Genomic DNA, 54,819 nt, shown 5'->3' with positions numbered 1-54,819 from the left:
CGTCACCCTGCCGGGCACCGCCAGGCACATCGGTCTCTCCTCGTCATCCGACAACGACCGCGGCCCGCGGGCCGTCCACTCGTGGGTCTGCGGGCGCCCGTCACGGGCCGCCCGTCCCGCTCGGCACCCGCCGACCCGCCCCGACCAGGACTTGGCCCAACGCCAGCCCGCCGTCGTTCGGCGGCACCAGGCGATGCCGCAGCACGGTGAAGTCCCGTGCGCGCAGCGCCCGTCCGCAGGCCGAGGACAGGATCGCGTTGGTGAACACGCCGCCGGTGAGCGCGACCGGCGTCGGCCCGTGCCGCTCACGCGTGTGCTCGGCCACCGCGACCACCAGGTCGACGACCGCGTGGTGAAAGCGCGCCGCGAGCAGTTCCGGGTCGCAACCGGCGCGGAGGTCGGCGATCGCCGCCGCGAACACCGGGCCCGGGTCGGCGATCAGCGGATCACCCTCACCGTCCCCAGGGAGCAGCGCGAACGTGTACCCGGGGACCGGGCCGGGCCGCCGAACGGCCGCGCCCTCCAACTCGATCGCCGCCTGCGCCTCGTAGCCGGCCAGGTGACAGACGCCGATCAGCGACGCGAACGCGTCGAAGAGCCGGCCCATGCTGGACGTGGGCACGCAGTTCAGGTCGCGTTCGAGTTGGCGCGCCAGCACCCGGCGTTCCTCGTCGGATCCGGCCCGCACACAGGGCAGATCGTCCGCCCACTCGATCCCGGCGGCGTGCAGGTGCGCCAGCGCCATCCGATACGGCCGGGCCACCGCGGCGTCGCCGCCGGCCAGCGGCGCGTAGCGCAGGTGCGCCACCCGGTGGAAGCCGGCGTAGTCCGCGAGCAGGAACTCGCCGCCCCACACCGCGCCGTCTTCCCCGTAGCCGGTCCCGTCGAAGGCGACGCCCAACACCGGCGCGGCGCCGTCCGCGCCGTGTTCGGCCATCGCGGCGGCGATGTGCGCGTGATGGTGCTGGACCAGCCGCACCGGCCGCCGGGCCGCGGTGCGCCGGGCCCAGCCGGTGGACCGATAGCCCGGATGGCGATCGGCGACCAGCACGTCGGGACGCACGCCGGTGATCGCGCCCAGGTGCCCGACCGCGTGCTCGAACGCACGTTGCGTGCCCAGGTCGTCCATGTCGCCGACATGCCCGGACAACCACGCCTCGCGGCCCTCGGCCAGCGCGAACGTGTTCTTCAGGTCCCCGCCGACCGCGAGCGTCGCGGGCACCGCCAGCGGCAGCCGAATCGGCAGCGGGGCCCAGCCCCGAGAGCGCCGGACGAACAGGGGTTCGCCGTCCACGACCCGCACCACCGAGTCGTCCAGCGGCACCCGGATCGGTCGGTCGTGGGTGAGCCAGCCGTCCGCCAGCGGCGCGAGCCGGGTCAGCGCCTCGGCGTCCTCGGTCACGATCGGCTCGCCGGCCGCGTTGCCGCTGGTGAGCACGAGCAGGCGCGGCCCGAGCCGGTCGTCGAGCAGTCCCAGGAGCAGGTGGTGCACAGGCGTGTACGGCAACATGAAGCCCAGGTCGGGGCAGCGCGGGGCGATCGCCTCCGGCAGCGCGGCCCGGGCCGCCCTACGGCGCCGGAGCAGCACGATCGGCCGGGCGGCGCCGGTGAGCAACTCCCGTTCCGCGTCCGTGATCTCGGCGTACGGCTCGATCTCGGCGAGGGTGCGGGCCAGCAACGCGAAGGGTTTGTCGCCGCGTCCCTTGCGCTCGCGCAGCCGCGACACCGCGTCCTGGTCGGCCGCGTCGCAGGCCAGGTGGTACCCGCCGATGCCCTTGACCGCCAGGATCGCCCCTTCGGCGAGCATCCGGCGGGCCTCGTCCAGGGTGCCGAAGCCGATCGGCGCCCCGTCGGCGTCGACCAGGGACAACCGGGGGCCGCAGGCGTGGCACGCGATGGGTTGCGCGTGGAAGCGCCGATCGCCGGGATCGCCGTACTCCCGGGCGCAGTCCGGGCACATCGGGAAGTCGGCCATCGTGGTGTGCGCCCGGTCGTAGGGCAGCGCGGTGACGATGGTGAAGCGTGGACCGCAGTCGGTGCACGTGATGAACGGGTGCAGGTGCCGGCGATCCGCGGGGTCCTCGAGTTCGGCCAGGCAGCGATCACACGTGGCGACATCCGGCGGGATCCGGGTACGGTGCGCGGCGCCCGGCTCGGGTGGCACGGACGCCACGATCGTGAACCCGGTGTCGCCGCCGATCGCGAGTTCCTCGTGGGTGATCGACTCGACCGAGGCCAGCGCCGGTGCGTCCGTGTCGATCCGCCGGCAGAACGCGGCCACCTCGGCGGACCCGCCCTCGACCTCGACGAGCACGCCCGCACCGGTGTTGGTGACATGTCCGGCCAGGCCCAACTCGGTGGCCAGCGTGTAGACGAACGGCCGAAAGCCCACGCCCTGTACGGTGCCGCGCACGATGATCCGGCGCCGCTGCGCGACCTCGGGCGGTCGGCCGGTGGTCAAGACGACTCCCGCACCGGAGCCGACCGCGGGTCGATCCCGTGCGTGTGGACATGGGCGCGTACGCCCTCGGGCGAGTGGGCATGGGAATGCCCGGGCTCGTGCGGGTGGGCGTGCCGGTGCCCGTGACCGGACTCGTTCTCCGACTCGCTCCCGGGCGATCCGTGCGCGTGGGTGTGCGCGTGGGTGTGCCCGTCGGCCGCGTGCCGCGCCATCACCGGCGTGTGCACCGCCGCACCGTCGAGCACCGCGACCGCGCGCGTCAACAGATCCCCCACCCCGCGACCGGTCCTGGCCGAGGTGAACAACACCTCGACCCCGGGGTTCACCTGCCGGACGTTGGCCAGGAAGGCGCCCTCGTCGAACTCCACCGCCTCGGCGAGGTCGATCTTGGTCACCACCACCAGGTTCGCCAGACCGAACGCGGACGGATACTTGAGCGGCTTGTCCTCCCCCTCGGTGACCGACGCGAGCGCGACCCGCAGGCTCTCGCCCAGGTCGTAGGAGGCCGGGCAAACCAGATTGCCGACGTTCTCGACGAACAGCAGCCGCGTCCTCGCCGGCAACCAGCCGGCGAGTTGTCGACGCAACATCGCCGCCTCCAGGTGGCACAACCCGTCCGTGAGGATCTGCTTGACCGGCGCGCCGGCCCGGGCCAACCGGGTCGCGTCGTTGTCGGTGGCCAGGTCGGCGGTCAACGCCGCCACCGACACCCCGCGTTCGCCGGCCAGCCGCAGTTCGGCCTCCAGCAGGGCGGTCTTGCCGCTGCCGGGACTGGAAAGCAGGTTGACCGCGATCACCCCGCGCGCGGCCAGTTCGGCGCGCAGGTCGCTCGCGCCGCGATCGTTGTGAGCGAGTACGGCCTGCCGCAACTCGTCGACTCGGCACATGACGGTTCAACCCTTCTGAGTGGCCTCGGCGTATCCGACGTCCTCGACCGGATCGGCCCAGCACACGTCGACGATCTGCAACTCCCGTCCACACAACAGCTCGGCGGTCGCGCCCGCACACGTGGGGCAGCACAGGTCCGGCGGCATGCCCACCGCCCACTCGACGGCGCACCCCGCGCAGCGGGCCCGGCCCGGGACGCTCTCGACCACCAACTCCGCGTCGCGCAGCACCGTCTCGACCCGCGCGACCTCGAAGGCGAAGGCCAGCGCGTCGGGAACCACCCCGGCGAGTTCGCCGACCCGCAGCCGGACGGTCAGCGCGGCGCGCTCACCGCCGCGCGCCGCCGCCGCCTCGACCTGCTCGATGACGGCCAGCGCAATCGACATCTCGTGCATCGGCCCTCTCCCGGGTTCGACGTCCACCACTGGGAGCCCACCGACTCGACGAGCCCACGCTCCATTACAGGCACCACCGGCGACGCGTCCCGGCACCCACGCCGTGTACGACGCCGCGCGTACGCCATTCGCCCTAGCGCGCCGGGCTCCGCCCCGGGACCCGTCGCTGAACGGGCTACATGGAACGCATCCGCACGTAGCGCAGGATGTCCGCTCGATTCGCGAGCACGACAAGCCCGAACAGGGCCACTCCGCCGATCAGAATCCTTCGCATGCCGGCACCTCTCCAGGCTCGGGACCGCGCGCCGCGTCCACGGCGGCGGGTCGGACATCGACCGCATCCGGCGCGTTCGGCGCGCCGGTCGGTGGTTCCAGGGGCGTCTGCCCGCGCAGCACCCGCAGGATCAGCGCGACCGCCTCGTCCACTGCGGCCGCGACCGGTGGACTCAGGCCCAGGCGCTCGTCCAGGTCGGCGGGTTCGCAGCCCACCACCAGCACCCGGCGCGGCGGCGTCCCGCCGGTACCCGCGCTCAGCGTGCCCAGCAGCGCGAGCACCGCGTCGGGCCCCATCCGGTGGCCGTCCAGCAGGGCCGCCCCGGGTTCGACCGATCCCGGTACGGCGGCCTCGATCAGGTACACCGTGCCCGGTGCGCCGCCGCGCGCGGTGGCGTCCACCAGGATCAACGTCTCGTAGCCTTCCAGGAGTTGGTAGGCCAGATGCACGCCGCGTACGCCGAAGTCGACCACCTCGGCGCCGGCCGGCAGCGGGTGCCCGGCCAGCCTGGCGACGGTCTCCACCCCGAAGCCGTCGTCGCCGAGGAAGATGTTGCCGACTCCGGCGACGAGCACCCGTTCGACGCGGTCGGCCGGCGGGCCCTGGCCGGTCACGCGTCCTCCAGGAGGGTGAGTTCGTCCGGTTGGAAGTACAGGAACCGGCCCTGGGCCCGCCGGATGTCCGCGCCGGGGTCGCCGTCCACGATCACCGCGAGATGCACCGCGCCGTCCACGTCGTGCAGCACCGCCTCGACCAGCGCGTCCCGACCGTGCAGGAACAGGTCCTGGGCGTCGGTACGGCGCGGCCCCGGTCGCAGCCGCACCCGACTGCCGGCACCGATCGAGCGCCCGTCCACCAGCACCCGATCCGCGGCGGGATCGAACCCGGCGTCGCTCGCCGGATCCCACCAGGGCCGGTCGGTACCCGGCTCGCCCGACTCGCCCTGTTCACCCGGCACCCCCGGTTCGATCAGGGTCGTCGGCCCGCTCGCCCCGCTCGGCCCGGTGTTCTCCCGCAGCGCCCGCACCGTGCCGTGCAGCCGATCCCACACCTCCGGGGGCAGCGAGTCGACCAGGTCCACGGCGGCGCCCGCGCGGGCGTCGGTGCCACGGGCCTCGCGCTTCTCCCGCTCGGTCAGTGCCGAGGTGCGCAGCGCGAGGATCTCGTCGATCTCGGTCGCGTCGTAGAGCGCGCCCGGGCTCTCCGGGGCCACCTGCGGGTGATCCTCCAGGATGATCGGCGAGGACAACACCACGTCGTCCCGCTCCCCCACCAGCACCGGCCAGGTCCGCAGGTTGGCACACGACGCGGCGGCGCCCGTGGCCCATTCCGGCGGGTCGGTCATGGACAGGAAGGAGCCGGTGTCCAGACCCAGCAGCACATGCGCCGACACCAGCGCGTACGGCAGCGCGGCGTCCCGGTCGACACCCGGATCCGGCTTCCACCCACTGGTGTTCGCCACCTCGACGGTCAGCTTGAGGGTGCGGTACGGGCCGGGAATCTCGGTGGTCCGCACCCGGATCTCCCCCTCGATCCGTGCCCGCCGGCGGACCAGCCGCCCACACACACGGCCGTCGAGTTCGACGTCCTCGGTCTCCTGGTGCTCGGCCCGATCGAACGGCAGGACCAGCCCGGCCCCGGCGGACGCCGCGACGGGGAGCACGAGTTCGACCCGTTCCTCGACGCCCTCGTCCCACGGGACGAGCACCCGATCCGGCAGCTCCAGCGCGTCCACCGCCGCGAACCCGCCGTCGGGCCCGACCTGTTGCACCGTGCGCCGCTGGGCGTGCAGGAAGCGCAGCTCGATCGAGAGGTTCGCGTCCGCACGCGGTTCGATCAGACACTCCGTGCGCTGGTCGTGGTGCTCGCCGCTGCCCTGCCCCCAGGCGGGCGGCACCAGCACGCCGAACTGCCAGCGCATGCGATTCTTGGCGGCCGAGGCCCGGTACGGATAGAGCACGTAGCCCTCGAACAGCACGGCGTCGGCGATCTGTCGCGCGGCGGCGAACCGCTCCTGGATCGCGAGTCCGAACAGCGTCATGGCACTCTCTCCTCGGTGGGGCCGGTCCGGTCCGACCCGCCGGTGCGGTTGCCCGGAACGCCGAGCACCCGATCGGCCGCGGTGGCCGGTTCCGCGGTCGCCAGCAGCGCCCGCATCGTGGCCTCCCAGGAGGGCAGCGCGTGCCGGGCCCGATAGGCGAGCAGCGCGTCCATCGCCTCGCGCGGCAGTCGCAGCCAGCCGCAGCCGGGGAAGTGCTGCTCGACCATCTCCCGCCACACCGTGACCGGCATCCGGTAGGCGGCCTCCTTGTGCCAGGGCACCGGCTCCACCCGGAAACCGCCCGGGCCGGTGAACGCGGTTCCGGAGAAGAGCATCAGCAACGGCACCTCTCCCTCGCCCAGCGCGTGGAAGTAGCGGGACGAGGCGATGTCCATGTCGTAGGTGCACGGCACCACCAGGTCCACCTCGGTCTCCGCGGTGAAGCCCGGCACGGTCAACGCCACCTGGGCGAACTCGATCGGGTGGAGCGTGCCGCCCCAGCGGGAACGCTCCCCGAACAGCACGCCCAGCCGGTCGCCTTCGGCCGTCCCGTAGCGGCGCCGGGCCGGTTCGATCCGCAATTGCACGCGCAACGCGAGCGCGTGCACCCGGGCCTGCTCGGCGGCGGTGATCCGCAGCCGGAAGACCAGGGTGGGCCCCGCCGCGTAGCCGTCCGCGCGCACGCCGACGCAGGAGAAGTCCAGTTCGGTCACGGCGCGTCGTCCCTTCCCGGCACCCGCGCACGCGAGCGCACGTCGGCGAGGAACGCGGCCAGGTCCTCGCGGGCCTCGGCGCCGCCGTCGAAGCCCCGCCAGCGCAGTCGCATGCGACCGACCAGCTCGTAGCAGACGTCGATCGGGACCAGGAAGCACTCGCTCTCGTCGTCCGTGCGGCGCAGCAGCAGCGCCTCGACGTCGGGGCGCAGCAGTCCGGCGAGCCGGCTCTCGCCGAGCACCGCCTGCCACTGCTCGGGGTCCAGGTCGCTCTCGGTGGCGCCGGCCGGGCTCGGGTAGAGCGCGATCAGCCGGTCGAGCGCGGCGTTGCGCAGGAAGAAGGCCAGGCCGACCGGGATCTGCAGGGCGTCCCAGGCGCCGTCGTCCAGGCTGTGCTCGGGGTCGACGAGGTAGCGCTCGGGCACCGCCCGATAGCGACCGCCGGCCGCGCCGCGCCGCTCGAACAACATCGCGCAGCCCCGGCAGGCGCAGGCCAGGACCCGCGCGTCGGTGTCGACGAGATGGCGGTGTCCGGCGCCGACCTCCTGGGCGCACAGCTCGCAACGTTCCGGCTGTGGCCCGGTGGGGCGCCGGAATCGGCGCAGCCCACCCGCCGGCCGCACGGTCGTCGGGGGTGGCGCGCTCACCGTGCGGCCCGAGCCGGATCGGCCGGTCGGATGCCGATCTGGAGCAGCGCGGGTTCGGGCGGCGCGGCCGGGATCTCCTCGATCTCGATCCGCTCGATCTCGGGCGCGCAGCCGGCCAGGAGGCCTTCCACGCCCTCGCGCGAACCCTGGGCGCCCCCGCTCGCGCATCCACAGCCGCCGCTCGCGGCGGCGATCCGCAGCCGCACGGTCCGGCTGTGTTCGTCGTAGTCGAGGAGTTCGGCCCGGTGTTCGGGGTGCGCCGCGAGGCCGCGCGCGACGCGGGTGGGCGTGTCGTCGGGGTGCAGGTCGTGCAGGACGAGCAGGGTGGTGACCAGTTCGTCGTCGAGCACGCCGCGCCGATCCGCGTCGGCGTCGCGCAACAGCGCGGCCAGTCGGGCCAGACCGGCGCCGTAGAAGTCCATCAGGGCGCGGACCAGTTCCTCGGCCCCGGCGCGAACGCCCGGGTCGGCGCCGTCGTCCAGGCGGGTGAGGATCTCCTCGACCCGCAGTCCGGTCTGCTCGGCGTTCATCCGCTCAGCCCGCTCAGCCCGGTGGGTACGTGCAGCTTCTGCAGTGTCTTGCCGTCGCCGAGGTACATGTGCACGCCGCACGGCAGACAGGGGTCGAAGCTGCGCACGGCCCGCATGATGTCGATGCCCTTGAAGTTCTCCGGGGAGTTCTCCTCGAAGATCGGCGTGTTCTGCACCGCGTCCTCGTACGGCCCGGGGGTGCCCAGGGTGTCGCGGACACTGGCGTTCCACGGAGTGGGCGGATACGGGTGGTAGTTGGCGATCTTCCCGTCCCTGATCACCATGTGGTGCGAGAGCACCCCGCGCACGGCCTCGGTGAAGCCGACACCGACCGCCTGGTCGGGCACCTCGAACTTCTCCCACGTCTTGGTCCGGCCCGAGCGCACCTCCTCGAGCGCCTTCTCGGCGAAGTACACCGCCATGGCGGCCATGTACGCCTGGAAGTAGGTGCGCGCCCGGTTCCGCTCAAGGGCGTTGCTCCACTGTGGGATCTTCCACTCGAAGGTGGTCTCCGGCTTGGTCATCGACTTGGGCAGGTTGATCACCACGCTGTGCCCGGTGGCCTTGACGAAGCCGGTGTCGACCAGGCCGTTGAGCGCGGTGGACCACAGCCGGGCAAGCGGGCCGCCGCCGGTGTCCAGGGCCAGGTAGTCGGTACCGTCGAACCAGCGCGGCGACATCACCCAGCTGTAGTTGCCCTCGAAGTCCCGCTTCTGCGGTGCGGGGATGGTGTGTTGGTTCCACGGGTGGCGCGGGTCGACCGGGTTGCCCAGCGGGTCGTGCGTGACGAACTGCTCCTGGCCTTCCCAGTCCTGGTAGTAGGAGCTGCCGAGCAGGATCCGGATGCCCAGGTTGATCTCGGTCAGGTCGTTGGTGATCAGCTTGCCGTCGACCACGACGCCGGGGCTGACGTACATCCGCCGGCCCCAGTCGGTCATGTTGCGGTAGGTGAAGTCGCAGTGGTCGGGGTCGTTGAGCGCGCCCCAGCAACCGAGCAACACCCGCCGCCGGCCCACCTCTTCGTAGCCGGGCAGGGCGGTGTAGAAGAAGTCGAAGAGGTCGTCGTGCAGCGGGACCACGCGCTTCATGAACTCGACGTAGCGCATCAGTCGGGACAGGTAGTCCGTGAACAACTGGACCGAGGCGACGGTGCCCACCCCGCCCGGGTAGAGCGTGGAGGGGTGTACGTGCCGGCCCTCCATCAGGCAGAACATCTCCCGGGTGTAGCGGCTGACCGCCAGCGCCTCGCGGTAGAACTCGCCCTCGATCGGGTTGAGCGAGCGCATGATGTCGGCGATGGTGCGGTAGCCGTGTTCGGCGGCGTGCGGCGCCTCGGTGCGTTCGGCCAAATCCAGCACGCCGGGGTTGGTCTCGCGGACCATGCGCTCGCAGTAGTCCACCCCGACCAGGTTCTCCTGGAAGATGTTGTGGTCGAACATGTACTCGGCGGCCTCACCGAGGTTGATGATCCACTCGGCCAGGTGCGGCGGCTTCACGCCGTAGGCCATGTTCTGCGCGTACACCGAGCAGGTGGCGTGGTTGTCGCCGCAGATGCCGCAGATCCGGCTGGTGATGAAGTGCGCGTCGCGGGGGTCCTTGCCGCGCATGAACACGCTGTAGCCGCGGAAGACCGACGAGGTGCTGTAACACTCGGCGACCCGTTTCTGCTTGAAGTCGATCTTGGTGTGGATGCCCAGACTGCCGACGATCCGGGTGATCGGATCCCAGGACATCTCGGTCAGGCCGCTGCCATCGGCGGCCGTCTTGGTCGAGGGTGCCATCGTGTGTCGTGCCCTTCTGCGGTGGGGACGGCGGCACGCGTGAGGTCGGCCGCGGGGTCGGGAACTGCGCGAAGGCGATCCGCTCACCTGGGCGGGCGGTAGCCGGTGGTGAGCTCACGACCGGTGTGGCGCCACTTGGGTTCCTTGTCCACGGTCTTCGCGGTGATCGAGCGCAGCTTGCGGATCACCAGGCCGTACGCGCCGCTGGCGACCGAGGAGACCTTGCCGCCGGGCGGTTCGTCCATGAACGGCATGAACTTGTCCGGGAAGCCGGGCATCGTGCACGCGATGCAGATGCCACCGACGTTCGGGCAACCGCCGACACCGTTGATCCAGCCGCGCTTGGGCACGTTGCACTTGACCACCGGGCCCCAGCAGCCCAGCTTCACCAGGCACAGCGGCGAGCCGTACTCGTCGGCGAACTGGCCCTGTTCGTAGTAGCCGCCGCGGTCGCAGCCCTCGTGCACGGTGGCGCCGAACAGCCAGGTCGGACGCAGCTTGTCGTCCAGCGGGATCATCGGCGCGGACCCGGCGAGTTGGTAGAGCAGGTAGGTCAGCGTCTCGGCGAAGTTGTCCGGCTGGATCGGGCAGCCGGGCACGCACACGATCGGCAGGCCCGCCTTGGACTTCCAGTCCCAGCCCAGGTAGTCGGGTACGCCCATCGCACCGGTGGGGTTGCCGGCCATCGCGTGGATGCCGCCGTACGTCGCACAGGTACCGATCGCCACCACACCGGTGGCCTTGGGCGCGAGGCGGTCCAACCATTCGCTGGTGGTGATCGGCTGGCCGGTGGCCGGGTCGTCGCCGAATCCGCTCCAGTAGCCTTCGGCCTTGATCGACTCGTTCGGGATGGATCCCTCGACCACCAGCACGAACGGCTCGAGTTCGCCCCGTTCGGCCTTGAAGAACCATTCGATGAAGGTGTCCGCGCCCTGGACCGGTCCGCACTCGAAGTCGATCAGCGGCCAGTGCACGGCGATCGGCGGCAGTCCGGGCAGGGCACCGGTGACGATCTCCTCGATCGACGGCTGCATCGCGGCGGTCAGCGCGACGGAGTCGCCGTCGCAGCTGAGACCGGCGTTGATCCAGAGGATATGAATCGGGGTCGGTTCTTCGACCGGCTTGGCGGCGGTCGAGCTCTCGGCGGGGTTCCCGGACGTGGCGCGCATGAGGACGCCTCCTCGAAAGGTTATGAATCCGACATAACGGACTCCTGAACCTTCCTATCAGCCCGGCACGTGACGCGCCTCACATTCGGTCCGTTCGGGCGAGTCGCGTCGCGCCCACTCCGCGGTCGATGAGTCGGTCCGCGTGCGTCCGTTCGGCCTGTTCGGGCGAGTCGTGCCACGTCGTCCCGCGGTGGCGGGCGGGACCCCCGGCGGGCGACGTGCGGCCCGGCCCGGGTCAGGGCGCCTGCGACTCCGGCGCCGGGTGGTTGGAGAGGGCCGAGTCGGCGGAGAGGGCCGAGTCGGCGGAAGAGGCCGGGGCCGCCGTCGGGCGGTAGCGGGCCAGGAACATGTCCACGCCGCCGGTGATCAGCCGCTCGGTCAGATCCGCGTCGGGCACGGCGCCGGAGGAGCCGAAGGCGATGTGTGGCATCAGCACCAGGCCGGAGAGTTGGATCGCGGCCAACGGCACGTCGTCGATCGCGAGTTCGCCGCGCTCGACGAGTTCCTCCAGGGCCGTGCGGACCACCACGTGGAAACGATCCGGTCCCGACTCGCGCCAGGTGCGTCCCAGTTCGGGCAGGCGCGGCATCGAGCCCATCACCACATTGTGCAGGGTGAGCACCTCCGGCGTGGCGTGGCCCGCCACCCACGCCTCACAGATGGCCACCAGGTCGGCCCGGACGTCGGTGGAGGATCCGAGCCGCTCCTCGATCAGGCGGGTCGACTCCGCCAGGGCGCGGTCCAGGATCTCGCCGACGATCGCCGTGAACAGGGCTTCCTTGTTGCCGAAGTGGTTGTAGACGGTCACCTTCGCGACACCCGCCTCGGCGGCGATGGTGTCCATGCCCACCTGGTAGCCCTCGCGCAGGAAGGCCTCAGTGGCCGCGTCCAGGATCGCCGCGCGCTTGCGCGCGGCCCGATCACCCGAGGGAATGCGCTTGGGGGTCTGCTCGGCTGCCCACACGTGGCGTCTCCGTTCGTCGCGCGCAGTCTAACGAGTGCGAACCGAACCGCTCGGCTCATCAAAACCATACCGTTTGGTTCAACCGAACCGCACCGTTGAGTTCATCTGAACTGCACTGTATGGTTCAGCTCTACGAGCGGCCTGCCCTCTCGACGAGCGACTCTCCGGAAAGGGGATCAGCCATGGAACACGTCCGGACGACCGTGCGGCCGGCCCGAACGGGGGCGGCCTTCGCGCTGCTCGCCGCGGTGCAGGCCATCCTCAACACCTCGGTCACCATCACCTCGGCCGCCGGACCCGACATCGCCGCCGACCTCGATCTGGGCTCCTCCGGTCTGGTCTGGACCGGCGCCGCCTACACGCTGGCGTTCAGCGGCCTGCTGCTGCTCGGCGGCCGGGTCGCCGACCTGCGCGGGCGGCGCGAGACCTTCCGGGCCGGCGCCGCGCTGTTCGCCGCCGCGTCACTGGCCGGCGCCCTCGTACCCGGCGGCGCGTGGATGATCACCGCCCGCCTGCTCCAGGGCGCGGGCGCCGCGCTCGCCGCGCCCGCCGCCATGGCCCTGGTCGGGGACGTGTTCGCGACCGACGCCACCCGCCGCCGGGCGATGGCCGCGTGGGGCGGACTCTCCGGGGTGGGCGCGGCGCTGGGCATGCAACTCGGCGGCGCGACCGCCACCTGGGCGTCCTGGCGCTGGTCGTTCGTGGTGCTCGCGGCGATCGGCTTCGTTGTCGCCGCCCTCGCCGGCCGGTACCTGCCCACCGGCCCGGAGCGGGTCACCGGCCGGGTGGACGTGCTCGGCGCCGCCCTGGTCACCGGCGGTGTCGCGGTGCTCAGCCTGGGACTGGTCGCGGTGGGTACGCACGGCTGGCTCGACCCTGCGGTGCTGCTGCCGCTGGCCGGCGGAGTCGTCCTGCTGGTGGCGTTCGGCGTGGCCGAGAACAAGGTCGCGGCGCCCCTGATGCCGCTGCACTTCCTCGCCTCCCGCCGCCGCGTGGCAGCGCTCGCCACCGGCATGCTCGCGCCGATCGCCGGCTCCACCGCCGCGTTCTTGATGTCGCTGTACTTCCAACGGGTGCTGGGGTGGTCCGCGTTGCGCTCGGCGATGGGTTTCGTCCCGTACACGCTGATGCTGGTCGTGGTCAGCGCCGGCAGCGTGCTGATCGTGGCCCGGTGGGGCGTGCGGTGGACGGCCGCGCTGGGTCTGGCCACGATGGCCGGCGCCTTCCTGCTGTTCTCCCGGATCAGCCCGGACGCGGCCTACCTCGGACTCCCGTTCGCGGCCATGCTCGCCCTGCCGATCGGCATCGGCCTGACCGCCGCGGCCGCCGTGGTCGCCGCCACCCGTGGGGTGCCGCCCACTCAGGCCGCGCTGGCAGGCGGCGCGTTCAACACCACGATGCTGATGGGCCCCACCGTCGGTATCGCCCTGTTCAGCTCGCTCGCCGACGCGCACACCGGCGCCGGTCCCTCCCCCGAACAGGCGGCCACCGACGGCTACACCTTCGCCTTCAAGGCCGCGGCGGTGCTGTTCGCCCTCGCCGCGCTCGCCTCGGTGAGTGTGCGGGCCCGCGGCACAGGTGGCGGCCGTACTCGCGACCCCCGGCCCGTCCGGGCCTGACCGCCACCTTCACCCCGACCACCCCGCCCCGAAGGAGTCACCCGATCATGACGACGACCTGGGTCGCGCGTGGGACGGGCGCCCGGCCTTCACACCCGCGAGCCGGGATCGGGAACCCGGTCTCCACCCCACGGGCGCGGAACCGGCACCCGACGTCCACCCCGCAAGCGGGGACCCGGCACCCGGCCTCCGGCCCCGCGAACGCGACACGGGCGCCCCGTGTCAATCCGGGTACGGCACCGTCGGGAGTGCCTTGACTCGGGTGGTCGGGTCCAGTGCCATCGTCGCCTCGATCAGCGCCTCCAGGTCGGGGTCCGGCCACGGGCGTGCCAGTTCCAGCGGCGGGCGGTGTCTTCCGGTGGCGATGTCCTCCAGGATGTCGGCGGCGGTGATCCGCCCGCCGATCGCCCGATCGGTGGCCGGGGCGGTACCCGTCCAGGCTGCCCGGAACGAGGCGCCCAGGCTGTACACCTCGGCGGCGTCGGTCAGGCGCACGTGCTGCCCGGGCCCGGTCTCCAGGAGTTGCCGGGCTATCTCGGGAGCGGTGGTGAGGTCCATCCCGCCCCGGTAGGGATTCGGCAGCGGGAGCCGGTCCGGATGGTGGGCCAGGTCGTGGTCGATGAACTCGATCCCGCCTCCCGGGGTGACCAGTATGTTCATCGGCTGGATGTCGCCGTGATGCCAGCCCAGCGCGTGCAACCGGCCGAGCGCCGCGAACGCCCGCCGGGCCAGGTGGGGCAACGGATGCGCCGGAACCGGCCCGTTGCGGCGCGCCGACTCGCACCAGCGCCACAGGGTCACCCCCGGGCGCCACTCGACCGCCGTCCACAGCCCGCCGCCCACGTGCCCGTGCCTGCCGCCGACCGGGTAAAGGCCCTGCTCGCGCAGCATGGTCAGCACCCGCGCCTCGTGATGCAGCGCGGCGACGTCCGCTCCCTCGGCGGTCTTGATCCGCCACTGTCCGGCACGCCAGGCGTTGGTGTGGTGCGAGGTCAGCGGGCGCGGCCGTTCGGTGACGCCGAGGGTTTCCAAGGCGGCGACGAGCAGCGGATCCATCCGCACATTCTGGCCGACGCCCCCGACGCGCCGACGCTGTGGTGCTTCGGCCCCGCATGTGGGAGCCGGGCCGGTCGTACCGGGATCGCCGGCCCGGTCGCACTCTCGATTCAGCGGACCCATCCTCACGTTCGGGCGGACGCGCAACACGCGACGATCCCGCGGCGGGCGGGCCCCTCGCGCAGGACCCGGGCCAGCCCCGCCGAGATCGGCAGCCCGGTCGCGCTCTCGATCCAGCCGAACTCGCCCACGCAGTTGCTCTCCAGGTACGTCCATCCGGCCGAGGTGACCACGAAGTCCAGCGCGGCGTAGCCCAGCCCGAGGTCGCGCACGTGCTCGACGCACGCCCTCGCGATCTCCGCCGGCGCCTCGATCGCCCGGTACTCGCACGCGTCCAGCGGCACCGCCCGCCAGTCGAGCGCGCCCTTCGTGATGATCGCGGCGGTGAACACCCGATCGTCCACGACGGTCACCCGCGCGTCGAACAGCCGGTCCTCGACCAGGGCCTGCAGATAGTGCAGGGTGCCGGCGATGCCGCTCAGGTCGTCCGAGAGGCGGATGCGCGTGGTGGGGATGAACGTGGTGTGCCGCTGGGTGAGCGCCTTGACCACGACCTTGTCCCGGTGCGCGGCGATGAACGCGCGGGCCGCGTGCGGATCGCTGGTGAACAGCGTGTCGGGCACGGCGAAGCCGGCGCGCGCGGCCGACGCCAGTTGGGTGGGCTTGTGCAGCGACGCCGCGACGATCGTGGGGTCGTCGATCCACACCTTCAGCGGCTGCGCGCGCAACAGGCCCAGCAGCGCGGTGGTGTTCTCGTCCGCGCGCCACCGCTCCTCCGCGGTGCCGAACGCGTCGGGCCGGGTGGGTTTGCGCCAATACACCGCACAACGTTCGTCCAGCGTCACCGTCGCCCGCCCGGAGGTGAGCACGGTGTGCCAGCGCCCGGCCGCGAACCGGCCGGTCACCAAAGGACGTTCGCGCAGGCGGCCCGGGTCCAGGCGGAGCAGGGCCACCGGGCCGCCGAGGAGGTGCGCCGCCACCATGTCGGCGGTCAGATCCTCCTCGGTGGCCACGATCACGACGCTCGCGTCGTGATCAGTCATCCTTCTTGTATCCCCTGGGCTCCTGCGTCCCGGTGTAGGTACCGGAGTCCACCGCGTGGATCAGCAGCGTCCCGCCAGGGGTGACGTTGACACACAGATCGGGATCGTAGTGATGCCGGGGCAGCGCGGGCGCGCCTCGGGTGGGGACCGGGGCCCTGCGGCCGAGAATCAAAGGACCGGGCATGACCTCTCCTGACTGTGGGTGTCCGACCCACCGAAAAACACGGTGCGTCATGTTCATCAACGCCCGGATGGGGTCGGTCAGTTGCATCTCCGCGGAAAAAGACGCCGACGCCTCCGGCGAACGTCTCCCCCGGCGCCTCGCGAGTAACCCTGGCAGGATGACCGTCATGCCCACGGTGGAAGCGTCAGTGGAGGTACCCGTCGCGGCCGCGACGGCGTTCGCCGTGTCGCAGACGACCGGGGTGGTGCGCAGGCGTTGGGACCCGTTCATCCGCAGCCAGCGCTTCCTGGACGGGGCCACCGAGCCGGGCAAGGGGGTGCGCACGCTCACGGTGCACCGCGCGGGCTTTCGGATGATCAGCGAATACGTCTCGTACCACCCGCCGACGAACGTGGGCATGCGGATGGTCGAGGGATCGTGGTTCTTCGCGAAGATGGGCGGCGGCTGGCGGTTCACCGCCGTCGAGGGCGAACCGGACCGTACACGCGCGGTGTGGCGTTACAACTTCGGCTGCCGCCCGCGCTGGTTGGCGCCGCTCGCCGATCGCATCGGCACGGTGGTGCTCCGGCGTGAGATCGAACACCGCATCGCGCGCTTCGCCCGCGCGTGCTCGGATCCGGTGGTCCTGGCCGCGATCGGCGGCGACGACGTCGCCGAAGGACCCGCGCCGGGCTGAGCGTCGGCCCGGGCCTCGCGGGTGTCAGTGCGCCGCGCCGCCGGTGGGCGCGGACCCGGCCAGGCGTTCCTCCAGGCGCTTGCCCTCGATGTCCGGGTCGGGGACGTACCTGGCGAACCACTGCGGGTGATACCAGAGCTTGGCCCGGACGATCGCCATCGTCGCCGGGACCAGCGTCAGCCGGACCACGAAGGCGTCCAGGAAGACACCGACCGCGAAGCTGAAGCCGATCGCCTTGATGGTCGGGTCGTCGGTGAACATGAACGCCACGAAGATCGAGAACATGATCAGCGCCGCCGCCGTCACCACCCGCGCCGACAACCCGATGCCGCGCGCGACCGCGCCTCGGGCGTCGCCCGTGGTGGTGTAGTCCTCCTTGATCCGCGAGACGACGAACACCTCGTAGTCGCTGGACAACCCGAAGATGATCGCGAGCATCAGGATCGGCAGGAAGCTGATCGTCTCGGTGGGGGTGATGTCGAAGATGTCCTCACCCCAGCCCCACTGGAACATCGCGACCTGCGCGCCGAAGGCCGCCGCGACCGACAGCAGGAAGCCGAGGATCGACTTGATCGGCACCAGGATGGTCCGGAAGGCGAAGGTCAGCAGCACGAAGGCCAGGCCGACCACCACGAGCAGGAACACCGGGAGCGCGTCCAGGAGTTTCGTGGACACGTCGATGTTGGAGGCGGTACTGCCGCCGACCAGGATCGGCGCGCCGACGCCGGCCTCGATCGCCGCGCGGTTGTCCCGGATGTGGTGCACCAGGTCGGCGGTGGTCTGGGAGTTGGGTCCGGTGGCGGGGATCACCCGCACCACGGCGACCTCGTTGTTGACAGCGAGTGGACCCGCCGCCACGACGTCCGGTTGCTGCTTCAGCGCGTTCACCAACGCAGTCACGCCGCTTTGGTCGACGGGCCCGTCGGCGACCACCAACAGGGGCCCGTTGAAGCCGGGCCCGAAGCTCTCGGCGGTCAGGTCGTACGCCTTGCGCTCGGTGGAGGACTCGGGCTGCGAGGCGGCGCTGGGCAACCCCAGTTCCATGCTCATCGCGGGCACCGCCGACACGAGCAGCAGGCCGACCCCGACGACCAGGACCGGGATCCGGAAGCGCACCACGAAGCGCGCCCAGGCCGCGCCGAACGTGCGGGCGGGATCGGTCGCGGTGATCCGCGCGACCTCCTCGTGGTGTCCGGGCCGCAGCCGCGTGTCGATGAACGACACGAGCTTGGGACCGGCGAAGCCCAGGACCGCCGGGAGCAGGGTGAGCGCGATCAACAACGCGATCAACACCGCCGCCGCCGCGCACAGTCCCATCAGGGTCAGGAACGGGATACCCACGACGGCCAGCCCGCACAGGGCGATGATCACGGTGAGTCCGGCGAAGACCACCGAACTGCCGGCGGTGCCCAGGGCCAGGGCCGCGGACTCCTCCGGCGCCATGCCGCCGATCAGGTTGTTGCGGTGCCGGAACAGGATGAACAGCCCGTAGTCGATCCCGCAGGACAGACCGAGCATGATGGCCACCGTCGTGGACGCCGACGCGATGTTCACCACCGACGCGAGCGCGGTCACCCCCATCAGGGCGATCACCACACCGATGATCGCGTTGATGATCGGCAGGCCGGCGGCGACCACCGCGCCGAACGTGATGAGCAGGATCACCAGCGCGATCGCCAGACCGATCAGCTCCGGCAGTTCGGAGGGGGTGATCCGCCAGCCCGGGTACACGGTGCCCGAGTACTCGACCTGGACCCCGGCCTGCTCGGCCGGCGCCACGGCGTCCTCGAGCTTGTCCAGAGTGGCATCCTCGACGTCCGCCGGCTGCGCCGTGTACTGCACCCAGCCCAGCGCGACCAGTTGGTCGGGCGCCACTCCCTGATCGGTGAACGGGTCCGACACGGAGGCCACTTGTGGCACCGTCCGCAGTTGCGCGATTGCGGCCTCGATGCCGGCGCTCGGGCCCGGGTCGGTGACCTTGGCCGGGCTCTTCACGGCGAACACCACCTGGGTCTGCGCGCCGCCGAGCGCGGGCAGCTTCTGCTCCAACAGGTCCGTCGTGTCCTGCGACTCGGTACCCGGAATGGTGAAGGTGTCGTTGGTCTTGCCGCCGCTGACCGTGGCGAGGACGACGGCGGCCACCGCGATGGCGAGCCAGACTGCCAGGACCCACCGGCGACGCCGGAACGCCCATTTCCCCAGCCGGAACAGATAGGTGGACAAGCCGCTTCCCTCCGCACCGACCGACAGGTCGCAACCACCACACGAATCCCAACGCGGCGACCCACGACCACAGAGACAGACAGATCGACAATCTCGTCCTACTTTGTCCCATTGGTTCCGACGAAGTGCCCTCGACGCGCCGACAACGCGTCGACCGCCCGGCGCGTGACGGCCGGCGGAACGCGCCCACCCCCATGACGGACGGCCGCTCCGCCCGGGACCTGCAGCGGGACACGACATCCCGCCGTGTCGACGATCGAATTTCCGCCCTATATGAGCGGTTAATGTCACTTCATGCAGGCATGGAATGGCAGGGCCTATCCCCTCGGCGCCACGTTCGACGGCTCCGGCACCAACTTCGCGGTGTTCTCCGAGGTAGCCGAGCGCGTGGAGGTCGCGCTGATCGACGACGACGGCACCGAGCAGCGCGTGCCGTTGCCCGATGTCGACGGCTACGTGTGGCACGGCTATCTCCCCGGCGTCGGGCCCGGCCGGCGCTACGGGTACCGCGTACACGGGCCGCACGACCCCGACCGGGGTCACCGCTGCAATCCGGCCAAGATCCTGATCGACCCCTACGCCAAGGCGATCGACGGCAACACCGACGGCGACCTGTCGCTGCTGGACTACCGGCCCGAGGCGCCCGACGAGCAGAACACCGCGGACAATCTGCGGCACACCATGCTCTCGGTGGTGACCGATTCGACCTTCGATTGGGGCGACGACCGCAGTCCGAACCGGCCGTACCACGAGACGGTGATCTACGAGGCGCACGTCAAGGGCATGACCCGCACCCATCCCGCCGTTCCCGAGCACCAGCGCGGCACGTACGCCGGCCTCGCCCATCCCGCCGTGATCGAGCACCTGACCACGCTCGGCGTGACCGCGATCGAGCTGATGCCGGTGCACCAGTTCGTCCACGACGGATCGCTGCTCGCCCGGGGCCTGTGCAACTACTGGGGCTACAACACCATCGGCTTCCTCGCGCCGCACAACGCCTACTCGTCCTCCGGCACGCGCGGCGAACAGGTGACCGAGTTCAAGGCGATGGTCAAGGCCCTGCACGCGGCCGGGATCGAGGTGATCCTCGACGTCGTCTACAACCACACCGCCGAAGGCAACGAACTGGGCCCGACGCTCTCCTTCCGAGGCATCGACAATGCCTCGTACTACCGCCTGGTGGACGACGACCCGGCGCACTACTACGACACCACCGGCACCGGGAACAGCCTGCTGATGCGGCACCCGAACGTGCTTCAACTGATCATGGACTCGCTGCGCCACTGGGTCACCGAGATGCACGTGGACGGCTTCCGCTTCGATCTCGCGGCCACCCTGGCCCGGCAGTTCCACGAGGTGGACCGGCTGTCCGCGTTCTTCGACCTGGTCCAGCAGGACCCCGTGGTCAGCCGGGTCAAGCTGATCGCCGAGCCGTGGGACGTGGGCGAGGGCGGCTACCAGGTGGGCAATTTTCCGCCATTGTGGAGCGAGTGGAACGGCAAGTACCGGGACAGCGTGCGCGACTTCTGGCGCGGCACCGACGGCGTCCTGCCCGAGTTCGCGCGCCGCCTCACCGGCTCGTCGGACCTGTACACCAGCGAGCACCGACGACCGCTGGCCGGCGTCAACTTCGTCACCGCACACGACGGCTTCACCCTGCGCGACCTGGTGTCGTACAACGACAAGCACAACGAGGCCAACGGCGAGGACGGCCGCGACGGGGCCGACGACAACCGATCGTGGAACTCCGGCGTCGAGGGAGACACCGAGGACCCCGGCGTGCTCGCGCTGCGCGAGCGCCGACAGCGCAACCTGCTCACCACCCTGTTCGTCTCGCAGGGTGTGCCCATGCTCTCGCACGGCGACGAACTGGGCCGCACCCAGCACGGCAACAACAACGGGTACTGCCAGGACAACGAGACCGCGTGGATGGACTGGGACTCGGCCGCCCACCCGGCCCGACGGGACCTGCTGGAGTTCACCCGCGGCCTCGTCCGGTTGCGCGCCGCACACCCCGTGCTGCGTCGGCGGCGCTTCTTCCGCGGCGACGGCGCGGACGGCCCGGCCGACCTGCTGTGGTTGCGTCCGGACGGCAAGGAGATGACCCGAAAGGACTGGGACCGCCCGAACGCCCGCTCCGTGGTGGTCTTCCTCAACGGGGACGCGATCTCCGAACGCGACTCCTGCGGCCGCCCGATCGTGGACGACTCGTTCCTGTTCGTGCTCAACGCCCACTACGAGAGCGTCGACGTACGGGTGCCGTCCTTCGGGGACGGCGACGTGTGGCACGTCGCCGTGGACACCACCGACCCCGACGGCGCGGACGAGGTGGAGGTCAAGGCGGGCTCCGTGCGCGCGGTCGAGGCGCACAGCGTCCTCGTGTTGATCCGCCGGCGCCGCCCGGAGTGAGGAACCCGAACCCGCGGGTGCCGCTCCAGCGAGCGGCACACGCGGGCCGTTGTGCCGGTCGGTCCCGGTGCCGCGGACGGTGTGCCGATCAGTCCCGGTTCGACGGGTGGACGGTACCGGCGTAGCGGCGGGTGAGGCCGTCCGCCACCGCGACGGTGACGTCGTACCGGCCGTACGCGTCGGTCGGCCACGCCACGGTGTCCCGGTCGCGGGCGCTCACCCACTGCTCCCGGGCCGTCCCGCCGAAGTCGTTCGGCGGGATCGTGAAGCGCACGTCGGTGTCGCCGTCGTTGCTCAGTCGCAGGTCCAGCCGGGCGGCATCGGGCCGGCGTCCGTGCGGGGTGGCGCGGACCGACGGGACGGCGACGTCGCGCTGCGGGTCGCGGACCACGGTGCCGGCGAAGCGTCGGACGAAGCCGTCCGCGCCGTGCACGCTGAAGTCGTAGGCGCCGTCGGTACCGGCGGCGTCCCACACGTAGGTCGCGCTCTTGCCGGGGCCGACGGTGAGCAGGGTGCCCGCGAACGGGAGGGCGATGTTCGGGAAGACGGTGAAGTGGTAGGTCACCGTGCCCTCGTTGACCAGTGTGCAGGTCACCCGGAGCGGAACGTGACGCCCTGGCCGGACTGTTGCCCGGCCGAGGTGGTCCACAGTCCGCCCAGGCGCACGGTCGCGCTCTCGCCCGACGCCACGGCCGAGGTGGTGACGGTGCCCACGGCGAACCTGGGCCTGGGCGGCACGGGCCGCACCGCGAAGCTCGACTCGGCTCGGTAGGCCGGTGATCGATGGCCGACGCGTGAACGCACGCACGGGCGAGCGAGCTTCGCGGGAAGAGCCGGCGGAACCGATCGGAGACGCGGACCGGTCGGCTGCGCGGCGGACTCGCCGTTGTGGTGCGAACGGCGCCGCATCACCGATACCCGGCAGGCGTACCCGTCGAGTGGTGCGAGGATCGCCGCCGGCCCGGCACCGTCGCCTTCACGACGCACCATTCGATCGCCGCATCCGCGCTGTCCCTCCGTCGCCACCCCGAGTGACCTCCTCGCGCGAAGCCTGTACGCGAAGCCTGTCGTGGATCCGGGAGGACGGTCGCCCCTCGGGGTCGACCACCCCGCACCGGACACCGGCACCGAACCCGCTCCGGACACAAGGGGTGATGGATCGAAATCGCACAGCCGCCACTTCCGGGCTCGCGTGCGGGTCGGTCCTCGTCGAAGGCCGTCAAGTGTGCGACGGAGCGTTAAGGTGGGGAGCACCCCATGCGCACCGACCCGATTCGCGGCCTCGAAGCGCACATCGTCGATCCGCCCCGAACCGGTCGGGCGTTGAGGTCGGCGCGGCCATGCCACCGCCGGCGCACCGGGGCGACCCCGTCCCGGTCACCGGACCGGCACGCCGCGTGCCCTCCGGATCGGGGCCGCCCCGCCCGAGCCCGCTCCGATCGCAGTCGACGGATGACGGAAGAAGGGCCGATACAGATGCCGATGCGATGGGAACCCTTCCTCGCGGCAGTTCAGGAGCGGGGCGAATACTCCTCACCCGCGGAGGCGGAGCGAGGCATTCGGGTCGTCCTCGCGCTCCTGGGCGCACACCTGGTCGGCGGCGAGCGCACCGAACTGGCTGCCAGGCTGCCGGACACCTGTGCCCTGGTACTGCTCAACCCGCTCCCCGCGCACGAGCCGCTCAGCGCCGACCGGTTCGTCCGGGCGACCGGCGCGTGGATCGAGGGCGCCACGGACGAGACCGCGAAATGGGACGTCGGAGCGGTACTCAGCGTCGTGGCCGACGCCATCGACGACGACCTGATGAACCGCGTGCTGCTGCAATTGCCGCCGGGCTACGACCTCCTCTTCGGCCGTCCTCGACGCTGAACCGTCCCCGCGGCACCCGCGCGCGGCCGGGCGACCCGGGCCGAAGGCCGCACGCGGGTGGCGGGTGCCCGGCCGCGAGGCCGTTCGACGCCCGCGTCCGCGTCGATTCGACGCGGACGCGGGGTCAGGCCGGATCGACGCGCAGGAAGCGGGTGAGCAGTAGCCGGAGCATCGGCGCCTGCTCGCGCGGCGCGAAGCTCGGATCGGTCGCCACCCGGGCGAAGATCCCGTCGATCTGGGCCGCGATCCACGTCGCCGCGTCCTCCGCGTCCAACTCCGGGTCGATCCGCTCGGCCGCGGCGGCACGGCGCAGCAGGTCGGCGATGCCGGCCCGGAGCCGGCGGTCGTTGCGGGCCAAGAGCGCGGCGATGCCTTCGTCCCGCTGGGCCTCGGCGGCGGTGTCCAGGGTGAGGCCGGCGTACTCCGGGTCGGCGGCGAGCGCGACAACCGTTTCCATCAGCTCGAACAGCGCCCCGAGCGCGTCCTCCTCGGCGGCCAGCCGCTCCAGGAAGGCGGCCGTCTGCACGCCCTCGCTGTCGATCAGCTCCACGATGATCGCGTGCTTGCTCGGGAAGTAGTGGAAGAGGTTGCCCGGACTCATCCCGGCGCGTTTGCAGATGTCCGCGGTCCGGGTGCCGTGGAAGCCCATCTCCGCGAAGCAGGAGGCGGCGGCCTCCAGGATCTGACGTCGCCTGGCGGCGTGCTTGACGGGATCGACGGTGCGCATGGGATGCCCACCCTACCGCGCACCCTCCACAACCGACCCCGCCGACCCGGCCCCGGACTCCACCCACGCTCAGCCGACGACACCTCGTCCACGCAGCCCCAGCGATCGAGTTCGGCATACTCGACACGAATCGCGCCCACGTCCCGCTCTTCATCGACCGCCGGCGGACGAAACACACCGCGCGCCGAACATGCCCACCCCGCGCGCCCCCGCGAAGCCGAGCCGCCCGCCCCCGCCGCCGCGTCTCGGCCGCACCGGGCATCGAATGCGAGCCGGGACGAGACTCCACCGATCCACCCGCCGCTCCCGTCCACCCCGTCGCACCCGGCGGTCGCCCCGTCGACCCGCCGACCCGGCAGACCCGACCGCTGCGCGAAGTCGGTCGGCGTCGGTGCCACCATCCGCCAGGCACACACGTGCCGGTCGGTCCGGAAATCACCGCCGACCACCCGCGGATCCTCCGCGTCCTCCCGATCGTCGAGCGCGATCGCCACGTCGTCGCCAAGGCGGCGATTCACCACGATCAGGACGGCCTGTTCGACGTCGAGCCACGGGAGGTCCACCGACCCGACGACGCTCCCACACACCTCGCGAAACAGCGCCGACGATCTTTCGTCGTCGGCGAGGAGATCCAACAACCACGATTCCCGGCGCGTCTCGGCCGCATAGGCCGGGAGATGCCATGGCTCCTCGATCCAGGGCACCACCTCGCGCATCACCTCGTCCCCCGGATGCCGCCATCCGCATGCGGCGAGCAGGTCGACCATCGGTCCCGGAAGTGCCCGCCCCCGCAAGGTCCATGCGGCCGGGCCGCGTGCGCACACGTCGTCTCCGGCCGCCGCTCCGGCCCATGCGCTCTCTCGGTGTTCCACACTCGCCAACCTGGCACATCGGCAGCCGGAACGGCCAGGGAGCCGCGAAGGCGGTCGACGTAGGGTCGGCGGCCGTGGTTGCCAAGGGACTTGGGCTCACCGGCGGCGCGCGGCGCGCGGCGGTGGACCGTTTCCCGGGCGGGCGCAGTAGTCTCGGTTGGTCCGTGGGAGTGGCCTCGCGAAGGGTGAGCGCGTGACGTCGATATCGAGCAGCGACGAGGACGCGTGGCGGTTGCCGCGTCTGGACGAGGTCGAGGAGGAATCCGTCGCGGCGCGGATCGACACGAGCATCCCGCACACCGCCCGGATCTACGACTATCTGCTGGGCGGCAAAAGCAACTTCGCGGTGGACCGCGCGGCAGCCGAGCACATCCTCGCCGCGATTCCGGATCTGCCCACCACGCTGCGGCTCAACCGGCTGTTCCTCCAGCGCAGCGTCCGCTATGCCGCACGACGCGGCATCCGCCAGTTCCTGGACATCGGAACCGGCATCCCCACCGGCGGGAACACGCACGAGGCGGCCCACCAGGTCGCGCCGGACGCGCGCGTGGCGTACGTCGACAACGACCCGATCGTGCTCGTGCACGGGCGGGCACTGATGACCGGCGGCGGCCCCGGGCGAACCACCTTCACTCAGGCGGACCTTCGCGACCCGAAGGCGATCCTGACCGCGCCCGAGGTGGTCGAGGTGATCGACTTCGCGGAGCCGGTCGCCGTGATGCTGGTGGCGATCCTGCACTTCATCAAGGACGAGGAGAACCCGCACGAGATCGTCGCGACGCTGCGCGACGCGCTCGTCCCGGGCAGCATGCTCATCCTGTCGCACGCCTCCTTCGACGCCGATCCCGCGCGCGGACAGGCGGGGGCCGCGGGCTGGAAGAACGCCTCGGCCGAGATGACGATGCGCGGCTACGACCGCGTGTTGTCCTTCTTCGACGGCTTCGAGGTGGTCGAACCCCCCGGTATCCGCCCCCACTGGAACCCGGACGGCGAACCCGACGATCCCCTGGACGCGGTCGAGAACGTCTGGGGCTACGGCGGGGTGGGCATCAAGCGCTGAGCGGCTCCCGCGGATTGCCCCACCCCGCGGTCACGGGCCCGTCGTCGTCCGCGAACGCACGACGACGGGCCCGACGTACGGCCTCCGGGGCCGGTCGCCGGGCACCCGGCGACCGGCCGCCGTCAGCCGCCCACCGCCGCCGGCGGCCACGGTGCCCGCCCTGCCCACGGCGCTGCCTCCTCCAACTGCGCTGCCATCCGCAGCAGTTGCGCTTCGGCACCCATTCGGCCGGTGAGCTGGATCGCCACCGGCAGCCCCGCCTCGTCGAATCCCGCCGGCACACTCGCGGCCGGCAGTCCGGAGACGTTGAACACCGAGGTGAACCAGGTCATCTTGGCGGCGTTCGCGTACATGCTCGCCGGGTCGCTCGTGTCCAGGACGCCGAGTTCGGGGACCGGAACGCCCAACGTCGGGCTCAGCCACACGTCGTGGGCGTCGAAGAAGGGCGCGACCTCGCGGCCGGTCCGGACCACCGTCTGCAACGCCCGGACCAGGTCCTGCGCGCGCATCGCGGCCGTGCGCTCGTGCACGGCCCGGGTGAACGGTTCGATGTCGTCCTCGCGCAGCTCGCGGCCGAGTTCGACGAGCCGGTCCTCGATTTGTGTGTGGGTGGCCGCCGCCATCACCTGGCCCAGGGCCGCGCCGGTCGCCGGACCGTCCCAGACCGGTGCGCCCTCCTCGACCCGATGGCCGAGTTCGGCGAGCAACGCCGCCGTGCGCTCGACCGCGCGGACCGCCGCCGGGTGCGCGGCGACCCCGTCCACGTTGGTGGTCGAGAAGCCGACGCGCAGCCGGCCGGGCGCGGCGTCCAGCGCGCCGAGGAACGATCCGCCGGGCGGCGCCGGCAGCGCGGCGTACGGGTCGCCGGGAAGCGGACCGGCGACGACGTCGAGCAGCGCGGCCGAGTCGCGCACCGTACGGGTGACCGCGTGCGCGATGGACAGCGGGTAGGCCAGTCCGGACAGACCGTGGTCGTCGGGGACACGTCCGCGTGAGGGCTTGAGCCCGAAGAGTCCGCAGCAGGCGGCCGGGATGCGAATCGAGCCGCCCCCGTCGTTGGCGTGTGCGGCGGGCAGTATGCCGCCGGCCACGGCGGCGGCCGAACCGCCGGAGGAGCCACCGGTGGAGTGGGTGAGCCGCCAGGGGTTGTGCGAGGGGCCGTGCAGGAGCGGCTCGGTACTGGCGTTCTTGCCGAACTCGGGGGTGTTGGTCTTGCCGACGACCACCAGCCCGGCCCGACGATAGCGGGCGACCAGCGCACCGTCGTGCTCGGCGACCGCGTCGGCGAACAGGCGTGAGCCCTGTGTGCTCGGCATGCCGGCGACGTCGCAGCCGAGGTCCTTCACCGCGAACGGGACCCCGCGCAGCGGCCCGTCGGGCAACTCCCCCTCGGCCTCGGCCCGGGCCGCCTCGAACCGCGTGGACACGAACGCGCGCAGAATCGGGTCGCGCTCCGCGATCCGGGCGATCACGGCGTCCAGGATCTCGGCCGGCTTGACCTCGCCTTGGCGTACGAGACCGGCCAGCCCCACCGCGTCGTGGTCGTCCAACAGCTCATCGGGGTTCATCGCCGTGCCTCGTTTCGCTTGACTCGATCGATCAAATGCATGATGCAGTCAAGCAATAGAGATGGCAAGAACGTCGAATGGCCGCACCCCACGGTGTCCACAATCACGAATCGGGGAACGTGTCACGCCCGCCGGCGGTTGAAGCATCCGAGAACGACACGAGGAGAGTGTGACGGATGGCGGGAAACACTTCGGCTCGGCGACTGGTGGCGGGCGGTCTGGCGCTGGCCGCGGCCGGATGGGCACTGCGCGACGTACCGGCGGAGTTCGGCGGCAAGGCGGAGGGCGAACGACTCGCCCGCTTCCTGCGCTCGCCACAGTTCCGGGACGGCACGTTCCGCAACCCCGTCCCCGCCGACATGCTCGCGGCCGGCAGCGCACCGCAACTCATCGGGCAAATGCTCCGCAACCGCAGCGAGCGCCGACCCGCCGGACCCGTACCCCTGGTCACCGCCCCCACCACACTGCCGCCCACCGACGGCCTCAGCGCCATCTGGTACGGCCACGCCACCACCCTCGTCGAGATCGAGGGCCGCCGCGTGCTGTTCGACCCGGTGTGGAGCGAGCGGGTGTCTCCCTCCCAACTCGTGGGCCCACGACGGCTGCACCCGCTCCCGGTACCGCTGGCCGCGCTGCCGACGCTGGACGCCGTGGTCATCTCGCACGACCACTACGACCACCTCGACCGGGCGACGATCCTCGAACTCACCGCGACCCAGACCGCGCCGTTCCTGGTCCCCCTGGGCATCGGCGCGCACCTGGAGCGCTGGAACGTGCCCGCCTCCAGGATCATCGAGCTCGACTGGGAGGAGGACGCGGCCGTCGCCGACCTGCGCTTCACCGCCACCGCGGCCCGCCACTTCTCCGGCCGCACCCTGCGCCGCAACGACACCCTGTGGGGCTCCTGGGTCGTCGCGGGCGCCCGGCACCGGGTCTTCTACGCCGGCGACTCCGGGTACTTCGACGGCTACGCCCGCATCGGCGCGGCCCACGGCCCGTTCGACCTGACCCTGATGCCGATCGGCGCCTACAGCCCGAGCTGGCCCGACATCCACATGAACCCGGAGGAGGCGATCGCCGCCCACCTCGACCTCGGCGGCAAGGTACTGCTCCCGGTGCACTGGGCCACCTTCAACCTGGCCCTGCACCCCTGGGCCGAGCCCGTCGACCGCCTGTGGCACGAGGCCAAGGCGAAGGACGTACAACTGGCCATTCCCCGCCCCGGTGACCGCATCACCACCATCGACCCCACCCAACCGACCCCCTGGTGGACCCTCCTCACCGCCCAGACCTGACCCGCCCGGCACGAACACGGGGCAACCCTGGGCCTGTCCGACGGATCCTGGTGGGTCCGCCGGACAGGGCCCAGGCAGGGCCCGGACGGAGCGGAGGAGCAGGATCGGGTCCGAGCCGGGGGTGTCGGCCACGATCCGGGTCACCAACGTCGCGCTCGTGCGCCCCGCCCGCCCCCGGCGGAGCCGCCCGACCCCAGCGGGCCGACCGCCGACGGAAGTAGCATCGGCCGCCTGTGATCTCACCGACGGGAGAACCACATGCGGGCAATCGTGGGCGCGACCGTATCCGCCATCCTGTTGTTGGCGGCGTGCAACGACTCCGACTCCGACTCCGCCAAGGACCGAACCTCGCCCCCACCAGCGCCGTCCTCCCCGGCGGCCCCGCCGTCGACGACCGCGCAATCCTCGACTCCACCGACGGCACCGACATCCGCGACACCGACCACGTCCGCGTCGCAGACGCCATCGGCCGGCTCGGGAACACAGCCGGCCCAGGGCAAGACGACCGAGGCGGCGATCCAACGCTACGAGCAGTACCTGCACGCCCTCGGGCGTGAGGACATCACAACGGTCTGCGACGTCGCCGGTCCCGGGGCGAAGAAGGCCGAGGCCGAGGGGGCCGGCCCGTGCACCTCCAGCTTCGCGGTCGTCTTCCGAATGATCTCCGCGCCGCAGAAGAAGTCCCTGCAAAGCGCCACGGTGGACCCGAAGCGGGTCTCGGTACGCCCCTCCGACAAGGTGCTGATCCCGGCCGCGGCGATCCGGGCCTCCACCACCTTCACTTCGAGCGACATCGGCGACAGCACCCTCCAGTACCTCGGCAACGCTTGGTACATCGTCGACTGAACCAACTCCCGTAGGGTGCGTCCCGCGCCGCCGGTGTCCCCGGCGTCGGCGCGGTCCGATAGGGATATCCGCATGACGCATCCAGCGGATCGAGTGGACGACCACCGCACCGACAGCGAACTGCGGCGCCTGATCGGCGGCGCCGACGGCTCACTCACACGAGTGTTCACCGGTATCGAGCACACCGCCGGCTATCTCGCCCACACGTGGGATCCACCGGCGGGCACGGGCGGTCCCCCGGTGGTCCTGGAAGGGCACTGGGTCCGCTGCATCGGGCGGATCGGCGTGCTCGCGCTCCGCGCGGCCACACCCGCCGTCCGGCCCGAACGCCGCGAACGGCTCCTCACGTTCCTGGCGTCGTGGGCGGACACGGTCTTCGCCGATCCCGAGGCCCGCCTGCGCATCGGCCGGGTCCGCGACGGCGTCGGCGCGCGCGACGAGCGTGGTGCGACGGTCGTGGTCGGGCCGCCCTACGGCCTCCGTCTCGCCCTCGAACTGCGAGCCGGCGACGCCGAGCCACCCGGCCTGGGCACCCTGGAGGACGCGGCCGAGCCCGCGCGCGGCTGGGGCACCGCACAGCAGTTGCGCCGCCTCGTGCACCTCGTGCGCACCCGGGGTCCGATGCCGTGGGACCCCGCCGCGGTGGACGAACTGAGCCTGGCCACCGGCCTGTCCCGCCCCGGAGCCGCGCTGATCCTGGCCGGCAGCCCGGGTGACACCGGGTTGACCATGCGGGCCGCCGACCACGAACGCCGGGTCATGGCCCTCAAGGTCACCGAATGTGAGGTCGGACTCGGGGAGTTGGCATCGCTGACCGCACAGGCACAGTTGCAGCTGTTCGCGAACGTGCTGCCCGACGACCCCGCGGCACTCTGGGAGCCCACCGGCCCCCGCGACCTCGCGGGCCGCATCGCCGCCGCGTGGCAGGTCGCGTACGGAAAGCACGACCCGGTCCCGCCCGAGACCCTCACCCACGTCGGCGGCCTGGGCGCCAAGACGGCGGCGGCCGACCTGTGCGCGGCGTTCGCGCGCCCCGCCGATGAACCGATCCTGAGCACCGACCAGGACACGCCGCTGCGCGACAGTCACAACGGCGCGCACATCGCGGATCGGACGCGATCGTTCCACATCCACAACCTGATCGAGGACGTCGCGAATCTCCTCCCGGTGCTGTACGCCGAGTTGCCGGCCGGCGACCCGGTCCGGTCCGGCATCCCCGCGGTGATCACGGCCCTGCGGAACCGGCTCGAACACCCCGGCGTACTTTTGTACGCGAGCTCGAAGTTCGACGAATCCGTGATCACCATGGAGGCGTTGGAGCAACTGTTCGGAAAAACGCCCTACCACGGCCCCGAACCCTTCCAGCGCCCGTCGATCGACGACGGACTCACCGTGGCCTTCCTCAACCCGCCCCATAAACACTCGAATTGGACCCCGATTCCGACCGCCTACTTCCGACCGGCCCACCTTGGCGACGACGCACGTTCGCGGATCCTGCGCCGCGTCGACCCGGCGTCCGGAGGCATCACGGCCGTCGACCGCATCCGCAGCACCTACTTCGACGACATCGCGAAGCGAGTCGCCTCCGACGATCTCTCCCCCGGCCAGTACGAGGCGAATCCCGGTGCCTGTGCCCCCGACCTGGTCGCGCGGGTCGCCGACGAACTGGGCCTGCACGCCGACGCGGCCACGCTGTACCTGCAACTCCTGGTCTTGGAGTCGCCCACCGACGCCCACACCCGGCGCTGGAACCAATGGAGTCCGGCCCGCCACCGCAAGGCCCGCGCCGCGCTGGCCGACACCGATCTCGTCGTCCAGGACAAGCGCACCCGCGCCGGACGCACGCTCTTCCTGCCCGGCGCCTGGGTGGGGGCCACGACGAGGAAGATCCCAGCGATGGAGACCTGGAAGGCACGTCTTCTCGGCGTGACGCTCATGCCCGGAGGCCGCGTGATCACCTCCCGACCCACCGTCGAACGCACCCTGCCCGACCTGTTCGCCCACGCCTGGTCCCTGACCCGCTCCGGAGAAGGGCCTGCCTGACCGCAACCGCCACCGGATCCGGGTCGATTCGGCGGCCGAATCGGCCTCGCGGCCGGATCGGTTCGGCGGCCGGGCTGCGGATCGGTGCCACCGCGATCACCCGCGCGACATACGCCGCGCGAGCACCCGCCCACCGATCGCGAGCGCGAGTGCGACGACGATCAGCGCCGCCGCGACCGCGAAGGTGACCCGCGTCCCGGTGGGGGGGGGGGCGGCCCCGGGCCCCCCCCCCCCCCTTTTTTCCTCCCCCCCCCCCAACCCCCCCCCCCCCCCCCCCCCCCCCCCACGTCGTTCGTCGCCGACGCGACCGCGAACACCGCGCCCATCACCGACGTTCCGGTGATCAGCCCGAGATTGCGCGAAAGGTTGAGCATGCCGGACACCACGCCGCGTTGATCCGGCCGGATGTCGGCCATGACGACGGTGTTGTTCGCGGTCTGGAACACCGCGTATCCGGCGGTGACGACCACGATCGGCGCGAGGTAGCCGACGACGCCGAACCGCGCCGGAGTCACCGACAACACGACGGCGCCGCCCGCGATCCCGGTCAACCCGACGACGGTCATCCGCCGCGCGCCGAAACGGTCCGCGATCCGGCCGGCCGGCACCCCGGTCAGCGCGGCGACGACCGGTCCGACCGACAACACCAACCCCACCCGGGCATCGTCCAGTTCGAGTGTGCGGGCGAGGTAGAACGGCCCGACCACCAGCGTGGCCATCATCACCGTCGAGACGAGCGTGCTCATCGCCAGACTCGCGCTCAGCACCGGATCCCGGAACATCGCCAGGCGCAACAACGGCGCGGCGGCCCTCGCCTCGGCCCGGACGAACAGACCCACTCCGATCGCGGCGACCACCAGCAGGGCCGCGTTGAGCACGCCGAAGCTTCCGCGCCCGATCGTCATGGCGAGCGCGTAGGCGGCGAGCGACAGGGCGAGCAACAGCGTGCCCACATGGTCGAACCGTGCCCGAACCGGGCCGGATCCCGGTCGATCGGCGGGCAGGTACCGATGCGCGAGGACCAGCGTCACCACACCCAGGGGCACGGTGACGAGGAAGATCGCCCGCCACCCGGGCCCGGCGATCAACGCGCCGCCCAGGGACGGTCCGAGGGCGGTACCGATCGCGGACATCGTGCCGAGCAGCCCCATCGCGCCGCCGGTCCGCTCCCTGGGCACCGTCTCGCCCACGAACGCCATGGTCAGGGCCATCATCACGGCCGCACCGAGCCCCTGCGCGGCCCGCGCGGCGACCAGCAGCCACAGCGTGGGGGCGCTGCCGCACAACATCGAGGCCACCGTGAACAGCAGGATCCCGGACAGCAGCAGCCGGCGCCGACCGATGATGTCGCCGAGCCGTCCGACGCTGACGATCACGGTGGTGATCGCGAGGAGATAGGCCAGGACGACCCATTGCACCGCCTGGAAGGACGCGTCGAAGGAGTGCGTCAACGTCGGCAGGGCGACGTTGGCGACGCCGGCGCCCAGTGAGGACAGCAGCATGGACAGCGAGAGACCGGCCAGGGCCCATCGCACCGGGGGTGTCCGTATCGCGCCCGCGGTGGTCGTCTCGTACGGTTGCGCACTGGTTGCCTTCACCGTGAACTCCGTTTCCTGGTGGCTGCTGCGAATCCATGTGGTCGGATCACCGGCCGGGTTCGATGTGTGCGGGCCGCCACGCGGACCGGCCGGGTCCGGCCCGCGCGGGACCCGCGTGTCCGGCACGATCAGCGGGCCGGGCGCACACCCGTGAAGACCGTGCCGACGGACAGCAGGAAGGCGTCGGGCCGACGCAGAACGCCTTCCGGCGCCTCCGGGTCGAGCAGTACGTCGAGCGTCGTGCGGTCCACGTCGTCCAGGAACTCGCCGACCGTCTCCCGCACCCGGTCCAAGTGGCCGCTCAGGAAGGCCCGAGCCGGAGCACTCAGCGGAGCGGGTACGTCCAGGAGTGTGGTGAAACTGCCGACGTCGGTGAGTCCGGCACGGCCGAGCATCGCGGGCCAGTCCTCGATCACATCGGTGCTGCCCGGCAGTTCGGCGCGCATGAGCTCGAACCAGTGCTCGCCGGCGGCGTCCAGTCGGGCCTGGAGGCCGGGCTTGCCGATCCCGATGTCGCGCGGGAGGAAGCGCATCGGCAGGCCGGCCTCCGCCACGGCGAGCAGTCCGCCGGGCCGCACCACGCGGGCGAGCCCGTCCACCATCGCCTGCTGATCGCCCACATGGTGCAGGGCCATGCCGCTCCAGACCAGCTCCGCCGTGCCCGGACCGTCCGCCCCGACCCGGTCCCCGCCGACCACGTCCTCGGGCAACTGCGCGCATCGCACGGACACTCGACCGTCCAGGCCCAGTCGCTCGGCCCGCGCCCGCGCGCGATCCAGCAGCCCGGGTGCGGCGTCCACGGCGACCACCTCGGCACGCTCGAACTCCTCGGCGAACACGCAGGCCATCACGCCCGGCCCGCTGCCGATGTCCAGCACGCGCCGCACGTCCCGCGTCGGGCCGAGCAGGTCCCGCAGCCGGGCCGCCGTCCGGCGCAGGACCGCGAGTTGCACGTCGCCGACGGCCTCCAGGTGGGCGGCCATGCGCTCCCAGTCGATGTCGACGTCGTGGTGTCCGGATCCGGGGTCGGCACTGCCGTGTGGGTTCATGCCGAGGAGGGTGCACCCGGGGTATGGCTCCGGCAACTCTTGTTGCCAATCCCGGGACGGCGGGGTGGAATGCCCCCATGGAGAAAGCACCGCCGTACCGAACAGTCCTCGACGAGGTCGCGCCTCGGCTCAGACGCCTGCGCGCGCAACGCGGCCTCACCTTGGCCGCGCTCTCCGAGGCGACCGGCATCTCCAAGAGCACCCTGTCCCGGCTGGAGTCCGGACAGCGCCGCCCCAGCCTGGAGTTGCTGTTGCCGCTGGCCGGCGCGTACCACGTGCCCCTGGACGAGTTGGTCGGCGCTCCCGAGGTGGGCGACCCGAGGGTCCGCCTGACGCCGCGAGCGCTGCCCAGCGGTGGTACATCGGTGGCGCTGACCCGAAGTCCGGGCCCGCTCCAGGCATTCAAGATGATCATCGCCGACCGGGGCACCGAGCCGAATCTGCGCACCCACGAGGGCTACGAGTGGCTGTATGTGCTGGACGGCCGACTGCGACTGGTCCTGGCCGACCACGATCTGGTTCTCGGTCCCGGTGAGGCCGCCGAGTGGGACACCCGACTGCCGCACTGGTTCGGCAGCGCGGACGGGCGCCCGGTGGAGATCCTCAGCCTCTTCGGCCGACAGGGCGAACGCATGCACGTGCGCGCGAAACCGCGCACCTGAACACTCGCCGGCGCGCGTCCCCGACGCCCGGCAAAGGCGGGCGGTCGCGGTACCGACGGGATTCGAACCCGCGGACAGGGTCGGGCAGGCCCGCCGTACCCCCGTCAGTCGACGTGACGGGAGACCTCCGCCACGTCGATCGCAATGGGCCGCTCTGCCACGGCACCGCAACCTGCGGAACTGCGCAATCCCGCTGCGCCGACCCTAGGGCCGGGTCGGCGGCGGGGCCACCGGATTTCGCCGGACGGCGGGACGCGAGGCGGTCCCGCGTGCACCGAGCCGGGCAACGCCGGGTCCGGTGTACGGATGCGCCGTCGACCTCAGCGGCGCGGTGTCAGGAAACCGTCGAGCACGCGCCGGGTCCGGTCCCCGGCCCGGTCGTCGCCGCAGCGCAGGGCGATGTTCGCCGCCTTGAGCACCGCGTCCAGTTGGAACGCGACCAAGTCGGCGTCCGATCCGGCGAGTTCGCCCGAGTCCGCGGCGTACCGGAGTTCGCGGGCGAGCAGCGCGAGCCAGTCCCCGTGTTGCCGCAGCAGTGCGTCGCGGACCGGGCCCGGGCGGCTGTCGAACTCGGCGAGATTCGCCCCCCAGAAACAGCCGCCGGCGAACAACGGCGCCTCGGCGTAGGCGATCCAGTGCTCGATCAGGGCGCGCACCCGTGCCGCACCGTGCGGCGCGCTCGACGCGGGCCGCACGACCGCGTCCACGAACGCCTCGCCCGCCGACGCGACGGCGGCCAGTTGCAACTTCTCCTTCGACCCGAACAGGGTCGCGATGCCGCTCTTGCTCAGCCCGAGGTCTCCGGCCAGCCGACCGATGCTGAGCCCGTTGAGCCCCTCCGCCGACGCCACCTCGACGGCGTGCCGGGCGATCTCCCGTCTGGCCCGGGCGCCGCGCAGCAGCCGCTGATCGGAGGTCTCCGGGGTGACTCGATCGGAGGTGCTCGACGTCGGCTCGGCGACCGCCGTCGGCTGCTCTGGCTCGCTCATGGGTCCATCCTGCCACGCTCTTGCAGAATCCACACGAACGATCGTACGTTTACTTTGTGACCGAGACCACGCACGTCCTCACCGAAGAATCCGACCCGTTCTGCCTGTCCCCGGAGCACGCCGCACGCCTGCTCGCCGACGCGCCGTGGCGCCGCTTCGCCGTCATCGGCGACAGCCTCTCCGCCGGAGTCGGCGACCCGAGCCCGGGGTACGGCGCCCTGGGCTGGGCCGACCGGGTCGCGGGTGTTCTCCGCGACGTCCGACCCGACCTGGCCTACCTGAATCTCGCCGAGGTCGGCGCCACCACCGCCAGGACGCTGGCGACGCAGACCGGTCGCATGCTCGCCTTCGACCCCGACCTGATCCACCTGCCCAGCGGCCCCAACGACCTGTTCCACGCGACGCCCGACTTCACCACCATCGAGCGGTCCTTGCGGCGACTGTTCGAGATCGCCGCCGACACCGGTGCGCGGACGACCGTCTTCACCCTCGGCCGGGCCTTCGTGGTCCCGGGATTCCCGGACTGGCCGGACCGGGTGTGCCGGGTCAACGACATCACCCGCGAACTGGCCCGCGAACACCACGCCGTGCTCGTCGACTCCTGGGACCACCCGATCAACGACCGGCCGAATCTGCTGAGCCGGGACGGCATCCACTTCTCCACGTCGGGGCAGGCCGTGCTGGCCGCCGAGGTGATCAAGGCACTCGCCGCCACACTCGGCGATGTCCCCGCGTGAGCGCCGGCGTCCACGCGCCGACCTCGGCATCGCGCTCGCGGGAATCGCCGCGGTCCATGTGCTCCCCCGCAGCGGCCCACCGATCCCCGGAACACGGGACCGGGGGCCGCCCGGGGTCGGTCAGTGGCCGGGCAGGACGCACACCGAGTCGAGGCCCAGCACGTGGTTGAGGCGACCGAAGGCCAGCCAGGAGCCGATGGCCATGCTCAGCTCGACGATCTCGGCCTGGGTGTAGTGCGTGGTCATCCGGGCCCAGAACTCGTCGTCCAGGTTGTGGTGGTCCACCGCGTACCGCTCGGCGTACTCGGCGGCCAGCCGGGTGCGGTCGTCGAAGACGTCGGTGGTACGCCACTCGGTGACCGCGACGTCGAACCCGTCCTCGACCTTCTCCCCGTCCCGCTCGGTGCGCCAGTCCAGGCAGAAGATGCATCCGTTGATCTGCGCGATCCGAAGCCGCGCGGCCTCGAACTCGCGCAGCCCCAGCTTCGAGGCGTCGTAGACCTTCATCGAGAAGGTGGAGGCGGCGATCCCGATCTCGGGCACCATCTCCGCCCACACGTAGGCGAGCGGGTCCTTGTCCTCGGGAATGTCGATGCGCATGGTTACTTCCTTCCGAGCTTGCCGACTGCGGGACGGAGCGGAATGTCGAGCGCGTCGTAGAGCCCCGGTTCGGCGGCCACCAGCCAGTCGATGGCGCCGACGAGCCGACCGACCGCGGTGGCGTTGCCGCCCGCCGACCGGTTCGTGCCCTCGTCGGTGGCCTCGACCGTGACCTCGATCCGCGGCCGCCCCTCGATGACCACGCGGTGCGCCCCGTCCCCGTTGGGCGGGACCGGCCAGTCGGGCGCGCAGGAGGGGTGGATGCGGGTCACGTGCTCGATCACGATCCGCGGCTCGCCGCCGACGATGCCCTGCACCTCGAACCGCACCGCGCCCTGGGTCCCGGCCTCGAACTCGCCCATCGTGGTGGTCCGAACGGTCGTCTCCAGCGGTCGGCGGTCCATCGTCTCGCGAATCTCGTCCAACTCGACGCCCAACGCCCGGGCCATCAACCGGATCTGCCCACCCCACACCATGGTCGGCATCTCCGGCCACAACATCGGCGCGCCGTAGTCCATCGGCTGACCCATGCCGACCAGATTGCGGACCGAGTCCTCCTGGTCGTAGGTGGAGTAGTCGAAGATCTCCTGGCAGCGGATCGCGTCCACCGTGGTGCCCAATCCGCTGATCAGCAGCGGCAGTACGTCGTTGCCCCAGCCCGGGTCGACACCCGAGACGAACAACGACCCGCCGCCGGCGGCGATGGCCTCCAGCACCGGCTCGCGCAACTCCGCCGGGGCGTTGCGCTGGTCGTAGAGCGCGTACAGGGCGGGCGTGACCACGACGGCCCCGGCCCGGATCGCCCGGACGATGTCGGCGAGCGCCTCGTCGGGGCGGATGTCGCCGGACGCCGCGTACACCACGGCGCCCGGCCCGGCGGCCAACACCGCGTCGATGTCGTCGTCGGCCGCTACCCCCAATTCGTGGTCGAGAACCGCGAGTTCGCCCGCGTCGCGACCGACCTTGTCGGGATTGTGCACGAGAACCGCCGCGAGCTTCAGCGCCGGATGCGCCTCGACGGCGCGAATGGCCGCGCGGCCGACGTTCCCGGTACCCCAGACAACCGTGGAAATCATGCGCTGGAGGGTAGCGAGGGCCCCCTACAGTTCATAGACCCACGCAAGGAAAAGATGAACGGTTGGCCCGAACCTCCGCACGGGCTCGCCGAATCGGCGGCCTCGACGGTCGCCACGGCGTCGACCGCGAGCCGGACTCGAGGCCCCCACCGGCCCCGGCACGAACCGCGGAGGGCCGCTACGGGGCCCCTTATATGGCGGCCACGGTAGGAGCCGCAGCACGAATCGCGGCCGGACGGGAGGGAGGCTCGAAACGCCCGGTCAGCCGCCGACGTAGGCCGCAAGGTGCTCGCCGGTGAGGGTGGAACGGGCGGCGACGAGGTCGGCGGGGGTGCCCTCGAAGACGATCCGACCGCCGTCGTGGCCGGCACCGGGGCCGAGGTCGACGATCCAGTCCGCGTGCGCCATCACCGCCTGGTGGTGCTCGATGACGATCACCGACTTGCCGGAGTCGACCAGCCGGTCGAGCAGGCCGAGCAATTGCTCGACGTCGGCGAGGTGCAGGCCCGTGGTCGGCTCGTCGAGGATGTAGACCCCGCCCTTCTCGGCCATGTGGGTGGCCAGCTTGAGCCGCTGCCGCTCGCCGCCGGAGAGCGTGGTGAGCGGCTGGCCGAGGCTGAGATAGCCGAGCCCGACGTCGGCGAGCCGGCCGAGGATGGTGTGCGCGGCCGGCGTACGCGCCTCGCCGGTACCGAAGAACTCCAGGGCCTCGGCCACCGACATCGCGAGCACCTCGCTGATGTCGCGTCCGCCGAGGTGGTATTCCAGCACCGACGCGTCGAACCGCTTGCCCTCGCACTCCTCGCAGAGGGTGGCCACACCGGCCATCATCGCCAGGTCGGTGTAGGTCACGCCGATGCCGTTGCAGGTCGGGCACGCGCCCTCGGAGTTGGCGCTGAACAGCGCCGGCTTCACGTCGTTGGCCTTCGCGAACGCCTTGCGGATCGGGTCGAGCAGCCCGGTGTACGTCGCCGGGTTGCTCCGTCGCGAGCCGCGGATCGCACTCTGGTCGACCGACACCACGCCCGCGCCCTCGCCCGCCGAACCGTTGACCAGCGATCCCTGCACGAGCGAACTCTTGCCGGAGCCGGCGACGCCGGTGACGACGGCGAGCACCCCCAGCGGGATGTCGACGTCGACATCGCGCAGGTTGTGCCGCGTCGCGCCGCGAATCTCCAGCGCGCCGGTGGGCGTGCGCACCGTCTTCTTCAGGGACGCCCGGTCGTCGAAATGACGGCCGGTGACCGTACCGCCGGTCCGCAGGCCGTCGACGGTGCCCTCGAAGCAGACGGTCCCGCCCGCCGTACCGGCACCCGGGCCGAGGTCGACGATGTGGTCGGCGATCACGATCGTCTCCGGCTTGTGCTCCACGACCAGCACCGTGTTGCCCTTGTCGCGCAGCCGCAGCAGCAGGTTGTTCATCCGCTCGATGTCATGCGGGTGCATACCGATGGTGGGCTCGTCGAAGACGTAGGTGACGTCGGTGAGCGAGGAGCCGAGGTGGCGGATCATCTTGACGCGCTGCGCCTCACCGCCCGACAGCGTGCCCGAGGGCCGATCGAGTGAGAGATAGCCCAACCCGATCTCCACGAACGAGTCGAGCGTCTGGCCCAGCGTCTCCAGCAGCGGCGCCACCGACGGCTCGTCGAGACCGCGCACCCATTCGGCCAGGTCGCTGATCTGCATCGCGCACGCGTCGGCGATGTTGACCCGCTTGATCTTCGAGGACCGCGCCCCCTCGCTGAGCCGGGTGCCCTCGCACTCGGGACACGTGGTGAAGGTCACCGCACGCTCCACGAACGCCCGGATGTGCGGCTGCAGCGACTCCTTGTCCTTGGCCAGGAAGGACTTCTGGATCTTGGGGATCAGCCCCTCGTAGGTGAGGTTCACGCCCTCGACCTTCACCTTGACCGGCTCGTGGTAGAGGAAGTCCCGCATCTCCTTCTTGGTGAACTTGCGAATCGGCTTATTCGGATCCAGGAAGCCGGATTCGGCGTAGGTCCGCACGGTCCACCAACTGTCGGACTTCCAGCCGGGGATGGTGAACGCGCCGTCGGCGATCGACTTGGAGTCGTCGTAGAGCTGGGTGAGATCGATGTCGGAGACCGTGCCCCGACCCTCGCACCGCGGGCACATGCCTCCGGTGCGGTTGAAGGTCGCCTTGACCGCCTTCTTGGCACCGCGCTCGACGGTGATGGCACCACTCGCCCGGACCGAGGGGACGTTGAAGGCGTACGCGCTGGGCGGGCCGATGTGCGGCTTCCCGAGCCGGCTGAACAGGATGCGCAGCAGCGCGTTCGCGTCGGTGGCGGTGCCGACGGTGGAGCGGGCGTCGGCACCCAGTCGCTGCTGGTCGACGATGATCGCGGTCGTCAGCCCTTCGAGGACGTCGACCTCGGGCCGCGCCAACGTGGGCATGAAGCCCTGGACGAAGGCGCTGTAGGTCTCGTTGATCATCCGCTGCGACTCCGCGGCGATCGTGCCGAACACGAGCGAACTCTTGCCCGAGCCGGAGACACCCGTGAACACCGTCAGCCGGCGCTTGGGGATCTCGATGCTGACGTCCTTGAGGTTGTTCACCCGCGCACCGTGCACTCGGATCAGGTCGTGGCTGTCGGCGACGGCCGGCGCAGGCGACTGCGTGTCCGTCCTGGTGACCGGGCTCATCGTGTCTCCATCCGTTGGGCGGGGCCGCCTGCGCGGTCGGGCGTCTCGTCCACCTCGCGCCGAGCCCGGCCCGAGGGAGACGGGCGAGGTGCCGGCCTCGCCGGCAGCGTAGCGCGACCGGTGGACGGGACCGCGTGGTCATCGCGTTCGATGACCACGCGCCTCACGCTACGGTGCCGGGAACGGGCCGCGCTTCTTCGTTCCTGATCCTTCGCGGACGGATCGCACGGAGCAGCGCGGCCCGTTCCCGATACTTCGCGGACGGCTCACTGTTCGCCGAGGACCATCCACTTGTCGGTGTCGGCCATCGGTTCGAAGCCGACCTGGGCGTACACCGCGTGCGCGTCCGCGGTGGCCAGCATCAGACGCCGCAGCCCGGCCGGTTCGAGGTGGTCCCGGATGGCCGCGACCAGCGCCGTGCCCAGGCCCTTGCCGCGCACGGCCGGGTCGATGTAGACGTCGCACAGCCAGCCGAAGGTGGCCCCGTCGGTGACCACGCGGGCATAGCCGACCTGGGCCCCGGACGCCGTGTCGTAGACCCCGAAGTTGAGCGACCGTGCGATCGCCGTGTCCTGCTTCTCCCTCGGGCGGCCCATTGCCCAGTACGCGTCGAGGGACAACCAGCGGTGGATCAGCGCGGCATCGAGCCGGGTCGGATCGGTGGAGATCTCGTACCCGTCCGGAAGAAGATGTATGACCATGCCCGGATCCAACCAGCCCACCACGTCGGCCGACCACCGGATATCGGTGCGCGGCCGGCGGACGGGACCGGTGCGCCGGATCAGTGGGCCGGCACCAGGGCCGCCGCGTGGGCGCGGAGCACGGAGCCGCGATCGCGCTCGGGGCCGACCAGGCGCAGCCGCAGCAGGTGCCCCCGGCCGGGTCCCGGGGTGTCGCGCTGGAGGGTGCCGGTGACGCAGTCGAAGGTGGCCGCGTCGGTGTGCCGTACGAAGAAGGCGGGGCCTGCGACGCCGGCGAGCAGTTCGATGGCGTCGGCCAACAGGCGTGGGCTGCGGGGGCGGGCGTGCTCGACGTCGACGGCGTAGACGCCGTCCGGCAGCACCTCGGTGCCGCGCAGTCGCCAGGGCGAGCCCGGGAGGTTGCAGGCGACCCGGAGCCTGGGCAGCAGGTCCGCCGCGGGGTCCGCCGCGGTCCACCCCGGTTGGGTCGTCTGATCGGCCAGTTCGCGCAACGCGTCCCCAGGCGCCTCGTCGCCCGACGCGCCGAAGAATTCGTCCATAAATGTCACTGTAAGTCGAAGTCTCGTAACCGGCTTCTCCGGGGCTTCGGCTACGGGCCGGCCTCGAGGCTCAGCAGCGCGGACTTGATGGCGATCCCGCCCGCGTACCCGCCGAGCGTCCCGTCGCTGCGCAGCACGCGGTGGCAGGGCAGCACGATCGGCAGCGGGTTGCTCGCGCAGGCCGAACCGACCGCGCGAACCGCCTGGGGGTTGCCGACCATCCGGGCGACATCGGCGTAGCTGAAGGTGTGGCCGTAGCCGATCTCGGGGAGTCGGCGCTGCACCAGTTGCCGAAAGCCGGTGGACAGCACCAGGTCCAGATCCAGGTCGAAGGACGTCCGGGAGTGGTCGAAGTACTCGTCGAGTTGGCGGGCGGCCCGGGCCAGGCGTCCGGGAGCGCGCAGGATGCGCGGGCCGAGCCGGGCGGTCAGCGTGTCCAGGACCTTGTCGTGGTCCTCGCCGGCGAAGGCCACCCGGACCAGGCCCTTGTCGGTCGCGGCCAACAGCAGCGACCCGATGGGGGTGTCCACCGTGGTGTAGGCGACGTCCAGGAGCCCGTCCCGGGCGGCCGCCGCCACCAGCCGGTCGTGCAGTCGATCAAGCGCCTCCCGGTCGCTGCGGGCGCGGGCGAGCAGCACGGACGTGCTCGGCGCGCCGGCCGCGGGGACCGGGATGGCGGGGGTGGAGGTGGGGTTGTCGTCCGTCATCGGACCGCTCCCTTCGAAGTGGCGCTCAGCGATGTGCGCAGGGCCTTGATGCCGTCGGCCGCGGCGCGACGGGCCGCGGCCGCGCTGCCGCCGATCAATTCGGCGACGTCCCGGTAGGGCAGGCCCGCGAAGTGGTGGTAGGCGACCGCCTGCCGCTGCTTGGTCGGGAGCGCCGCGACCGCGCGCCACAGGTCGTGGTCGACCGCGTCCGGCAGACCCAGGACCGAGGCTTGTTCGGGCAGTTCGCCCATCGGGACCGCGTGCCGCGCCCGGGCTCGGACGATGTCGATCGCCTTGCGGTGCGCGATGGTCACCAGCCAGGCCCGCACGTTGGCGTCCTCGGGCAGGTCGGGGTAGGCGCGCAGCGCGGCGAGGAACGTCTCGGACCACGCGTCGTCGGCGTCGTGCGGGCTCAGCAACGCCCGGCACACGCGCAGCACGGTGTCCGCGTGCTCTCGGACCACCCGTTCGTAGGGCTGCTTCATGTCCTCGTTTCCCGTGCCCGTTCGGACGCGCTGCGGGCGCCGACCGCTCAGAACAGCCGGGCCGCCTTGGTGCTCTCGGACTCCTCCAGGTCCAACAACCGCCGCTTGCGTTCGAGTCCGCCCGCGAAGCCGGTCAACTTCCCGTCGCTGCCCACCACTCGGTGGCAGGCCACGATGATCGAGATCGGGTTGTGCCCGACCGCCTGGCCCACCGACTGGGCCAGCGCCCTGTTGCCCAACCGCTCGGCGAGCGCACCGTAGGTGGTGGTCGCACCGAAGGGGATCTCCCTGAGCATGGCCCACACCCGCTCCTGGAACGGATCGCCGTGTGTGGACAGCGGCAGGTCGAACGAGGTCCGCTCGCCGGCGAGGTACTCGGTCAACTGGGTCGCCGCCGCCGCGAGCAGGGGGTCGTCGCGGTGCTCGACCCGCGCGCCCAGGCTCTCCTCGGGCGGCATGTACCAGTGGTGCGGGAAGTACAGCCCCACGATGGCGTCCTGCGCCGCCACCACGATCAGCCCGCCGAGGGTGGTGTCGACGATCGCATGACGTGTGTTCATCGTGCTGCTCTCCTCAGTCGCGGTGTTCGTCCCGACTCTCGACCGAACAGGTCGTCCCGACAAGTAGACGCGCGTGGGCCGCCGAATGTGAGGTCGGCCCCGACAACCCGCGGTCCGGCGCGCGAGCTTTGCCGGGCGGTCGCTGTCGGCGTCCGTCGCAGCGGGTATGAGCCTGTTGGATGTCCCCATCGAGGTGAGTCGTATGTCGCCCGTACACAGCGAAGTCGAGCTCGGGGTTCTGGCCGGTCACGACGGCTCCCCCGCCGCCGAGCACGCGTTGGACTGGGCCGCGCGCGACGCCGCCGCCCGGCACGTTCCGCTGTATATCGTCACGGTTGTGCCCATCAGCGGGCTCGGTCACCGGCATCGGGTCGAGGTGCGCGAGCGGGCACACGCGCTGGTCGACACCGCCTCGGCACGCGTCCGCGAGCGGTTCGCCGGCCTGGTGGTGGAGGGTTCGGTACGCGAGGGCGACGCCGCCGAGTCGCTGCTGGCCGCCGGCGCGCGGTGCGACACCATGGTGGTGGGCAGTCGCGGTCACGGCGGGTTCGCCGGCCTGCTCCTGGGGTCGGTCTCGTTGCGCGTGTGCGCGCACACCACGTGCCCGGTGGTGGTTCTGCGCTCCGAGGCGGCCCAGGACGCGAGCGGCGTCGTGGTCGGCATCGGCGGCCCCGAGGACGAGCCCGCCGCGGAGTTCGCGGCCGAGCGGGCAGGACTGCTGGGCGGCGGCCTGCGTGCCGTGCACTCGTGGGCGCTCCCGGTGACCGGCCTGGCGCCGAGTCTGATGTTGCCGTCGATGTTCGACGTCGACACGGTCACCGCCGAACGCACCAGGATGGTCGAGCAGGTCGTCGGCCCGATCCGGCGCCGCGACCCCGAACTGCCGGTGGACACCGTGGTGATGAACGGGTCGGCCGGGCGCGACCTGGTGTGCGCGTCGATCGACGGCGCGTTGCTGGTCGTCGCCGCGCACCCCAGGCACGGGCCGCTGCCGATGCGATTGGGCCCGACCACGCACGCCGTCCTGCATCACGCGCATTGCCCGGTGGCCGTGGTCCCGGTGAACTGATCGTCCCGGTGCCAGATCCTCCGAACGCGTGGGCGGACACGGCGGCGACCCGCCGCACGCCGCGCTTTCGGTCCTGTGCAGGTTCGCGGCGAACGGCGGGTCGGCGGCTCGGGGTACGTATGTGCAGGTGATGCGGGTGTACCGGGCGCGCGGTTATCGCGACGCGTAGACGTTCTCGGCGAACGCGGCGATCTGTTCGTCGGAGAGGTGTCGCGCCAGGTCCGCCTCGCTGATCATGCCGACCAGGCGCTTGCGCGCGATCACCGGCAGTCGGCGGATCTGGTGGACCTGCATCTCGCGCAATACCTCGGCGATGTCGGCGTCGGCGTCGATCCAGCGGGGTGTGCCCTCACACAGTTCGCCGGCGGTAACCGTGGCGGGATCCCGGCCGTCCGCGACGCACTTGGTGACGATGTCGCGGTCGGTGATGATGCCGCACAACCTCTCGTTGGCGTCGCTGACCGGCAGCGAGCCCACATCGAGTTCGCGCATCAACTGCGCGGCCCGGTGCAGCGTCTCCGTCTGCGGAATCCACTGAGCGCCCTCGTGCATGATGTCTTTGGCCATGGTCATGGTGGTACCTCTCGCAGTGCCCGCCGTCGGCAGCCCGCCGACCGCAGGGCTCGGGACCGCGCCGCGGACGCCGCACGCGGTCCTTTCCATCGTCTCCGCCCTACTGCCCATCGGCCACCCGGGTGAACGGCTGCCGGCACGGCCTCGCCGCACGGGGCACTCGGACGCCTCCTTGGGTCACCGGGTGTGTGCGTGGGGTCTGGGACAGGTGGGCCGGTGGCGGACGAAAGTGCTCGGGAGATAGCCGGGTTCCCAGTCGGGGGCAGGGATTCAGGCGGTCGTCGCGGTCGATGTCCCGGCCGCGGGTCGGCGTTCGAGGAGGCGAGCGAGCGCGCCGTGGCGTGGGGAGACCAGCAGGGACAGGACGAACCCGGTGGCGGCGACCAGCGCGATGGTCGCCCCGGCGGCCACGTCGTAGTGCCGGGAGATCTCCAGACCGATCACCGCGCTGCAGACGCCCAGCACGCCCGCCAGCGCGGTGGTGCGGCGCAGCGAGTCGGTCCACAGCCGGGCCGTGGCGGCGGGCGCGACCAGCAGCGCCAGCGTGAGCATGATGCCGACCGCCGGAGTGAGCACCACGATCACCGCCTGGACGATCAGCAGGAGCAGCAGGTCCAGGGCCGTCACCGGGTGCCCGGCGGCGCGCATGCCCTCGTGGTCGAAGGCGGCGAAGGTGAGTTCCTTGGCACACAGGCCGAGCACGACCAGCACCACCAGGCCGACGCCGGCCGTGACCACGAGGTCGTGGTGGTCGGTGGTGACGATCGAACCGACCAGGAACGCGGACAGTTTGCGGTCCGAGGCCGGCCCGGCGGCCACCAGCGTGGCACCCAGGGCGAAGCCGGCGGCCAGGATCACCCCGGTCGCGCCGGACGCGGTCCGGCCCGGTCGCCGGGTCAGTCCGACGATGGCCAGGGACAGCAGCACACCCACCGCCGCGCCGCCCAGATAGATGTCGAGGCCCAGGATCGAGGCGAGCACGACGCCGGGGAAGGTGGCGTGGGTCATCGCCATGGCGTAGAAGGCGAGCCCGCGCAACACGACCTGGACGCCGACGATGCCGGCGAGCAGCCCGACCATGACCGCTTCGGCGTAGGCGCGATGGGTGTAGGTGTCGAACCAGGTCATCGGGCGCTCCCGGTCGGGCGGGGAATCGGGGACGGGGTGCGAGAGGGGGTGGGGGACGCGGTCACGGCCGGTGTGGGTACCGGTGCGGCCGGGCGTTTCGCGCGGGCCGGCAGGCGCGGGTTTCGCCGACCGGCCACGCCGACCGCCATCGCCGCGCCGAGCGCGAGCAGGTAGCCGGCCACCAGGGTCAATACGACGGTGGGTCCGGCGGGCAGCGCCAGGTCGTGGTCGATCGAGGCGGTGTAGCTGACGGTCAGGCCGACGTACCCGGACAGTACGGCCGAACCGACGGCGATCGCCACGATCGGGCCCAGCCGACCGCCCAGCGTGCGGCCGATGGTGGCCGGGACCACCAGCAGGGCCAGGACCAGGGCGGTGCCGATGGTGCGTACGGCGGCGACCACGGTCAGCGCGATCACCAGGTTCAGCGCCAGGTCCAGCGCGCCGACGCGGTATCCCGCCGCGCGAGCGGCCTCCGGGTCGAAGCTGCGCAGGAACAGTTGCCGACCCAGCGCGGCGAGCGTGATCAGGCACAGCAGCGCGACCACCGCGGTCTCGATGATCCGCGTGCGGGAGGTGTACAGGATCTGGCCGAACAGGAAGGTCTGGAAGTCGGCGGTGTAGGAGCGGCTGCGCGAGACGACCACCACGCCGACCGAGAACATCGCGGTCAGCACGATGGCCAGCGCGGCGTCGTCGCTGGTGCGCCGGTTGCGGGTGAGCAGCGTCAACCCGACGGCGGTGACGCCGGCCGCGACCGACGCGCCCGGGAGGACCCCGTCGACGCCCTGGAGGGCGAAGCCGATCGCGACGCCGGGAAATACCGTGTGGGTGAGCGCGTCGGCGACGAACTCCAGTCGGCGCAGCGCGACGAACGCGCCGACGACGCCGCACAGGACGCCCAGGATGGTCAGTTCGATCAGGGCGCGGGTCAGATAGGGGACTCGAAAGGGCTCCAGGAGCAGGGTGGTGTCCATGCTCGGCCTCAGCCCGGGGTGACGACGAGTCGGCCGGCGTCGAGTTCGAGGACCCGGCCGCCGTAGCAGGCGCACAACAGTTCCGGGGTGAGTGCGGACTCGGTGCTGCCGAAGGCGAATTGGCGGCGGTTGACCAGGCACGTCTGCTCGCACAGGCGTTGCGCGACGGCGAGGTCGTGGGTGCTGACCAGGACGGCGGTACCGGCTTCCTTGGCGTCGACGAGAGCGCTGATCAGTGCCTCCTGACTGACCGCGTCGACCCCGTTGAACGGCTCGTCCAGCACCAGGATCGGCGGTTGCGCGGACAACGCGCGGGCCAGCAGCACACGTTGGCGCTGGCCGCCGGACAGGGTGCCGAACCGGGCGTTCGCCCGGTCGGCGAGCCCGACCAGGGCCAGTGCCCGGTCGGCTGCGTCCCGGTCCCGGCGGCCGGGGCGGCGCAGTCGGCCGATCAGGCGATAGCGGCCCATCAGGACCACCTGCCGTACGGTGACCGGGAATTCCGGGTCCAGGCTCGCCGCCTGCGGTACGTAGCCGACGTACGCGCGGGCCGCGGCCGGGCGCCGGCCGGCCACGGTGACCGTGCCGGCGACCACCGGGACCAGGCCCAGGACGGCCTTGATCAGCGTGGACTTGCCGCCGCCGTTGGGGCCGACCAGGGCCACCGCCTGGCCGGCCGGAACCCGGCCGTCGACCTTCGCGAGGGCGGGGGTGCGGTCGTAGGCCATGGTGGCGTCCAAGAAGCGGACCGGATCCGGTGCGGCCTCGGTGCCGTCGGTCATCGCTCAGCCCCGCAGCGCGGCGACGATGGTGTCGGTGTTGTGCGCCTCGGAGTCGAGGTAGGTCGCGCCGGCGGAGCCGGGGGCGCCGAGCGAATCGGCGTAGAGCGAGTCGTCGCCGGCGATCACCTTGACGCCCGCCTCCCGGGCGATGGTCTCGGCGGTCTTGGCCGGCAGCGCGCTCTCGGCGAAGACGGCCTTGGTGCCGGTGGCCTTGATCCTGGCGACGACGTCGTCGATGCGGCTGCCGGAGAGTTCGGCCTGGTCGTCGAAGCCGGGGATGATCGAGCCGACGAACTCCAGCCGGTAGCGGTCGACGTAGTAGCCCAGCGCGTCATGGTTGGTGACCAGCTTGCGAGCGGCCGCCGGGATCGTGTCGAGCTTGGCCCGGGTGTCCGCGTCGAGCGCGTCGAGCTTGGCGCCGTAGCCGGCGAGGTTGTTCTCGTACACCTTCGCGTTGACGCCGTCGGCGGTGGTCAGCGCCTTGGCGATGTTGGTCACCATCACCTTGGCGTTGAGCGGGTTGTGCCAGATGTGCGGGTCGTACTCGCCGTGCTCGTGCTCGTGCTCGTGGTCGTGGTCCTCGTCCGACTCGCCCTTGCGCAGGGGTACGCCGACCGAGGTGTCCACGACCGGGCCCTTGAAGCCGGCGGCCTGGATCGCCTTGGGCAGCCACGCCTTCTCCATGTCGACGCCGTTCTCCACGACCAGCTTGGCGCCGCGGATCGCGTTCAGGTCCGCGGGGGTCGCCTCGTACTCGTGGGCACTCGCGTTGGCCTTGATCAACTGGGTCACCTCGACCCGGTCGCCGCCGATGTTGCGCACGAAGTCGGCGACCTGCGTCGTGGTCGCCACCACCTTGATCCGGGGTCCGGAACCGGCGGCCGGCGAGCCGGCGGCCGCGGCCGGACCGGCGGCCCCGACCTGGTTCCCGTTCTTCCCGTCCTTGTCGTCCTTGTCGTCGGAACCGCACGCGGCGAGGGTTCCGGCGGTCAGGGCCGTTGCGGCGAAGGCGAAGACCGCGCGGGTGGATATACGCATGAGAGCTCTTTCCGGGCAGGGGTGTGTCGACGCGTCGATCGGCGGGCCGACTCGACCATTCGATAATGAAAACCATAATCAGTTACGGATGGGGTGTCCACACCGGGTCCGCGCCCGGGCCGATGGTCTGCCGCCCGTGCCGAGAACGCCGGTGTCCCCCGGCATGGCCATGCCGGGGGACACCGATGCGGGGCGCGGACGCGTACGGCTATTGCCTGGACGCCGGGGATTCCGCGTCCGGGCTGTGCTCCGGCACGGCCTCCCGATCGGCGGCGGCGCGATCGGTGCCGGGGGGATCGCAGGCGGCGGGTCCGGCGGCACCCCGGCTCGAAGCGGCGGCGGGCGGTGGGGTGTCCGTGCCGGCCGCACCGGCGGCGGAGCGGGCGGCTTCGGCGCGCACGAGGGCGCTCAGGAGCAGGTAGGCATCAATGGGCATGGTGGGATCTCCCGGGTTCGCGAGGCTGAGGAATCGAACGCGGCACGCCGGACACGCCACTCGCCCGATTCGGCGGCGGCGCGGCGGCGGTGACCTCTCAGCAGCGCAGGACGACGGTCCGCGAAGGGGTTCGCCCGAGGGTGTTCGTGGCCGTGCGGGCGCAGCCCTCGCCGATCTCGGCCGGGTCGGCGATTCGGGATCCGAGGACGTCGGTGAGGGCGGGAGCCGAGGCGGCCGGAACGTGGTGGCGCGGCCGGGCCGTGGCCGGCGTACACGCGCCGCCGACCGCCGGACCGTGCCGACCGCCGGTGTCGCCCGCCGGCGCGGCATCGCGCGCCGAGTGCCCGTCGTGCTCGTCGGGCGCGCCACCGGACGCGGCGGCGGGCACGTCGCCGACAAGGGAGAAGGCGATGCGATCGGCGGTCTCGACCGAGCATCGATCCGGGATCGGCGCGGCGCGGGGTCCGACGCCGGGGACATGGGTGGCGTGCAGCAGGGCCATCAGGGCGATCAACACGATCACGCGGAACACGCCGTGCCGGGCGGGGGCACCCCCGGCCGCGACCTGCGCCATCCTGACCTCCCTCGGAACCGCTCTCCGAGAGAACCTCCGAATCCGGCCGGCGGCACGGCGACGAGGCCGAGAACTCCGCGATTTCACCCGATCCGGCGAATCCGCGTCGGCCGCGGGGCGGATGGTCCGCATGGACCATTCATCCGCTTGGCCGATAACGTCCGCACATGGACGACACCGCCGCACCCCACAGACCCGCGCTGCGCAAGGATGCCGCGCGCAATCGGCGCCGAATCATGGACGCCGCACGGGAGCTGGTGCGCGGCGGCAGGCCGCCGCAACTGAACGCGGTCGCGCTGGCCGCCGACGTCGGGGTCGGCACCGTGTACCGACACTTCCCCACGCCCGAGACCCTGCTCGAGGCGCTGGCCGCCGACCGGTTCGCCGAGTTGATCCAACAGGCCCATCGAGCCGCCGACCTGCCGGACGCGCGGCAGGCCCTGCGCGTCTTCCTCAAGGCCGTACTCACCGCGTGTGTCCAGGACGAGGCGTTCGCCGCGGCGGCCTTCGGCCCCGACGCGGCCACGCCGGAGACCGGGCAGCTCCGCGAGCACCTGCAGCGCGCGACCGCGGACCTGCTGGCACGCGCCGCCGCCGTCGAGACCCTGCGCCCGTCGCTGGGTCCGGGCGACCTCCTGCTGCTGTTGTGCGGACTCGGGTTCGCGGTACACCGCTCCCCCGACCGAACCGACCCCACCCTGCCCGACCGCTACCTCGACGCCCTGCTCGCGGGCACCCTCATCGCGACCGCGGAGACCACGTGTGATCCGCCGAGCTACGCGCGTCCGGCTGCCGAGACGGGGCCGGATCTCGCCGGGTGACACGCCTGTCGGCGCTGCCGGTTGCCGGGGTTGGGCGGGGGTGCGGGCTTACCGTGGCGGAGTGGACGAACGATATGCCCGGTATGCACCGGGTCGACGCGCGGTGTTGCTCGGAATCGCGGGAACGGCGATCGGCTGCTCTTCGTCCGGCGGACGGCGCGCGTCGCCGTCACCATCGCCCACCGGCGGACCGGCCTCCGCGAACGGGTCCGCCTCGTCGAGTGCCGCCGCGACCGCGACGGGTGCCGCGCCCGGACTTCCGGTGGTCACCGCGTGGGCTCCCAACCCGGGTGACGTGCAGCCGGAGGTGAAGCGACGCGCGGTCGACGCGGTGTCCGCGCTCGGCGCGTGGCCGCCGGGCGAACCGGGACTCGCCGCGGCCCGTGCGCGGCTCGCCGCGCTGGGGTTCGCCCCCGAACTCGCCGACCAGGCCGGACCACTGCTCGTGGACGCGCCCGAGGCAGTGCTCGAGGTGGTCGACGCGCAGTACGGCGGCATCCTGGACACCACCGCGAGCGTGCTCGTCGCCTGTCGTCGGTGGACACGCGCCGCCGACGGAGCGGTGAGGGCGGACGGGTCGACCGTGGACGTGCGACTGAGCCGGGCCACACCCCGGTGGACGGTCACCGCGCTGCATCCCTCGGATCCCGGACCGGCCGCCGCGACCGTTTCCGCACAGGCGACCCGCGTGCTCGCCGACTCGCGCATCGTCCTGCCGCCCGCCGCCGCCGACGACGTACGGGCCGGCACCGTGCACGCGTCGGTGCTCACCGCGTTGGAGACGTTGGCCGTCGACCACACCATCGACGTCACGGTACTGCGCTCGGGCCACCCGATCGACGTGTTCGGCACCACCCGCCCCAGCGACCACCCGAAGGGTCGCGCCGTCGACGTATGGGGCATCGACGGCCGCCCCGTCGTGGACCCGGCCACGCCCCGCGCGCTCGTCGAGAGCTTCATGCGGGCCGGCGCGGCGGCCGGCTCCTACAACGTGGGCGGCCCGTACGCACTCCCCGGCGCCACGTTCTTCACCGACCCGACCCACCACGACCACGTGCACCTGGGGTTCACCACCTGAACCTGCGCCGATCGCCCGGAGCCGGCGCACGCCAGGGGCGAAACGTCACGCGAGACGGCCGCCGCCCGGGTGGATCGGCTCGCGGCGGTCCGACTTCCTCGACACGGCCCGACGTGGTCCGACCGGCTCGAAAGGGCCCGCCCGGCTGAGTTCGATCCGCCGACCGGCCGGGCGCGGCGTATTATAGCCCTTGAACGGAATGCTGCCGGCGCCCCCGGGATCCCGAGCCGCGGCCGACACCTCGCGCTCGTGCGACAGGCGGCCCTTCGTGTCCTGGCGCGACCCAGGGTGACACGGAGGCCGGTCCCCGGTGCGTTCGGCGAAGCCGATCGTCGGGTGCGCGCACCCGCGGTCGGGTGGTGCGACGGAGGAGCCATGCTGAGCAGTGGCGAATCGACGATGGTGGAGCCGGAGGCGCTGCAGTGCGCCCTTTTCGGTGTGCGATTTCCGGCCCGGCCGGAAGCCCTGACGGCGGCGGCGACCGTCAACGGGGCGGAGGTCCGGGTCACCCGGGCCTTGGCGGCGTTGCCGGAGCGCCCGTACGAGGGGCCGAATCAGGTCTGCATGGCCCTGTGCGGGCGGCAGGCGGGAATGGACCGCGGCCTGTGACCGACCAGCGCCGTACGACGAAGACGGCGACCACGACCGCACTCGCCCGCCACGGCGTTCTGCCGAGCGCTTGATCGAGCGACCGGGTGATCGAGCGCGCGATCGAGTGAGCGCACACCCGACGCCGTGGCGCGAGGGGTCGCTTCGGGCCCGGCGGACCGCCGACTTCAACGCCGTACGGTAGCGGGTGCCTCCACCTCCAGGTAGCGCCGACCGCCCTTGCCCCGATACTCCAGCACCACCCAGCCCAGTCCGCCCAACACGCGCGCACAGCCGCGCAGCGCCGATTCCGCCTCGTGGCCCGCGCCGCTTCCGCGCGGACCCGGCCACTCCACCCGGACCACCCTCGGATGCTCCGTCGCGGTGACGAGGTATCCGGTCGCCGCCCGCTCGCCGTGTTCGTCCACCGCCGACGGCGGCACCCCGGCGGCCTGCAACGCCAGTGCGATCGCGCGCACCATCCGGACCCGCTCCCACTCGGCGGGCACCGCGCGCGGATCCACGACCGACGTGTTCACCACCTCACGAATCCGCAACAGCGCCTCGAACGCGTCCCGAACCGCGCCGGCCCGCTCCTCGTGCGACGCGGCGGCTCCGCCGGGCCCGTCGGCCCCGGCCGGCCGTACCTCCGCCCCGGTCGCCGGCTCGAAGCCCCCGGTCGCACCCGCCTCGGATCCCGTCACCGCTCCCCCATCCGCTTCACCCGCCACGTCCTACAGCCAACCCCGCTCGAACGCGTAGCCGGCCGCCGCGTGCCGGCTCGGCTCGCCGACCTTGATCATCGCCGAGGACGGGTGGTTGCGGACAGTACCGGCCGCCAGGTACACCCGGGCGGCGATCTCGCGCACGCTCAGCCCCTCGCGGGTGGCAAGCCCAACATCACGACGTGCAACAGCAGTTCCCTCACCGGAGTGGGCATCCAGACGGCCGGCAAGGTCTTCTACGGCGGCCTGCTGCTCCGGACGAGTGGCACCGACTACCCGAAGGTACGGCGGCAGACCCTGCTCGCCGCCAAGGCCCTCGACCCCACATGCGCGCTGTTCAAGAAGACCGGGAACGCCTGGAACGCGGTCGCCGTGCCGTCGACGGCCGGCGACTCGAACTGCCCCTGACCCCATGCGCGGGCACCCCCGTGCCGCCTCGGCGGCCGGGTGGACGCCCGCGCGCTCGGCATGTCGGGTCGGGTGAATTTAGCCAGTATTTGCTGGCCTTCCCGGATCCCTTCGCTCGGGACCCCTGTCCGTGTGAGTGTTTCGCTCGCTCGGGCACGAACCCCGGCGTGCACGGTCGACCGCGGCGCTCACAAGGCGCGCGGACAAGCCGGATTCGTGGTCGAGGTCTGCCTTTCCACTCAAGGAGCCTCGATGAATCGAAGAATAACCACGGCCGGGACCGTCCTGGCCATGCTCACCGGTCTCACGGTGAGCGCGACGTCCCAGTCGGCCTCGGCCGACCCGGCGCCTCCCCCCGGCGCACAGTCCCTGGCGATCTCCGCCGCCGACCGAGCCGCGGCCAGCGGCCTCGACACCCTCGCCAAGGGTCCCGACGAGCAGTACGAACGGCAGTCGGTCACCCCGTGGGTCAACGACCTGTACTCGGTCGCCTACCAGCGCACCTACCGGGGCATTCCGGTGGTCGGCGGCGACGCGGTGGTGCTCGCCGACGGCCAGGGCCGGGTCCGCGCGACCCAGTCCGCCACCGACGCCCGCATCGCCGTGCAGATCCACCCCACGGTGGCGGCAGGCGCGGCCGAGGCCACGTCCAAGACCAAGCTCGCGTCCGTGGACAAGGTCGAATCGCACCGCCTGGTCGTCCGGGTCAAGGACGGCAAGAGCGCGTTGGCCTGGGAGACCGTGCTGATCGGTCGTACCGCGACCGCGCCCAGCAGGCTGCACGTCTTCGTCGATGCGAGCACGGGCACGGTGCTCGACACCGTCGACGACGTGAAGGC

The 54,819-nt window shown here is 71.8% G+C and carries 56 protein-coding genes, 1 tRNA gene and 1 pseudogene (1 of these 58 only partly in view); 17 read left to right on the top strand and 41 right to left on the bottom strand.

Going from position 1 to position 54,819, the window contains the following annotated elements:
- From ACZ4FV_RS25210 to ACZ4FV_RS25150, 13 genes are all read right to left on the bottom strand, one after another.
- A protein-coding gene (locus ACZ4FV_RS25210; RefSeq protein ID WP_395873188.1) for a HypC/HybG/HupF family hydrogenase formation chaperone crosses the window boundary here: on the bottom strand, nt 1-30 show its 5' portion. It extends 318 nt beyond the left edge of the window; the window shows 30 of its 348 coding nt (coding positions 1-30); the start codon lies at nt 28-30; its stop codon lies off the left edge, out of view.
- Nucleotides 31-100: 70 nt separating this feature from the next.
- Nucleotides 101-2,461, bottom strand: coding sequence for a carbamoyltransferase HypF (gene hypF, locus ACZ4FV_RS25205; protein ID WP_402240334.1), 2,361 nt, complete (start codon nt 2,459-2,461; stop codon nt 101-103).
- The gene (hypB, locus tag ACZ4FV_RS25200) at nt 2,458-3,348 is read right to left on the bottom strand and encodes a hydrogenase nickel incorporation protein HypB (RefSeq protein ID WP_402240336.1); all 891 of its coding nucleotides are present in this window, start codon (nt 3,346-3,348) and stop codon (nt 2,458-2,460) included. The genes hypF and hypB overlap by 4 nt, the downstream gene beginning before the upstream one ends.
- A 6-nt stretch (nt 3,349-3,354) precedes the next feature.
- Entirely contained in the window at nt 3,355-3,744 is a 390-nt protein-coding gene (locus ACZ4FV_RS25195; RefSeq protein ID WP_465323285.1) for a hydrogenase maturation nickel metallochaperone HypA/HybF, read from the bottom strand.
- Nucleotides 3,745-3,919: 175 nt separating this feature from the next.
- Nucleotides 3,920-4,018 carry a DUF6893 family small protein gene (locus tag ACZ4FV_RS25190; RefSeq protein ID WP_395873184.1) on the bottom strand — a complete coding sequence of 33 codons (99 nt, stop codon included), beginning with the start codon at nt 4,016-4,018 and terminating at the stop codon, nt 3,920-3,922.
- On the bottom strand, nt 4,003-4,632 hold the full coding sequence (locus tag ACZ4FV_RS25185; RefSeq protein ID WP_395873183.1) for a hydrogenase maturation protease: 630 nt from the start codon (nt 4,630-4,632) through the stop codon (nt 4,003-4,005). Before ACZ4FV_RS25185 ends, ACZ4FV_RS25190 begins: the two co-directional genes overlap by 16 nt.
- Nucleotides 4,629-6,059 (bottom strand): hypothetical protein, encoded by a 1,431-nt coding sequence (locus ACZ4FV_RS25180; RefSeq protein WP_402240342.1) that lies wholly within the window; start codon nt 6,057-6,059, stop codon nt 4,629-4,631. Before ACZ4FV_RS25180 ends, ACZ4FV_RS25185 begins: the two co-directional genes overlap by 4 nt.
- Nucleotides 6,056-6,772, bottom strand: coding sequence for a DUF6084 family protein (locus ACZ4FV_RS25175; RefSeq protein ID WP_395873181.1), 717 nt, complete (start codon nt 6,770-6,772; stop codon nt 6,056-6,058). Before ACZ4FV_RS25175 ends, ACZ4FV_RS25180 begins: the two co-directional genes overlap by 4 nt.
- On the bottom strand, nt 6,769-7,419 hold the full coding sequence (locus ACZ4FV_RS25170) for a DUF5947 family protein (RefSeq protein ID WP_395873180.1): 651 nt from the start codon (nt 7,417-7,419) through the stop codon (nt 6,769-6,771). The genes ACZ4FV_RS25175 and ACZ4FV_RS25170 overlap by 4 nt, the downstream gene beginning before the upstream one ends.
- Nucleotides 7,416-7,949 (bottom strand): hypothetical protein, encoded by a 534-nt coding sequence (locus ACZ4FV_RS25165; protein WP_402240344.1) that lies wholly within the window; start codon nt 7,947-7,949, stop codon nt 7,416-7,418. Before ACZ4FV_RS25165 ends, ACZ4FV_RS25170 begins: the two co-directional genes overlap by 4 nt.
- Nucleotides 7,946-9,730 (bottom strand): nickel-dependent hydrogenase large subunit, encoded by a 1,785-nt coding sequence (locus ACZ4FV_RS25160; protein ID WP_395873177.1) that lies wholly within the window; start codon nt 9,728-9,730, stop codon nt 7,946-7,948. Before ACZ4FV_RS25160 ends, ACZ4FV_RS25165 begins: the two co-directional genes overlap by 4 nt.
- An 83-nt stretch (nt 9,731-9,813) precedes the next feature.
- Complete coding sequence (locus ACZ4FV_RS25155) at nt 9,814-10,899, bottom strand: NADH-quinone oxidoreductase subunit B family protein (RefSeq protein WP_395873176.1); 1,086 nt, start codon at nt 10,897-10,899, stop codon at nt 9,814-9,816.
- Between the two features lie 235 nt (nt 10,900-11,134).
- Nucleotides 11,135-11,863: a TetR/AcrR family transcriptional regulator gene (locus ACZ4FV_RS25150; RefSeq protein ID WP_465323284.1), complete on the bottom strand. Its 729-nt coding sequence runs from the start codon at nt 11,861-11,863 to the stop codon at nt 11,135-11,137.
- Between the two features lie 182 nt (nt 11,864-12,045).
- Between ACZ4FV_RS25150 and ACZ4FV_RS25145 the strand changes: the two genes are divergently transcribed.
- On the top strand, nt 12,046-13,482 hold the full coding sequence (locus ACZ4FV_RS25145; RefSeq protein WP_465323282.1) for an MFS transporter: 1,437 nt from the start codon (nt 12,046-12,048) through the stop codon (nt 13,480-13,482).
- 222 nt (nt 13,483-13,704) lie between these two features.
- Here the strand turns inward: ACZ4FV_RS25145 and ACZ4FV_RS25140 are convergent, their stop codons facing one another.
- From ACZ4FV_RS25140 to ACZ4FV_RS25130, 3 genes are all read right to left on the bottom strand, one after another.
- On the bottom strand, nt 13,705-14,538 hold the full coding sequence (locus ACZ4FV_RS25140) for a protein kinase family protein (protein ID WP_395873172.1): 834 nt from the start codon (nt 14,536-14,538) through the stop codon (nt 13,705-13,707).
- Between the two features lie 125 nt (nt 14,539-14,663).
- Nucleotides 14,664-15,641, bottom strand: coding sequence for an MvdC/MvdD family ATP grasp protein (locus ACZ4FV_RS25135; protein WP_331771601.1), 978 nt, complete (start codon nt 15,639-15,641; stop codon nt 14,664-14,666).
- Nucleotides 15,634-15,825, bottom strand: a complete 192-nt coding sequence (locus ACZ4FV_RS25130; RefSeq protein ID WP_355541728.1) for a hypothetical protein — start codon at nt 15,823-15,825, stop codon at nt 15,634-15,636. The genes ACZ4FV_RS25135 and ACZ4FV_RS25130 overlap by 8 nt, the downstream gene beginning before the upstream one ends.
- A 166-nt stretch (nt 15,826-15,991) precedes the next feature.
- Between ACZ4FV_RS25130 and ACZ4FV_RS25125 the strand changes: the two genes are divergently transcribed.
- A complete protein-coding gene (locus tag ACZ4FV_RS25125; RefSeq protein WP_395873171.1) occupies nt 15,992-16,501 on the top strand; it encodes a type II toxin-antitoxin system RatA family toxin in 510 nt (169 codons plus the stop codon).
- A 24-nt stretch (nt 16,502-16,525) separates the two neighbouring features.
- Here ACZ4FV_RS25125 and ACZ4FV_RS25120 read toward each other — a convergent pair whose 3' ends face one another.
- Nucleotides 16,526-18,724: an MMPL family transporter gene (locus ACZ4FV_RS25120; RefSeq protein WP_402240350.1), complete on the bottom strand. Its 2,199-nt coding sequence runs from the start codon at nt 18,722-18,724 to the stop codon at nt 16,526-16,528.
- A gap of 294 nt (nt 18,725-19,018) precedes the next feature.
- Between ACZ4FV_RS25120 and glgX the strand changes: the two genes are divergently transcribed.
- On the top strand, nt 19,019-21,133 hold the full coding sequence (gene glgX / locus ACZ4FV_RS25115; RefSeq protein ID WP_395873169.1) for a glycogen debranching protein GlgX: 2,115 nt from the start codon (nt 19,019-19,021) through the stop codon (nt 21,131-21,133).
- Between the two features lie 88 nt (nt 21,134-21,221).
- On the opposite strand, the gene ACZ4FV_RS25110 is transcribed toward glgX, so the two are convergent.
- On the bottom strand, nt 21,222-21,728 hold the full coding sequence (locus ACZ4FV_RS25110) for a phospholipase domain-containing protein (RefSeq protein ID WP_402240353.1): 507 nt from the start codon (nt 21,726-21,728) through the stop codon (nt 21,222-21,224).
- Nucleotides 21,729-21,740: 12 nt separating this feature from the next.
- On the opposite strand from ACZ4FV_RS25110, the gene ACZ4FV_RS25105 reads away from it, so the two are divergent.
- Nucleotides 21,741-21,905, top strand: coding sequence for a hypothetical protein (locus ACZ4FV_RS25105; protein WP_402240356.1), 165 nt, complete (start codon nt 21,741-21,743; stop codon nt 21,903-21,905).
- Nucleotides 21,906-22,609: 704 nt separating this feature from the next.
- The gene (locus ACZ4FV_RS25100; protein ID WP_395873166.1) at nt 22,610-23,002 is read left to right on the top strand and encodes a DUF2267 domain-containing protein; all 393 of its coding nucleotides are present in this window, start codon (nt 22,610-22,612) and stop codon (nt 23,000-23,002) included.
- A 124-nt stretch (nt 23,003-23,126) separates the two neighbouring features.
- On the opposite strand, the gene ACZ4FV_RS25095 is transcribed toward ACZ4FV_RS25100, so the two are convergent.
- On the bottom strand, nt 23,127-23,729 hold the full coding sequence (locus ACZ4FV_RS25095; RefSeq protein WP_395873165.1) for a TetR/AcrR family transcriptional regulator: 603 nt from the start codon (nt 23,727-23,729) through the stop codon (nt 23,127-23,129).
- Between the two features lie 1,065 nt (nt 23,730-24,794).
- Between ACZ4FV_RS25095 and ACZ4FV_RS25090 the strand changes: the two genes are divergently transcribed.
- Entirely contained in the window at nt 24,795-25,661 is an 867-nt protein-coding gene (locus ACZ4FV_RS25090; RefSeq protein WP_395873164.1) for an SAM-dependent methyltransferase, read from the top strand.
- Between the two features lie 122 nt (nt 25,662-25,783).
- On the opposite strand, the gene ACZ4FV_RS25085 is transcribed toward ACZ4FV_RS25090, so the two are convergent.
- Entirely contained in the window at nt 25,784-27,229 is a 1,446-nt protein-coding gene (locus ACZ4FV_RS25085) for an amidase (protein ID WP_402240359.1), read from the bottom strand.
- Between the two features lie 176 nt (nt 27,230-27,405).
- On the opposite strand from ACZ4FV_RS25085, the gene ACZ4FV_RS25080 reads away from it, so the two are divergent.
- The 3 genes from ACZ4FV_RS25080 to ACZ4FV_RS25070 all read left to right on the top strand — a co-directional run bounded on the left by ACZ4FV_RS25080 (nt 27,406) and on the right by ACZ4FV_RS25070 (nt 31,413).
- Nucleotides 27,406-28,524, top strand: coding sequence for an MBL fold metallo-hydrolase (locus tag ACZ4FV_RS25080; RefSeq protein WP_395873162.1), 1,119 nt, complete (start codon nt 27,406-27,408; stop codon nt 28,522-28,524).
- Between the two features lie 258 nt (nt 28,525-28,782).
- Complete coding sequence (locus ACZ4FV_RS25075; RefSeq protein WP_395873161.1) at nt 28,783-29,370, top strand: hypothetical protein; 588 nt, start codon at nt 28,783-28,785, stop codon at nt 29,368-29,370.
- 72 nt (nt 29,371-29,442) lie between these two features.
- Nucleotides 29,443-31,413 carry a hypothetical protein gene (locus ACZ4FV_RS25070; protein ID WP_402240362.1) on the top strand — a complete coding sequence of 657 codons (1,971 nt, stop codon included), beginning with the start codon at nt 29,443-29,445 and terminating at the stop codon, nt 31,411-31,413.
- A gap of 161 nt (nt 31,414-31,574) precedes the next feature.
- Here the strand turns inward: ACZ4FV_RS25070 and ACZ4FV_RS25065 are convergent, their stop codons facing one another.
- Nucleotides 31,575-33,011 (bottom strand): MFS transporter, encoded by a 1,437-nt coding sequence (locus ACZ4FV_RS25065; protein WP_465323280.1) that lies wholly within the window; start codon nt 33,009-33,011, stop codon nt 31,575-31,577.
- 128 nt (nt 33,012-33,139) lie between these two features.
- Entirely contained in the window at nt 33,140-34,060 is a 921-nt protein-coding gene (locus ACZ4FV_RS25060) for a class I SAM-dependent methyltransferase (RefSeq protein WP_395873158.1), read from the bottom strand.
- A 77-nt stretch (nt 34,061-34,137) separates the two neighbouring features.
- On the opposite strand from ACZ4FV_RS25060, the gene ACZ4FV_RS25055 reads away from it, so the two are divergent.
- Nucleotides 34,138-34,722, top strand: coding sequence for a helix-turn-helix domain-containing protein (locus tag ACZ4FV_RS25055; protein WP_331771582.1), 585 nt, complete (start codon nt 34,138-34,140; stop codon nt 34,720-34,722).
- A gap of 47 nt (nt 34,723-34,769) precedes the next feature.
- Here ACZ4FV_RS25055 and ACZ4FV_RS25050 read toward each other — a convergent pair.
- Nucleotides 34,770-34,889, bottom strand: a tRNA-OTHER gene (locus tag ACZ4FV_RS25050).
- A 153-nt stretch (nt 34,890-35,042) separates the two neighbouring features.
- Nucleotides 35,043-35,711, bottom strand: coding sequence for a TetR/AcrR family transcriptional regulator (locus tag ACZ4FV_RS25045; RefSeq protein WP_402240365.1), 669 nt, complete (start codon nt 35,709-35,711; stop codon nt 35,043-35,045).
- A gap of 56 nt (nt 35,712-35,767) precedes the next feature.
- Between ACZ4FV_RS25045 and ACZ4FV_RS25040 the strand changes: the two genes are divergently transcribed.
- The gene (locus ACZ4FV_RS25040) at nt 35,768-36,448 is read left to right on the top strand and encodes an SGNH/GDSL hydrolase family protein (RefSeq protein WP_402240367.1); all 681 of its coding nucleotides are present in this window, start codon (nt 35,768-35,770) and stop codon (nt 36,446-36,448) included.
- 120 nt (nt 36,449-36,568) lie between these two features.
- On the opposite strand, the gene ACZ4FV_RS25035 is transcribed toward ACZ4FV_RS25040, so the two are convergent.
- From ACZ4FV_RS25035 to ACZ4FV_RS25000, 8 genes are all read right to left on the bottom strand, one after another.
- The gene (locus ACZ4FV_RS25035; protein WP_402240370.1) at nt 36,569-37,048 is read right to left on the bottom strand and encodes a carboxymuconolactone decarboxylase family protein; all 480 of its coding nucleotides are present in this window, start codon (nt 37,046-37,048) and stop codon (nt 36,569-36,571) included.
- Between the two features lie 2 nt (nt 37,049-37,050).
- Nucleotides 37,051-38,124: an NAD(P)H-dependent amine dehydrogenase family protein gene (locus ACZ4FV_RS25030; protein WP_402240372.1), complete on the bottom strand. Its 1,074-nt coding sequence runs from the start codon at nt 38,122-38,124 to the stop codon at nt 37,051-37,053.
- A 261-nt stretch (nt 38,125-38,385) separates the two neighbouring features.
- Entirely contained in the window at nt 38,386-40,791 is a 2,406-nt protein-coding gene (locus ACZ4FV_RS25025) for an ATP-binding cassette domain-containing protein (RefSeq protein ID WP_395873153.1), read from the bottom strand.
- A 266-nt stretch (nt 40,792-41,057) separates the two neighbouring features.
- Entirely contained in the window at nt 41,058-41,492 is a 435-nt protein-coding gene (locus ACZ4FV_RS25020) for a GNAT family N-acetyltransferase (RefSeq protein WP_402240376.1), read from the bottom strand.
- An 80-nt stretch (nt 41,493-41,572) separates the two neighbouring features.
- On the bottom strand, nt 41,573-42,031 hold the full coding sequence (locus ACZ4FV_RS25015) for a hypothetical protein (protein ID WP_402240378.1): 459 nt from the start codon (nt 42,029-42,031) through the stop codon (nt 41,573-41,575).
- Nucleotides 42,032-42,081: 50 nt separating this feature from the next.
- Nucleotides 42,082-42,738: a methylated-DNA--[protein]-cysteine S-methyltransferase gene (locus ACZ4FV_RS25010; RefSeq protein WP_395873150.1), complete on the bottom strand. Its 657-nt coding sequence runs from the start codon at nt 42,736-42,738 to the stop codon at nt 42,082-42,084.
- Nucleotides 42,735-43,223, bottom strand: a complete 489-nt coding sequence (locus ACZ4FV_RS25005) for an RNA polymerase sigma factor (RefSeq protein ID WP_395873149.1) — start codon at nt 43,221-43,223, stop codon at nt 42,735-42,737. The genes ACZ4FV_RS25010 and ACZ4FV_RS25005 overlap by 4 nt, the downstream gene beginning before the upstream one ends.
- Nucleotides 43,224-43,270: 47 nt before the next feature.
- Entirely contained in the window at nt 43,271-43,783 is a 513-nt protein-coding gene (locus ACZ4FV_RS25000; protein WP_395873148.1) for a methylated-DNA--[protein]-cysteine S-methyltransferase, read from the bottom strand.
- Nucleotides 43,784-43,985: 202 nt separating this feature from the next.
- Here ACZ4FV_RS25000 and ACZ4FV_RS24995 point away from each other — a divergent pair, with 202 nt between their 5' ends.
- Nucleotides 43,986-44,852 (top strand): universal stress protein, encoded by an 867-nt coding sequence (locus tag ACZ4FV_RS24995; RefSeq protein ID WP_402240381.1) that lies wholly within the window; start codon nt 43,986-43,988, stop codon nt 44,850-44,852.
- Between the two features lie 153 nt (nt 44,853-45,005).
- Here ACZ4FV_RS24995 and ACZ4FV_RS24990 read toward each other — a convergent pair whose 3' ends face one another.
- The 7 genes from ACZ4FV_RS24990 to ACZ4FV_RS24960 form a co-directional block, all read right to left on the bottom strand.
- A complete protein-coding gene (locus tag ACZ4FV_RS24990; protein ID WP_331771572.1) occupies nt 45,006-45,425 on the bottom strand; it encodes a CBS domain-containing protein in 420 nt (139 codons plus the stop codon).
- Nucleotides 45,426-45,695: 270 nt separating this feature from the next.
- Nucleotides 45,696-46,553, bottom strand: coding sequence for a metal ABC transporter permease (locus ACZ4FV_RS24985; protein ID WP_402240384.1), 858 nt, complete (start codon nt 46,551-46,553; stop codon nt 45,696-45,698).
- On the bottom strand, nt 46,550-47,530 hold the full coding sequence (locus tag ACZ4FV_RS24980) for a metal ABC transporter permease (protein WP_402240387.1): 981 nt from the start codon (nt 47,528-47,530) through the stop codon (nt 46,550-46,552). The genes ACZ4FV_RS24985 and ACZ4FV_RS24980 overlap by 4 nt, the downstream gene beginning before the upstream one ends.
- Before the next feature lie 8 nt (nt 47,531-47,538).
- Nucleotides 47,539-48,312, bottom strand: coding sequence for a metal ABC transporter ATP-binding protein (locus ACZ4FV_RS24975; protein WP_402240390.1), 774 nt, complete (start codon nt 48,310-48,312; stop codon nt 47,539-47,541).
- Nucleotides 48,313-48,315: 3 nt separating this feature from the next.
- On the bottom strand, nt 48,316-49,350 hold the full coding sequence (locus ACZ4FV_RS24970; protein WP_402240393.1) for a metal ABC transporter substrate-binding protein: 1,035 nt from the start codon (nt 49,348-49,350) through the stop codon (nt 48,316-48,318).
- Between the two features lie 208 nt (nt 49,351-49,558).
- Nucleotides 49,559-49,786, bottom strand: a complete 228-nt coding sequence (locus ACZ4FV_RS24965) for a hypothetical protein (protein WP_395873142.1) — start codon at nt 49,784-49,786, stop codon at nt 49,559-49,561.
- A 97-nt stretch (nt 49,787-49,883) separates the two neighbouring features.
- A complete protein-coding gene (locus tag ACZ4FV_RS24960; protein ID WP_395873141.1) occupies nt 49,884-50,360 on the bottom strand; it encodes a hypothetical protein in 477 nt (158 codons plus the stop codon).
- Between the two features lie 167 nt (nt 50,361-50,527).
- On the opposite strand from ACZ4FV_RS24960, the gene ACZ4FV_RS24955 reads away from it, so the two are divergent.
- From ACZ4FV_RS24955 to ACZ4FV_RS24945, 3 genes are all read left to right on the top strand, one after another.
- On the top strand, nt 50,528-51,181 hold the full coding sequence (locus ACZ4FV_RS24955) for a TetR/AcrR family transcriptional regulator (protein ID WP_395873140.1): 654 nt from the start codon (nt 50,528-50,530) through the stop codon (nt 51,179-51,181).
- Between the two features lie 61 nt (nt 51,182-51,242).
- A complete protein-coding gene (locus tag ACZ4FV_RS24950; protein ID WP_402240395.1) occupies nt 51,243-52,259 on the top strand; it encodes a hypothetical protein in 1,017 nt (338 codons plus the stop codon).
- 375 nt (nt 52,260-52,634) lie between these two features.
- Entirely contained in the window at nt 52,635-52,868 is a 234-nt protein-coding gene (locus ACZ4FV_RS24945) for a DUF2795 domain-containing protein (RefSeq protein ID WP_331771563.1), read from the top strand.
- A 167-nt stretch (nt 52,869-53,035) separates the two neighbouring features.
- Here ACZ4FV_RS24945 and ACZ4FV_RS24940 read toward each other — a convergent pair whose 3' ends face one another.
- The gene (locus tag ACZ4FV_RS24940) at nt 53,036-53,551 is read right to left on the bottom strand and encodes a hypothetical protein (protein WP_395873138.1); all 516 of its coding nucleotides are present in this window, start codon (nt 53,549-53,551) and stop codon (nt 53,036-53,038) included.
- Between the two features lie 30 nt (nt 53,552-53,581).
- The gene (locus tag ACZ4FV_RS24935) at nt 53,582-53,716 is read right to left on the bottom strand and encodes a hypothetical protein (RefSeq protein WP_395873137.1); all 135 of its coding nucleotides are present in this window, start codon (nt 53,714-53,716) and stop codon (nt 53,582-53,584) included.
- Nucleotides 53,717-53,779: 63 nt separating this feature from the next.
- Between ACZ4FV_RS24935 and ACZ4FV_RS24930 the strand changes: the two genes are divergently transcribed.
- Both ACZ4FV_RS24930 and ACZ4FV_RS24925 read left to right on the top strand, forming a co-directional pair.
- Nucleotides 53,780-53,980: a hypothetical protein gene (locus tag ACZ4FV_RS24930; protein WP_395873136.1), complete on the top strand. Its 201-nt coding sequence runs from the start codon at nt 53,780-53,782 to the stop codon at nt 53,978-53,980.
- A 252-nt stretch (nt 53,981-54,232) separates the two neighbouring features.
- Nucleotides 54,233-54,819: pseudogene (locus tag ACZ4FV_RS24925) on the top strand (peptidase M28); the annotation flags it as partial.

This window comes from Embleya sp. NPDC025285, from assembly GCF_055558835.1.
This window is presented reverse-complemented; position numbering and strand designations above follow the sequence as displayed.

What these genes read in the sequence shown, in the direction of transcription:
- hypB (WP_402240336.1), bottom strand. Translation starts at nt 3,348, where the DNA reads ATGTGCCGAGTCGACGAGTTGCGGCAGGCCGTACTCGCTCACAACGAT.
- ACZ4FV_RS25195 (WP_465323285.1), bottom strand. Translation starts at nt 3,744, where the DNA reads ATGCACGAGATGTCGATTGCGCTGGCCGTCATCGAGCAGGTCGAGGCG.
- ACZ4FV_RS25190 (WP_395873184.1), bottom strand. Translation starts at nt 4,018, where the DNA reads ATGCGAAGGATTCTGATCGGCGGAGTGGCCCTGTTCGGGCTTGTCGTG.
- ACZ4FV_RS25180 (WP_402240342.1), bottom strand. Translation starts at nt 6,059, where the DNA reads ATGACGCTGTTCGGACTCGCGATCCAGGAGCGGTTCGCCGCCGCGCGA.
- ACZ4FV_RS25165 (WP_402240344.1), bottom strand. Translation starts at nt 7,949, where the DNA reads ATGAACGCCGAGCAGACCGGACTGCGGGTCGAGGAGATCCTCACCCGC.
- ACZ4FV_RS25160 (WP_395873177.1), bottom strand. Translation starts at nt 9,730, where the DNA reads ATGGCACCCTCGACCAAGACGGCCGCCGATGGCAGCGGCCTGACCGAG.
- ACZ4FV_RS25155 (WP_395873176.1), bottom strand. Translation starts at nt 10,899, where the DNA reads ATGCGCGCCACGTCCGGGAACCCCGCCGAGAGCTCGACCGCCGCCAAG.
- ACZ4FV_RS25145 (WP_465323282.1), top strand. Translation starts at nt 12,046, where the DNA reads ATGGAACACGTCCGGACGACCGTGCGGCCGGCCCGAACGGGGGCGGCC.
- ACZ4FV_RS25140 (WP_395873172.1), bottom strand. Translation starts at nt 14,538, where the DNA reads ATGGATCCGCTGCTCGTCGCCGCCTTGGAAACCCTCGGCGTCACCGAA.
- ACZ4FV_RS25135 (WP_331771601.1), bottom strand. Translation starts at nt 15,641, where the DNA reads ATGACTGATCACGACGCGAGCGTCGTGATCGTGGCCACCGAGGAGGAT.
- ACZ4FV_RS25130 (WP_355541728.1), bottom strand. Translation starts at nt 15,825, where the DNA reads ATGCCCGGTCCTTTGATTCTCGGCCGCAGGGCCCCGGTCCCCACCCGA.
- ACZ4FV_RS25125 (WP_395873171.1), top strand. Translation starts at nt 15,992, where the DNA reads ATGCCCACGGTGGAAGCGTCAGTGGAGGTACCCGTCGCGGCCGCGACG.
- glgX (WP_395873169.1), top strand. Translation starts at nt 19,019, where the DNA reads ATGCAGGCATGGAATGGCAGGGCCTATCCCCTCGGCGCCACGTTCGAC.
- ACZ4FV_RS25100 (WP_395873166.1), top strand. Translation starts at nt 22,610, where the DNA reads ATGCCGATGCGATGGGAACCCTTCCTCGCGGCAGTTCAGGAGCGGGGC.
- ACZ4FV_RS25095 (WP_395873165.1), bottom strand. Translation starts at nt 23,729, where the DNA reads ATGCGCACCGTCGATCCCGTCAAGCACGCCGCCAGGCGACGTCAGATC.
- ACZ4FV_RS25085 (WP_402240359.1), bottom strand. Translation starts at nt 27,229, where the DNA reads ATGAACCCCGATGAGCTGTTGGACGACCACGACGCGGTGGGGCTGGCC.
- ACZ4FV_RS25080 (WP_395873162.1), top strand. Translation starts at nt 27,406, where the DNA reads ATGGCGGGAAACACTTCGGCTCGGCGACTGGTGGCGGGCGGTCTGGCG.
- ACZ4FV_RS25075 (WP_395873161.1), top strand. Translation starts at nt 28,783, where the DNA reads ATGCGGGCAATCGTGGGCGCGACCGTATCCGCCATCCTGTTGTTGGCG.
- ACZ4FV_RS25070 (WP_402240362.1), top strand. Translation starts at nt 29,443, where the DNA reads ATGACGCATCCAGCGGATCGAGTGGACGACCACCGCACCGACAGCGAA.
- ACZ4FV_RS25060 (WP_395873158.1), bottom strand. Translation starts at nt 34,060, where the DNA reads ATGAACCCACACGGCAGTGCCGACCCCGGATCCGGACACCACGACGTC.
- ACZ4FV_RS25055 (WP_331771582.1), top strand. Translation starts at nt 34,138, where the DNA reads ATGGAGAAAGCACCGCCGTACCGAACAGTCCTCGACGAGGTCGCGCCT.
- ACZ4FV_RS25045 (WP_402240365.1), bottom strand. Translation starts at nt 35,711, where the DNA reads ATGAGCGAGCCAGAGCAGCCGACGGCGGTCGCCGAGCCGACGTCGAGC.
- ACZ4FV_RS25035 (WP_402240370.1), bottom strand. Translation starts at nt 37,048, where the DNA reads ATGCGCATCGACATTCCCGAGGACAAGGACCCGCTCGCCTACGTGTGG.
- ACZ4FV_RS25030 (WP_402240372.1), bottom strand. Translation starts at nt 38,124, where the DNA reads ATGATTTCCACGGTTGTCTGGGGTACCGGGAACGTCGGCCGCGCGGCC.
- ACZ4FV_RS25025 (WP_395873153.1), bottom strand. Translation starts at nt 40,791, where the DNA reads ATGAGCCCGGTCACCAGGACGGACACGCAGTCGCCTGCGCCGGCCGTC.
- ACZ4FV_RS25020 (WP_402240376.1), bottom strand. Translation starts at nt 41,492, where the DNA reads ATGGTCATACATCTTCTTCCGGACGGGTACGAGATCTCCACCGATCCG.
- ACZ4FV_RS25015 (WP_402240378.1), bottom strand. Translation starts at nt 42,031, where the DNA reads ATGGACGAATTCTTCGGCGCGTCGGGCGACGAGGCGCCTGGGGACGCG.
- ACZ4FV_RS25010 (WP_395873150.1), bottom strand. Translation starts at nt 42,738, where the DNA reads ATGACGGACGACAACCCCACCTCCACCCCCGCCATCCCGGTCCCCGCG.
- ACZ4FV_RS25005 (WP_395873149.1), bottom strand. Translation starts at nt 43,223, where the DNA reads ATGAAGCAGCCCTACGAACGGGTGGTCCGAGAGCACGCGGACACCGTG.
- ACZ4FV_RS25000 (WP_395873148.1), bottom strand. Translation starts at nt 43,783, where the DNA reads ATGAACACACGTCATGCGATCGTCGACACCACCCTCGGCGGGCTGATC.
- ACZ4FV_RS24995 (WP_402240381.1), top strand. Translation starts at nt 43,986, where the DNA reads ATGTCGCCCGTACACAGCGAAGTCGAGCTCGGGGTTCTGGCCGGTCAC.
- ACZ4FV_RS24990 (WP_331771572.1), bottom strand. Translation starts at nt 45,425, where the DNA reads ATGACCATGGCCAAAGACATCATGCACGAGGGCGCTCAGTGGATTCCG.
- ACZ4FV_RS24985 (WP_402240384.1), bottom strand. Translation starts at nt 46,553, where the DNA reads ATGACCTGGTTCGACACCTACACCCATCGCGCCTACGCCGAAGCGGTC.
- ACZ4FV_RS24980 (WP_402240387.1), bottom strand. Translation starts at nt 47,530, where the DNA reads ATGGACACCACCCTGCTCCTGGAGCCCTTTCGAGTCCCCTATCTGACC.
- ACZ4FV_RS24975 (WP_402240390.1), bottom strand. Translation starts at nt 48,312, where the DNA reads ATGACCGACGGCACCGAGGCCGCACCGGATCCGGTCCGCTTCTTGGAC.
- ACZ4FV_RS24970 (WP_402240393.1), bottom strand. Translation starts at nt 49,350, where the DNA reads ATGCGTATATCCACCCGCGCGGTCTTCGCCTTCGCCGCAACGGCCCTG.
- ACZ4FV_RS24965 (WP_395873142.1), bottom strand. Translation starts at nt 49,786, where the DNA reads ATGCCCATTGATGCCTACCTGCTCCTGAGCGCCCTCGTGCGCGCCGAA.
- ACZ4FV_RS24960 (WP_395873141.1), bottom strand. Translation starts at nt 50,360, where the DNA reads ATGGCGCAGGTCGCGGCCGGGGGTGCCCCCGCCCGGCACGGCGTGTTC.
- ACZ4FV_RS24955 (WP_395873140.1), top strand. Translation starts at nt 50,528, where the DNA reads ATGGACGACACCGCCGCACCCCACAGACCCGCGCTGCGCAAGGATGCC.
- ACZ4FV_RS24945 (WP_331771563.1), top strand. Translation starts at nt 52,635, where the DNA reads ATGCTGAGCAGTGGCGAATCGACGATGGTGGAGCCGGAGGCGCTGCAG.